A 56,659-nucleotide genomic window follows, 5' to 3' on the forward strand; every position below is an offset into this window, starting at 1 on the left:
CGGGGCCGCGCGGGCCCGGGGCCGGCCGGGGCCGGGCGGGGGTGGTACGGCGGCCCCGCCCGGGCCGGCGGCCCCGGCGCCGGCCGCCCCCGCTGCCGGCGCCGGGGGCGCCACCGACGTCACCGACGCTCCGGACGCCGGCTCCCTGCACGCCGCCGAGTTCGCCCGGGCGGCCGGCCTCGAGCAGGGGCAGCTGGCCGACTGCGTGCAGTTCGGCCTGCTGCTCCCCGACGCCGACGGGCGGCACCCGGCCGGTGACCTGCCGATCGCGCGGGCCGCCGCGGGCCTGGCCCGGCACGGCATCGAACCGCGCCACCTGCGGGTGTTCCGCACCGGCGCCGAGCGGGAGGCCGCGCTGGTCGAGCAGCTCGTCGCGCCGGTGCTGCGCTCGCGCGCCGAGGACGCCCGCGCCCGCGCCACCGAGAAGCTGACCGAGCTCTCGGCCCTCTCCGCGCAGCTGCACCGCGCCCTCCTGGAGGCACGACTCCGGGACGTCCTGGGTCCCTGAGTCGGGCGTACGGTGGACTGGCCGCCGGAGGGCCCGCCGTTCGCGCCGCACCGGTGTCCACCCGTACCGCCGCAGCTGAGGAGCAACACGGTGCAGGAACTCAGAGTCGTCGGGGTCCGGGTCGAGCTGCCCGGCAACCAGCCGATCCTGCTGCTGAAGGAGACGGAGGGGGAGCGGTACCTCCCCATCTGGATCGGTGCGGTGGAGGCCGCCGCGATCGCCTTCGAGCAGCAGGGGGTGCGGCCGGCCCGGCCGATGACCCACGACCTGCTGCGCGAGGTCGTGCGCGCCCTCGGCGCCACGCTGGAGGCGGTCAACATCACGGAGATGCGCGACGGCATCTACATCGCCGAACTGGTCTTCGGCGACGACCGGGTGGTCAGCGCCCGCCCGTCGGACGCGGTGGCCCTCGCCGTCCGCACCGGGGCGCCGATCTTCGGCGCCGAGGAGCTGCTCGACGAGGTGGGGATCGAGATCCCCGACGAGCAGGAGGACGAGGTCGAGAAGTTCCGCGAGTTCCTCGACCAGATCTCGCCGGAGGACTTCGGCGCGGGTTCGGGGTCCGGCGGCTGACCGTGACGGGACGGGTGGGGTCCCACCCGCCCCGTTCGTCACACGCGTCCCGTCCTGCGCACACCGACTGGAGTCCGGCGCCGCTCCTGCCGATACCACCCGGTCGGGGTGAGTGCTGCGACACGCCGCCCGCGTCAGTTGACCGCCCTGTGGGCCCGGCTTACGGTCGCGGACAACACCGGTGTGATCCGTGGGGAAGCGGATCGGACCGGGACGGCCGCCGCGACCGCGACGGCACGCGAAGGAGGACCGCTGACGTGAGCGACCAGAGCGAGGGCTCCCAGGGTCAGCTCTTCAGCGACGCCGCCGTGGGGGCCACGGACTACGACGAGGTCGACACCGACCTCGTCGGGTACCGCGGCCCGACGGCGTGTGCCGCCGCCGGGATCACCTACCGCCAGCTGGACTACTGGGCCCGTACCGGCCTGGTCGCCCCCTCGGTCCGCAGTGCGACCGGTTCGGGGACCCAGCGGCTGTACTCGTTCCGCGACATCCTGGTGCTGAAGGTGGTCAAGCGGCTGCTCGACACGGGTGTGTCGCTGCAGAACATCCGCAAGGCCGTCGACCACCTGCGCAACCGCGGGATCAAGGACCTCGCCAACGTCACGCTGTTCTCCGACGGGGCGACGGTCTACGAGTGCACGTCGGCCGAGGAGGTCGTCGACCTGCTCGCCGGCGGCCAGGGCGTCTTCGGCATCGCCGTCTCCGGCGCGCTGCGCGAGCTCTCCGGTGAGCTCGCCGAGCTCCCCGCCGAGCGGCTCGACGGCGCCCCGCTGCACGCCGCCGACGACGAGCTGGCGATGCGCCGCCGTCGCCGCGCGCAGACCGCGTAGCCCTCGGCGGCCCTCGGCGGCGCTGTCCGACGATCAGGTGACCTGGTCGTCGGGCGTCCTCCCTCGCAGTGGGACGTGCGGGAGGACGCCGCACGATCAGGGAGGCTGATCGTCGATCGACGCTGATCGCCCCCGTCGCTGATCGCCCCCGTCGCTGGTCGCCGCCGCGGGTGTGCCGCACCCCGCTGGTAGCGTCGTGGCAATGGCGGACGCTGCTGCTGGCCCCCTCCCGTCACTCCGTGCGCTGAGCCCCGCGGGCTCGTTCGCGGCCCGGCACATCGGCCCGCGCGCCGACGAGACCGCCGCGATGCTCGAGGCGGTCGGGTACGACTCGTTGCAGTCACTGGTCGACGCGACCGTGCCCGAGGCGGTGCGTGACCGCGACGCGCTGAGCCTGCCCCCGGCCGCCGACGAGGCCGCCGTCCTCGCCGAGCTGCGCGAGCGGGCCGCCGCCAACGAGGTCTTCACCCCGATGATCGGCCTGGGCTACTCCGGCACGGTCACCCCGGCGGCCATCCAGCGCAACATCCTCGAGAACCCCGCCTGGTACACCGCCTACACGCCCTACCAGCCCGAGATCAGCCAGGGCCGGCTCGAGGCGCTGCTGAACTTCCAGACGATGGTCGCCGACCTCACCGGCCTGCCCGTCGCCGGCGCCTCGATGCTCGACGAGGCCACCGCCGCGGCCGAGGCGATGACCCTCGTGCGCCGGGCCGGTCGCGAGAAGCCCGGCGCGGTGTTCGTCGTCGACGCCGACACGCTGCCGCAGACCCTCGCGGTGCTGCGCACCCGCGCCGAGCCCCTCGGGATCCCCCTGCACGTCGCCGACCTCTCCGCCGGCTGGCCGGCCGACCTGCCCGAGGCCGGCGCGTTCGGCGTCCTGCTGTCCTACCCCGGGGCCAGCGGCGCGGTCCGCGACCACCGGGCGCTGGCCGAGGCCGCGCACGCCGCCGGGGCGTCGGTGGTCGTCGCCGCCGACGTCCTCGCGCTCACCCTGCTCGAGGCGCCGGGGGAGTGGGGCGCCGACGTCGCCTGCGGCAGCACCCAGCGCTTCGGCGTCCCGCTGGGCTACGGCGGCCCGCACGCCGGCTACCTGTCGGTCCGCGAGGGGCTGGCCCGCCAGCTGCCCGGCCGGCTGGTCGGGGTGTCGGTGGACGCCGACGGCGACGTCGCCTACCGGCTGGCGCTGCAGACCCGCGAGCAGCACATCCGCCGCGAGAAGGCGACCAGCAACATCTGCACCGCCCAGGTGCTGCTCGCGGTCATGGCCGGCGCCTACGCCGTCTACCACGGCCCCGAGGGACTGACCGCGATCGCCGCCCGGGTGCACCGCAGCGCCCTGGCGCTGGCCGGGTGGCTGCGCGCCGGCGGCATCGAGGTCGTGCACGGGGAGTTCTTCGACACCGTGCAGGCCCGCGTGCCCGGCCGGGCCGACGCCGTCGTCGCGGCCGCCGCGGCGCGGCGGGTCAACCTGCGCCGGGTCGACGCCGACACCGTCGCCGTCGCCTGCGACGAGACGACGACGCCGGCGGTGCTGCGGCTGGTCGCCGAGGCCTTCGGGGTCGACAGCGACGACGCCGCCCTGGAGGCCGCCCTCGACGACGACGGCCCGGACGCGCTGCCCGACGCGCTGCGCCGCCGCACCCCGTTCCTGACCCACCCGGTCTTCTCCGCGCACCGCTCGGAGACGGCGCTGATGCGCTACCTGCGGTCCCTGTCGGACAAGGACCTCGCGCTCGACCGCACGATGATCCCGCTGGGCTCGTGCACGATGAAGCTCAACAGCGCCGTGGAGATGGCCGCCATCACCTGGCCGGAGTTCGCCGGGGTGCACCCGTTCGCCCCGGCCGAGCAGACCCGCGGCTACCGGCAGCTGATCGACGAGCTGTGCACCTGGCTGGCCGAGATCACCGGCTACGCCGCGGTGAGCGTGCAGCCCAACGCCGGCTCGCAGGGCGAGTTCGCCGGGCTGCTGGCCATCCGCGGCTACCACGCCTCCCGCGGTGAGTCGCACCGCGACGTCTGCCTGATCCCGTCGTCCGCGCACGGCACCAACGCCGCGAGCGCGGTCATGGCCGGGATGCGGGTGGTCGTGGTGGCCTGCGACGAGGCGGGCAACGTCGACGTCGCCGACCTGCGGGCGAAGATCGACCAGCACGCCGAGCGGCTGGCCGCGATCATGATCACCTACCCGTCGACGCACGGGGTGTTCGAGACCGACATCCGCGACATCTGCGCGGCGGTGCACGACGCCGGCGGCCAGGTGTACGTCGACGGCGCCAACCTCAACGCGATGGTGGGGCTGGCCCGGCCGGGGCGCTTCGGCTCCGACGTCAGCCACCTCAACCTCCACAAGACCTTCTGCATCCCGCACGGCGGCGGCGGGCCCGGCGTCGGCCCGATCGGCGTCCGCGAGCACCTGGTGCCCTTCCTCCCCGGGCACCCGCTGGCCGACACCGGCGGGCAGGGCCCGGCGGTGTCCGGGGCCCCGTTCGGCTCGGCCGGGATCCTGCCGATCTCCTGGGCCTACCTGCGGCTGATGGGCCCCGACGGGCTGCAGCGGGCCACCGAGCACGCGGTGCTGGGCGCGAACTACCTGGCCGCGCGGCTGCGCGAGCACTTCCCGGTGCTCTACACCGGCGCCGGCGGGCTGGTCGCCCACGAGTGCATCCTCGACATCCGGCCGCTGACCCGGGCCACCGGCATCACCAACGACGACATCGCCAAGCGGCTGGTCGACTTCGGCTTCCACGCGCCGACGATGAGCTTCCCGGTGGCCGGCACGCTGATGGTCGAGCCCACCGAGAGCGAGGACAAGGACGAGCTCGACCGGTTCGTCGAGGCGATGGTCGCCATCCGCGACGAGATCGCGAAGGTCGAGGCGGGGGAGTACGACCGCGAGGACAACCCGCTGCGCAACGCCCCGCACACGCTGAAGATGCTCGCCGGCGAGTGGGCGCGGCCCTACCCGCGGTCGGCGGCGGTCTTCCCGGTGCCGCGGCTGGCCTCTCGGGGCTACCTGGCGCCGGTGCGGCGGATCGACCAGGCCTTCGGCGACCGGAACCTGGTCTGCTCGTGCCCGTCGCCGGAGGCCTTCGCCGAGCCCGCGCCCGCGCACGCGCCGCGGACGCACGTCCCCGACCGCGGGGAGGGCGCCCCCGACGACCTCGGCACCACCGCCGACGTGGTGGGGGCTCCGGCCTGAGCCGAGGGGGCCGCGTTGGGGACCCCGTTACGACCTCCGGAGGGTGACCGGGGCCGTGGCGCGGGTGGATCATGCTGGCATGGCGGCGACGGCGCGGCGACGGATCCGGGCGACGGGGGCGGCGCTGGCCGCGGGTGCGCTGCTGACGGCGGGCTGCGCGGCCACCGGGGAGCCCGGACCGATGGTCCCGGCCGCGGCCACGGACGAGACCTCGGCACCGAGTCCGTCGCCGAGCCCGACGCCGTCGTCGACCCCGTCGGCCGGCACGACGCCGGCCCCGTCCCCGGCGCCGTCGGCCACGCCGGCGCCCCCGGCCGACGGGGGCGCGGGCGGTGACCTGCGCGACCGGCTGCTGCCGGCCTCGGCGTTCGGCGAGGACGCAACCGTCGTCTCGCTGGGCGTCGAGCAGCTCGGTGCCGAGGGCTCGGGCTGGGGCGGCTGGCCGGGGCGCTGGGGGTACTGGGGTCCCGGGGACCACGGGCACGACCACGACCACGACGGCGTGGACGACGAGGTGGCCGTCGAGCCGGCGGCCTGCCAGGCGGTGCTCGAGGCGCTGCCCGACTGGGACGAGGAGGCCGACGGGCTCACCCTCGCCGCGCAGGCCGCCCGCACCCCGCAGACCCAGACGGTGCAGGTGCTGGCCGACTCGCCGCAGCTCGAGGGGCTGCAGCTGCCGGTCGACCAGCTGCTGGCCGAGTGCTCGTCGGTCAGCGCGACCGGTCCCTGGGGCTGGAGCACGACCGCCGAGGTGACCCGCCTGGACGTGCCGCAGCTGGGGGAGCAGAGCGCCAGCGTCCAGGTCACCGTGGACCGGGCCGGGGAGGAGACGGTGAGCGTGCTCGTCGGGATCGTCGTCGACGGCTCCCGCGGGCTGGTGCTGGCGCAGAGCGCGGCGCCCGACGCGGCCGCGCCGGACCCGGCGGCGTTCACCGCGCTGCTGGCCGAGGCGGCGCAGGCCGCCACCGGCTGAGCCGCGACGGCCTCCGCCGGTCGTGCTAGGCGGAGACGAGGCCGGCGGTCCGCCACTGGTGGTGGTCGGCGACCGCGCGGCCGTCGGGCAGCAGCTCGCCGTCGTCGTCGAAGAGGACGACGCCGTTGCACAGCAGGCTCCAGCCCTGCTCGGGGTGGCTGCTCACGACGGCGGCGAGGTCACGCGCGTCGCTGGCGGCGTCGGGACAGGGGGTCGCGTGTACGCACATCAGGAGGACTCCCGGTCAGGCCGGCTCACGCCGGGTGTACGTGTAGTGATCGTCCGATCACGAGACGTCGTCGAGTGTGCGCGCGGCGCCGCCGGGCGTCAGGTGACGAATCCCACGACCTGACCCCTTCGGGTCGTCAGACCTCGCCATGGCGGGCGTAGGCCGGGGGCGCGGACCATGCGCGGCCGCTCGTCGGTGAGCGTCACGTCTGCGCGCCCCCGTGAGCAGTCCCGCGCGCCGGCCCGAAGGGCCCCGGCTGACCGACGTCCTCAGCGGATCGCGATCACCGCGCGGAGCGCCGCGCCGGGGGGTCCGATTCGCTCCGGCGGGCCCGGCTGTAGGCCGGCCTCGCGGAGCTGGGCACGCAGCACGTCGACGGCGGGCAGCTCCGTGCGGCCCTCCTGCGCCCGCAGCAGCAGGTCCAGGTGCCGGCTGAACAGCTGCGGCCCGGCCACGGTGGTGACGACCACGAGGACGCCGCCGGGTGCGAGCAGGCGGGCGACCGCGCGCAGCAGCTGCTCCCGCTCGTCGACCGGCACGTAGTAGACGACGTTGGCGAGCAGGGCCAGGTCGAAGCCGTCGGCGAGGGCGCCCGGACGACCGGCGGCGAGCGCCTCCCGGATGTCGACCGCCTCGACGGCGGCCCGGTCGGCCAGGCCCCGCTCGCGCAACGTGCGCCGGGCCAGCGCCGCGGCGTCGGGGTCGACGTCCACGCCGAGGCCGGTGGCGTCCGGCGCGGCCTCGAGCATGGCCGCCAGGTACGTGCCCGCACCGCACCCGACGTCGAGCACCCGGCGCGGCCGACGCTCGGTGACCGTGCGGACGAGCAGGTCACGGACCAGCGGGGAGACCGCGGCGGACACCCGGGCGATCACCTCGCCGTGCTCCGCGGCGTCGCGGCGCCTCGGGCCACCGCGCAGCAGCACCGGGAGATCCCGGTACAGCTCGGTCTGGTAGCCGCCGAAGGCCTCGTACGTCGCGCGCACCGGGTCGCCGACGACCGCGCGGCCGAACCGGGTGAGCCGCCACGCGCCCTCTCCGGTGACCAGCCCCGCGGCTGCGAGGACGCGGAGGTAGGCGGCCAGCAGATCGGGGTCGACCGCCCCCAGCCGCCCGGCCAGCTGCTCGGTGCCGGCCGGCCCCTCCCCGAGCGCGTCGAGCAGGCCCAGGTCGAGCGCGGCGGCGACCAGCTGCAGCCGGATCCCGGCCAGACCCTCCCGCGCGGCGCGCAGCCGCGCGCGGAGGTCCCCGCCGCGCAGCACCTCGGCCAGCACTCTCGGACTCGGCATCCTCGCCATCGGGACTCCTCGGCTGGGAGGGCGCGACGGTAGCGCACGCCGACCGCCCGGTCGGCGGTCCGACGGGACCGTCCGCAGCCCGGCCGTCCACCGACTCCGTGCCGCGGCCGGGCACCGAGCCCGCCGCACCGCGGTCCCACGCACGCCGCTGGGACGGGACACCCCTCAAGCCCGTTATCCCCAACTCACGCGCCAGATCTGGTCGGTGGCGGTGACCGGGGAAGGGAGCGGCGACAGGGAGGAGACGGAGGACGCCGGTCAGAGCTTGCGCAGCAGGATCCGGCGCACCGAGTGGTCGGCGGACTTCTGCAGCACCAGCCGGGCCCGCGACCGCGTCGGGGCGATGTTCTGCCGCAGGTTGGGGCCGTTGACCGCGGCCCAGATCGACAGCGCCGTCGCCCGTGCGTCGTCGTCGCTGAGGTCGGCGTAGCGGTGGAAGTAGGCGGAGGTGTCGGCGAACGCGGTGCGCCGCAGCGCGAGGAACCGCTCGACGTACCAGTGCTGGATGTCGCTCTCCCCGGCGTCGACGTAGACGGAGAAGTCGAAGAAGTCCGAGAGGAACACCTCGGGCACCCGGCCGTCGTCGCGGCGGCCGGCCTGCAGCACGTTGAGCCCCTCCAGGACCAGGACGTCGGGCCGGTCGACCACCTGCTGCCGGCCGGGCAGCACGTCGTAGGACTGGTGGCTGTACACCGGCGCGCTCACCTGGCCGCGGCCGGACTTGACGTCGGCGAGGAAGCGGATGAGCGCCCGCCGGTCGTAGCTCTCGGGGAAGCCCTTGCGGGTCAGGAGGCCGCGCTGCTCGAGGACGGCGTTGGGCCAGAGGAACCCGTCGGTGGTCACCAGGTCGACCCGCGGCGAGCCGGGTGCGGCGGCCAGCAGGGTCTGCAGCAGCCGGGCGGTGGTGCTCTTGCCGACGGCGACGCTGCCGGCCACGGCGATGACGTAGGGCACCTTGGCGGTGGTGTCGCCGAGGAAGCGGTTCTGTGCGGCCCACAGCCGCTTGCTGGCGGCGACGTGCAGGCCCAGCAGCTCGGCGAGGGGCAGGTAGACGGTGGCGACCTCGTCGAGGTCGATCCGGTCGCCGAGGCTGCGCAGCCCACGCAGGTCGGCCTCGTCCAGCGGCAGGGTGCGGCTGCCGGCGAGAGCCCGCCACGCGTCGCGGTCGAAGGCCGCGTAGGGCGAGATCTGGGGGCGGGTCCCTGCCGTCACACCGTCCATCGTGGACCCCGGCGCTCCCCGGCCCGCCCGCCGGGTCACCCGCGCGGGGGTCGCGGGGGCCCGGACCGGTGTCCGCGGCCGGTCGGGGTCGGTGGCCGCGTCTAGGGTGCCGGTGTGCCGACCCGCCCCGGGCTGCTCGACTGCGTCGAGCGGTACGCCGCCGCCGCGCCGCTGCCCGATGCGCGGCTGGTGCCGGCCGGGGCCCTCGACGTGCCGGTCGGCCCGCCCGCGTGGCCCTATCCCGCGCGCCCGCGGCCCGACGCCGGCCTGGTGCGGGCCGAGGACGTGCGCGCCGCCACCGCGCTGCAGGAGGAGGCGGACCTGCCGGCCGCGGTGGAGTGGGTGGTGGAGCGGACCCCGTCGCTGGCCGCCGCCGCGCGCGGGGCCGGACTGGTGGTCAGCTACTTCCCGCTGCTGGTGGTCGACGACCCGGTGGAGGTGCTGCTGCCCGCCGGGGTCCGGCTGTACCTGGTGGGGGCCGAGGACCCGGCGCTGCCGCACTACCAGCACCTGCTCGAGACCGGGTTCGCCGCGCACCACGGCGACGGGACCGGTGACGCGCCCGACGAGGCGGCCGACGCCGCGTCCGACGCCGACGAGGGCCTCCCGGACGCGCGTGCCGAGGTGCTGCGCGAGCGGGTCGCCGCGGGCCGGACGGTGGTGATGGTGGCGATCGAGGACGGCCGGCCGGTGGGGGTGGGTTCGCACCACCCGGTCGACGTCGACGGCACCGAGATCAGCGAGATCGTCGGCGTGGCCAGCTCGCCGCGGCGGCGCGGGCGCGGGGTCGGGGCGGCGCTGGCGTCGGCGCTGGTGGCGCACGCCCGTGAGACCGCCGACCTGGTGTTCCTGACCGCCGGTGACGACGACGTCGCCCGCGTCTACGAGCGGGTCGGCTTCGCCTGGCTGGGCTGGACCGGGGTGGCCGCCCGCCCGCCGGACTGACCCGGCGGCACCGGCCCGGCGGTCCCGGTCCCGGGACGCGGCGCCGCCACGACCCCGGCGGCCGGCCGGAGCGGTACGAGCGCGAGGACCAGCGGGTGCGCGGGGGCCGGCCGGTGACCTCCTCGGGGCGTCACGCACCCCGGGTACCCGGCGCCGCCCACCCGCGCACCCGCAGGCCAGGACGCTGTCGTTCCGCTCAGTCCTGGGTGTGGGTGATCACCATCGTCGCGCGGGCCAGGGTGTGGCCGAAGAGGTTGAAGCCGTGGAAGGCGGGGGAGGCGTCGGCCGGCACGCCCATGTCCTCGGTGTCGAGGGCGTGCACCACGACGAAGTAGCGGTGCGGGCCGTGGCCGGCCGGGGGAGCGGCCCCCACGTAGCCGGGGAAGCCGGCGTCGTTGCGCAGCTGGCGGGCGCCCGCGGGCAGGGCCGAGCCCTCGCGGTCGCCGGCGCCGGTGGGCAGCTCGGTGACCGAGGCGGGCAGGCCGGTGAGCACCCAGTGCCAGAAGCCGCTGGCGGTGGGGGCGTCGGGGTCGAAGACGGTGACGGCGAAGCCGCGGGTCTCCTCCGGGAAGCCCGACCAGGACAGCTGCGGCGAGCGGTCCTCGCCGCCGGCGCCCATGACGCCGCTGACACAGTGCGCCGGCATGGCCTCGCCGTGGCGCGCGTCGGTGCTGGTCACCGTGAACGAGGGGACGGGCGGGAGGAAGTCGTAGGGGCTCGGGGGAACGGGCCGGTCGGCCACGGGCGGTCCTCTCCTCGGGTGGTGGTCGCGCGGGTCGTCGTCGCGCCGGCCCCAGGCTGCCGCGCGCGGGTCCGCCCGGCGACCGGGGCGGCGCTCTCGACAGGTCGCGGGCGCGACACGCCGGTAGCGTCGCAGCGTGCTCGGACTCCCGGACAGCATCCGCGCCTGCCTCTTCGACATGGACGGCGTCCTCACCCGGACCGCCACCGTGCACATGGCTGCCTGGAAGCGCACCTTCGACGAGTTCCTGCACGCCACCGAGCCGGGGGCCGTCGAGTTCACCCAGCTGGACTACAACCGCTACGTCGACGGCAAGCCGCGCGCCGACGGTGTCCGCGACTTCCTCGCCAGCCGGGGCATCGTCCTGGACGAGGGCACGCCGGAGGACCCGCCCGACGCGCGGACCGTGCACGGCATCGGCCGCCGCAAGAACGAGCTGCTGCTGACCGAGCTGGCCGAGCACGGCGTCGAGGTCTACCCCGGCTCGATGGCCTACCTGCGCGCGGCGCGGGAGGCGGGCCTGGCCACCGCGGTGGTCACCGCCTCGGCCAACGGCGAGCAGGTGATCGCCGCGGGCGGGTTCGCCCAGTACATCGACGCCCGCGTCGACGGCGTGGTCACCGCCCGGGAGGGGCTGCGCGGCAAGCCCGCACCCGACACCTTCCTCGCCGGCGCGCGGGCGCTGGGCGTCGAGCCGGCCGCCGCCGCGGTGTTCGAGGACGCGCTGGCCGGTGTCGCGGCGGGCCGCGCGGGGAACTTCGGGTACGTGGTGGGTGTGGACCGGGTCGGGCAGGCCGACGCGCTGCGGGAGAACGGCGCCGACGTCGTCGTCACCGACCTCGACCAGCTGCTGGGGGACCGGACCGCGGAGGAGGGTGCGAGGTGACCGAGGGGCGCCCCAGCTTCCCGATCGAGCCGTGGTCGCTGACCGAGATCGGTCTCGACCACGCCTCGCTCGGCGTGCACGAGTCGGTGTTCACCCTGGCCAACGGGCACGTCGGCATGCGCGGCTCGTTCGAGGAGGGCGAGCCGATCGTCGTCCCGGGCACCTACCTCAACGGCTTCTTCGAGGAGCGCCCGCTGCCCTACGCCGAGGCCGGCTACGGCTTCCCGGAGCAGGGCCAGACGGTCGTCAACGTCACCGACGGCAAGCTGCTGCGGCTCCTGGTCGGCGACACCCCCTTCGACCTCGACTACGGCGAGATCGTCGAGCACCGCCGCACCCTCGACCTGCGCCGCGGGGTGCTGCGCCGGGTCACCGAGTGGCGCTCGCCCAACGGCCGCACGGTCAAGGTCACCAGCACCCGGCTGGTGTCGCTGCGGCGCCGGTCGATCGCCGCGATCGAGTACTCCGTCGAGTGCAACGACGACCGCGGCGACCTCTACGTGGCGCTGCAGTCGGACCTGCTGGCCAACGAGCCGGTCGACAGCGGCAGCGAGAGCGACGACCCCCGCGCCGCGGCCGCGCTGCGGCGCCCGCTGGTCAAGGAGATGGCCGTCGGCCGGGCCCAGCGGGCGGTGTTGGTGCACCAGACCCGGCGCAGCAAGCTGCGGGTGGCCGCCGGCATGGACCACGTCATCGACGTCCCCGACACCGCCACCGAGGACATCGAGGCCGGCGAGGACCTCGCCCGCTACACCCTGGCCGCCCGGCTGCCCCAGGGCTCCACGCTCAAGCTGGTCAAGTACCTGTCCTACGGCTGGAGCTCGCGCCGGTCGGCCGCGGCGCTGCGCGACCAGGTGGAGGGCGCGCTGGCCACGGCGAAGCTGGCCGGATTCGAGCGCCTGCTGCGCGAGCAGAAGGAGGTGCTCGACTCCCACTGGTCGCTGGCCGACGTCGAGATCGAGGGCGACGACGAGCTGCAGCAGGCGGTGCGGGTCGGCGTGTTCCACCTGCTGCAGGCCTCGCTGCGCGCCGAGCGCCAGCCGATCCCGGCCAAGGGGCTCACCGGCCCGGGCTACGACGGGCACACCTTCTGGGACACCGAGACCTACGTGCTGCCGGTGCTCACCTACATCGCGCCCGACGCCGTCCGCGACGCGCTGCGCTGGCGGCACTCCACCCTCGACCTGGCCCGCGACCGCGCCCGGGAGCTGGGCCGGCGCGGCGCGGCGTTCCCGTGGCGCACCATCCGCGGCGAGGAGACCAGCGGGTACTGGCCGGCGGGGACGGCGGCCTTCCACATCAACGCCGACATCGCCGACGCCGTGGTGCGCTACGTGCACGCCTCCGGTGACGAGGAGTTCGACCGCGACTTCGGCGCCGAGCTGCTCATCGAGACCGCCCGGCTGTGGGCGTCGCTGGGCCACTTCGACGCCGAGGACGGGTTCCGCATCGACGGGGTGACCGGCCCCGACGAGTACACCGCCGTCGTGGACAACAACGTCTACACCAACCTCATGGCGCAGCGGAACCTGCGCGAGGCGGCCGCCGCGGTCGAGCGGCACCCCGACGTCGCCGGGCGGCTGCAGGTCACCGAGGACGAGGTGACGCTGTGGCAGCGGGCCGCCCGGATGATGCGGGTGCCCTGGGACCCGCGGCTGGGCGTGCACATGCAGTCCGAGGGGTTCACCCATCACGAGGAGTGGGACTTCGCCGCGACGCCGGCCGACCACTACCCGCTGCTGCTGAACTACCCGTACTTCGAGATCTACCGCAAGCAGGTGGTCAAGCAGGCCGACCTGGTGATGGCGCTGCACCTGCGCGGCGACGCCTTCACCCACGAGGAGAAGGTCGCCGACTTCGCCTACTACGAGGCCCGCACGGTGCGCGACTCCTCGCTGTCGGCGGCCCAGCAGGCGGTGGTGGCCGCCGAGACCGGCCACCTCGAGCTCGCCTACGACTATTGGGGCGAGGCGACGCTGACCGACCTGCAGAACCTGCACGGCAACGCCGGCCACGGGCTGCACCTCGCGTCGCTGGCCGGCGGCTGGATGGTCGCCGTCGCCGGGTTCGGCGGGATGCGCGACCACGACGGCCGGCTGCTGTTCGCCCCGCGGCTGCCCTCGCGCATCACCGGGCTGCGGTTCCGGCTGGCCTACCAGGGCCGCGTCCTCGAGGTGGCGATCGGCAAGGAGCAGACCACCTACCGGCTGCACGAGGGCGAGCCGCTCGACATCCACCACCACGGCCGCCGGGTCACCGTCGACGAGGACGAGCTGGTCCTGGACAACCCGCCACCGCCGGAGGTGGCCCCGGTGACCCAGCCGCCCGGCGCCGCGCCGCGCCGGCGCGGCAAGGGCCAGCGGGACTGAGGAAGGACCCCGTCCTCCCCACCCTTCGCGAGCTCAGGGCGGGACCCGGGACGGGGCCGTTCCAGCCGGCCACCGGGGCCGTTTCAGCACGTCCCCTGGGACTCAGGACAGGACGCGGGCGAGCCGGGTCACCGCCTCGGTGAGCCGGCCGGGCGGGGCGGCGGCGTAGCCGAGCACCAGGCCGGGCGGGCCGGGCCGCACCCGGTGCCAGGACAGCGGGTGCACCAGCACCCCGGCCTCGCGCGCCCGGGCGGCCAGCTCGACGTCGTCGGCGTCCGGCCGCCCGGGCAGGGTGAGCAGCAGGTGCAGCCCGGCGGCCACCCCCTCGACCCGGGCGGCGGGCAGGTGCGCGCGGACGGCGGCGACGACGGCGTCCCGGCGGGCCCGCTGCCGGGCGCGGACGCGGCGCAGGTGGCGGTCGTAGGCCCCGCCGGCCAGCAGCTCGGCCAGGACCAGCTGGGGCAGCACCGGGCTGCCGAGGTCCATCGCGTGCCGGGCGGCGACCAGGTCGGCGTGCAGGTGCGCGGGGGCGACCAGCCAGCCCAGCCGCATCCCGGGGGCGAGGGTCTTGGAGGTGCTGCCGGTGTGCAGCACCGACCCGGGCGCGCCGGCCTGCAGCGCGGGGACCGGGGCGCGGTCGTAGCGGTGCTCGGCGTCGTAGTCGTCCTCGACGACCAGCCCGCCGGTGTCCCGCGCCCAGGCCAGCACCGCCCGGCGGCGCTCCGGGGCGAGCACCACCCCGGTGGGGAACTGGTGGGCCGGGGTGAGCAGCACCGTCGGCGCGCCGGTGGCGGCCAGTGCGCCGACCACCAGCCCCTCGCCGTCGATGGGCACCGGGACGGTGCGCACGCCCCAGTGCGCCAGCGCCTCCCGGGCGCCGCGGGACCCGGGGTCCTCCACGGCGATCGCCGGCGCCGCGCCGGACCGGGCCCGCAGCACCGCGGCCAGCAGGGTCAGCGTCTGCGCCACCCCGGCGACCACGACCACCTCGTCGGGGCCGGCCCGCAGCCCCCGGGTGCGGGCCAGCCACGCCGCGAGCACCGCCCGCAGCCGCGGGTGGCCGCGCGGGTCGCCGTAGCCGAGGTCGGCGTCGCCGGCGGTGGTCAGCACCGTGCGCTCGGCGCGCAGCCAGGTGGCGCGGGGGAAGGCCGCCAGGTCGGGCACGCCGGGGGAGAGGTCGAGGTCGACGCCCTCGGGCGCCCGGGCGGGCAGCCGGGGCACTACGCCGTCGGGGACCGGCTCGGGAGCCGGGCGGGACGGCGGCGGCCCGCCCGGTGCGCCTCCCGGGTCGGATAGCACGGTGCCGGGGAGCACGGTGCCGGCGACCACGGTGCCCGATCCGGTCCGTGCCACCACCAGCCCCTCGTCGGCCAGCCGGCGCCACGCCTCGACGACGACGCCGCGGGAGGCGCCGAGCTCGCGGGCGAGGACCCGGGTCGGGGGCAGCGGCGTGCCCGGGGCGAGGCGTCCGTCGGTCACCGCGGCACGCACCCGGTCGACCAGCCAGGTCGTGAGGCCCTGCGGCGGGGCCTCGTCGCGGCGCAGCTGCAGGAAGTCGGCACCGCCGTCGGGCCGGTCTCCGGATCGGTCCACTCCACCCCGCCCTCATCGGACCTGTGCACCGGTCCACCTGCCGCCCAGGGTGGCACCGTGACCGCCGCTCCCGACAGCCCCAACAGCGTCCGTGCCGCACTGCCCGGCGCCGTGGCGATGGCCTTCGTCGGGGGCAGCGTGGCGGTGTCCGGGCTGCTGGCGCCCTCCGGCGACGCCACCGCGCAGGCGCTGCGCTACGCCGTCGCCTGCCTGCTGCTCGCCGTCCTGGCGCGGGCCACCGGCCGGCCGCTGCGGCGGCCGCGGGGCGCGGAGTGGGGCTGGCTGCTCGGCGTCGCCGGCACCGGGCTGGTGCTGTTCAACGTCGCGCTGGTGGAGGGCGCGGCGCACGCCGAGCCGGCGGTCCTCGGGGTGGCCGTCGCCAGCGTGCCGCTGCTGCTCGCGGTGGCCGGTCCGCTGCTGGAGGGCCGGCGGCCCCGGCCGCGGGTCCTCGCCGCCGCCGTCGTCGTCACCGCCGGGGCGGCGCTGGTGCAGGGGCTCGGCCGCGCCGACGGGACCGGGCTGGCGTGGGCGCTGGTGGTGCTGGCCTGCGAGGCGGCGTTCACGCTGCTCGCCGTCCCGGTGCTGGGCCGGCACGGTCCCTGGGGCGTGTCGGTGCACGCGACCTGGCTGGCCGCCGGGGGCTTCGCCGTCCTGGGGCTGGTCACGGAGGGCCCCGGCGCGGTGCTGCGGCTGGGGGTGCCGGAGCTGCTTGCGGTCGGCTACCTCGCCGTCGGCGTCACCGCGGTCGCGTTCGTGCTCTGGTACGCGACGGTCACCCGGCTCGGCGCCGCGCGGGCCGGCCTCCTCACCGGCATCGCGCCGGTGGCCGCGGCCGCCGCCGGCGTGGCGCTGGGCGGGCCGCTGCCGGCCCTGCCGGTGTGGACCGGCGTGGCGGTGGTCGCGGCCGGCCTGGTCCTCGGGATGGGGGCGGCCGGGCCGGGCGGAGGAGGCCCCGTCAGGGCTGCAGCAGCCAGACGGCGGCCAGCGCCAGGGCGGCGACGTCGACGAGCAGGAACAGCCCGACCCACAGCAGCCCGGGCAGGCCGGTGAGGCGGGCCAGCTGGTCGGCGTCGGAGTCCGGCACGCGGCGACGGCGGCGGGCGCGCTGCAGCTCCAGCACCGTGCGCGGCGCGGCCAGGAGCAGGAACCAGGTGACCGCGGCGGCGAAGGCGGCCTGACCGGCCGGCGGCACCCAGGCCGTCACGCCGGCGACGACCGCGCCGGTGGCCAGCACCGCCCACAGGCCGAAGAAGTTGCGGATCTGCAGCAGCAGGAGCGCCAGCAACGCCAGCACCGCCCACAGCACCCCGGCGGCGTGCCCGGCGGCCAGCAGCGCCGCGGCGCCCAGGCCGAACAGCGCCGGGCCGACGTACCCCGCCGCGCAGGTGAGCACCATGCCCGGGCCGGTGGGGCGGCCCGCCGACACGGTCAGCCCCGAGGTGTCCGAGTGCAGCCGGATGCCGGCCAGGCGGCGGCCGGTGGCCAGCGCCGCCAGTCCGTGGGCGCCCTCGTGCGCGATGGTCACCACGGTGCGGGTGGGCCGCCACAGCGCAGGGCTGGCGACGACGACCAACGCGACGACGGCGGCCCCGGCCAGGACCTCGACGGGCAGCGGCGCCTCGGCGGTGACGCGGGTCCAGAGTCGGGCGACGGCGTCCATCCCGGCGAGTGAACCGCACCGGACCGGGAGGTCCCCGCAGCGACGCGAGGGTGTGCGCCCGCGCTGCATGCTGCCGGCCGGAACCCGGCGTGCGCGCACCCGCTCGCCGTCGTCGTCCGTTATCCCCAACCGCCCGCTGTCTGGCTGCGGTGGGCGCGGGGGAGGTCACACCACCGCGGACTGCGAGGGGGTCCGGGAGCCGCCGATCCTGGGCGGTATGACGTCGTCGACGCCCGTGGTCACGCGCGACCTGCCGGTCACCGTCTCCTTCACCCGCCGCGCCGACCCGGCGCACACCCGGGAGATGACCGCCTGGATCCGCGCCGGGCTGGCGATGGCCGAGTCGTTCCCCGGCTTCCTGGGCGCGGGGTGGGTGCGCCCGCGCGGCGGCTCGGACGAGTGGCACATGCTCTGCCGGTTCGCCGACCACGAGGCGCTCGAGGCGTGGGAGGCCTCGGCGGAGCGCGCCTGGTGGCTGCGGTCGGCCGAGGGGCTGGCCGAGGTCACCCGCACCGAGCGGCGGACCGGCATCGAGGGCTGGTTCGACCAGCCCGCCAGCGCCGAGGTGGTGACCCCGCCGGGGCCGGCCGCGCCGCCGCGCTGGAAGCAGGCGGCGACGATCTGGCTGGTCTTCTACCCGCTCAACCTGCTGAACACGGTGACCCTCGGCGTGTGGCTGGCCGACCTGCACGTGGCCCTGCGGGTCGCCGTCGTCACCCTGACGCTGACCCCGCTGATGACCTACCTGCTGCTGCCCTGGATCACCCGGCGGCTGCAGTGGTGGCTCGCCGGCCGGTCCTGGCGCGACCGGCGCGGCTGAGCCCGGTCCCGCTCCGGCGGCGCCGGGACGGATAACCGGACGACGGGCCAGCGGCGGGCTGCCACCCTGCCGGTGTGGACGTCCCGGCCCTGCTCGTCGCGCTGCCCGCCTTCCTGGGCGCCGTGCTGCTCATCGCGGCGACGCCCGGGCCCGCGTTCACCCTCATCGTGCGCCGCGCCGCGGTCCGGGGTGCGGGCGCCGCGGTGCCCACGGTGCTCGGGGTCGAGGCGGGGCTGTTCGTCTGGGCGTTGCTGGCCGGTGCCGGGATCGCGGCCGCCGTGGCGGCGTCGGAGCTGGCCTACCTCGTGCTGCGCGTCGTCGGCGCGGGCGTGCTGCTGTGGCTGGGCGGCCGCGCGCTGTGGCGGGCCTGGCACGGCGGGCCCGGCGCGGACGGCGGGGGAGGGGAGCGGCCCGCTGCGGGGAGCCGGCGGCGGGCGTTCGGCGAGGGTCTGCTGGTCCAGCTGGCCAACCCGAAGCTGGCGGTCTTCATGATCGCGTTCTATCCGCAGTTCGTGCCCGCCGGCAGCAACCCGCTGGCCACCGCGGTGCTGCTCGGGGTGCTGCAGGTCGTCGTCGAGACCGGCCTGTACCTGGGACTGGCCGCCGGCGTGGGGCGGGCGGGGGCCTGGTTCCGCCGGCCACGGGTGAGCCGCGGACTGGACGCGGCCGCCGGCACGGTCCTGGTCGGGCTGGGCGTCCGGATGGCCGCCTCCCGCTGAGGGTCCGCGCGCGCCCACACCCAGGCGGACCTCGGTGTGCACCTCACCCTGACGTCCGTTATCCCCAACTTGTTGCCACCACCATGACAAACGACGACGAACACGGCAAGAGCGGGGGAGGAGCTGCCCGCTGCACGGCATCGGTTCAGGTCATCGGGAACTCAGCGAACTCGCCCAGGGTGGAGTGCGGCGGGCCGGCGCCGTCGGCCCCGGTCGTCGACCCCTGAGGAACGAGACAGGCGACGCCGTAGCGCCCGGGCTCAGCCAGTCGCACGAACGCGGTCTCGGAGGTACCGGGCGGAGCCAAGGCGCTGCCGAGCGGGGTCACCGAGGCCCGCATCCGGTTCTCGGGCAGGGCCAGCACGTCGGCCCACGGGAGGCGCACGTGGTCGTCGATCCGGAAGACGGCGACCTCGTGGGGCTCGGTGCCGTCGTTGGTGGAGGTCAGTCCGACGACGCCGGTCGGCAGGCTCGCGGCGAGCCCGTCGTACCGGTGGTCCGTGCCGCTGATCTCGAGGTGGGCGTAGCCGCACTCGGCGAGCATGTACTCGTCCATCGCGGCGTCGGCCGCGTGGAACTCCGCCCGGGCGAAACGTCGTCGGCGAGCTCCGCCGTCGCGGTCTCCTCGGCGCGGGTCAGCAGCGGGTCCACGGTGGCGCCGGAGTCCTCCAGGGCTGCTCGGACCTGCGCGGCGGTCGCGGCGTCGGGGATCGGCGGGACCGCCGCGGACGTCGCCTCGATGTCGACGTCCGCCTCGCAGAACGCGGCGGGGTCGGCGACCTCCGGGGCACTCGACGCCGTCGATCCCGCAGTCGCGGGCTCACTGCCGTCGTCGGAGCCGCACCCGGGCGCGGCGAGCCCCACGGCGACGGCGACGCCCGCGTCATGGGTCCTCCTGGCGAGACCCGGCGCGTCGGCACGGCTGCAGCACGGCGTGGCGGACACCTCCTGGCGGAGCGGCCGCGGTAGGAACTGACGCCGCCCATACCTGTTGCCTGTCGCCGAAGGCACCGTGTCCCGTTATCCCTAACAAGCTTTCGATTCTTCATGCGCAGGACGAGAACCCACGGTTGTCGCACGGTCATCAGGCGGACGAGCTCGCCGTCCGGGTCACGGACGGGGGCCACCCGCCGGCCCGCGGCACGTCGTTCGGCGGGCCGTGCACCGCGCCGCCGGGCTCGGTGACGCGGGGGAGGGCGGCGTCGACGTGGCGGGTCGCCAGGACGAGCTGCACGGTGCTCGGCACGGGACCTCCTCGGGACGGGAGCAGGGGAGCCCGTGCGAGGAGCCGGGGACTCAGCGGTGGTCCGGCCGGTTGCGCAGGCCCTCGCCGAGCAGCACGAAGGCGGCCACCGCCACGACCAGGACGACGCTCGGGCCGATCAGGGCGTGCGGCGCGCGGGAGGCCGTCTCGCCGCCCTGCTGCAGCAGGATGCCCCAGGACTCGATGGGCCGCCGCAGGCCGACACCGGCGAAGGTCAGGATCGCCTCGGCCGAGATGAGCACCCCGGCGTAGGCGCTGGCGAAGACCACCAGCGGGCGGGCGGCGTTGGGCAGCACGTGCCGGTACAGCAGCCGCAGCGGTCCGGTGCCGAGGGCGCGCGCCGCGGTGACGTAGTCGAGGGCCAGCACCTGGCGGGTGCTGGCCCGCACCACCCGCACCATGGGCGGCCAGCTGAACGCCGCGAGGACGATGACGACCTGCGGGACCCCGCGCTGGTCGGTGGCGCTGAGCAGGATGACGCCGCCCAGGACGAGCGGGATGCCCGACCAGACGTCGGTGACCCGGGAGACCAGGCCGTCGGCCAGCCCGCCGACGTACCCGGCGACGGTGCCGAGGACCACCGCGGCCAGGCCGGCGATGAGCACCACGGCGACGGCGAGGCCCAGTGACGTCCGGGCGCCGTAGGCCACCTTGGCGGCCAGGTCGCAGCCGAAGACGTCGAAGCCGAGCGGATGGGCCCAGGACGGCGGCAGCAGGGAGTCGGCGAGGTCGCACGAGCGGGGGTCGGCGCGGGTGAACGCACCGGGGACGAGCGCCATGGCGCCCAGCAGCGCCACGAGCACCCCGCCGACGACGAGCGGGGCGTTGCGAGGTCGCCGTCCGGTCGTCGGGGGCGCGGGCGGGGAGGAGGACGACGGCACCCGCGGAGTCTGACCGAGCGGAGTCGCGCCGTCGACCGTGGTGATCACGATCGGGCGGGCATGTCGCAGGATGTCGGGTGTGCTCGCCTTCACCGTCCGCCGGTTGGTGCAGACGCTGCTGAGTCTCTGGGCGGCGGTGACCCTGGTCTTCATCGCCGTGACGCAACTGCCCGGGGACCCGGTGCGTGCCCTGTTCGGCTTCGAGCCACCCCCGCCGCAGCTCTACGCCCGCATCCGCACCGAGTTCCGCCTCGACGAGCCGGTCCTGGTCCAGTACGTCCTCTACCTGCGCGACCTGGTGACCGGCGACTGGGGGCGCGGCCTGCCCCGGCTCAGCGGGGACGACGTGGTGGCCGGGCCGGCGGTGCTCGACGTCATCGCCGCGGCCGCGCCGGTGAGCGCGGTCCTGCTCGTCGGCGCGATCGTCGTGCAGCTCGTGGTGGGGGTGGTCGCCGGGGCGCTGGCCACGGGCGGGCGGTGGACCGGCACGGGGGTGTACGTCGTGGCCATGGTGCTGGTCGGCACCCCGGTGGTCGTGGCGGCGTACCTGCTGCGGTTCGTGTTCGTCTCGGAGCTGCGCTGGGCGCCGTTCAACGGCCTGTCCGGGGACCCGGCGGCCTACGTGCTGCCGGTCCTCGCGCTGGCGGCGCTGTCGACCGGGTACGTGGCGCTCATCTCCCGCGCCGAGGTGGGGGACACCCTGCGGGCGCCCTTCGTGCTCGCCGCGCGCGGACGCGGGCTGCCGGTCCGGCGGGTGGTCGGGGTGCACGCGCTGCGCCCGTCGCTGACCCCGGTGGTGACCTTCGTGGCCGCCAACCTCGGCCAGCTGTTCGTCGGGCTGATCGTCGTCGAGGGGGTGTTCGTCATGCCCGGCGTGGGCGCGGCGATCCTCGGGGCGATCGAGGGACGGGACCGGGCGATGCTGGTCGGGTTGACCACGGTGGTGATCGCCGCGGTCATCGTGGCCAACGCGGTCGCCGACATCGCCGCGGCGGCGCTGGACCCGCGGGTACGGCTGCAGCCGGTCAGGTGACGGTCAGGGGGAGCCGGTGGAGCCGGGTCCTCTCCAGGCTAGTTGACATAATGTGCATTATCGGCGTGGAGGATCCGTGGTCGGCGGCCCAGGTGGACGCCGAGATCCGGGCTCGTCAGACGCGTAGGCCCGCAATGCATCCGCGGTGTCGACCCGCGGTGTCCTGCGCGGCATCTCGTCGGCGCCGCGTCGTCGACGAGATGCCCCACGACGTGTCCGTCCGCGACGTCGATGGCGACCCCGGGCTCGTCCGGCCCGCCGTGGCGTCCCGGCCGCTCCGTGGACCTGCCGGCCCGCCGTCCGCCCGTCCCGGTCGCCCGGCGCCCGACCCGGCCCCTCCGGACCGCCGCCGGCGTCATCGCTCGCAATCGTCGCACTGCCGGACGGCCGGTGGTCACCACTCCCCGGGCCCCGCCACACCACCGTCAATGCGTCACGGTGACGTTAGTCGGGTGGGAACGCCCGTTCGACGGGCGGTGCACCCGGGGGCTGCTTAGGGTCGGTGCATGGAACTCCGACGCCCGATCGCCGCACTGATGACCGCGTTGGCGCTGTTCGGAGGCGGCGCCACGGTCACCGGCTGCAACGCGGCCGGGCAGGACCAGAACGACGGCACCACCGACGACAGCGAGAACACCAGCGGCAACGACCCGTCCGAGGACTCCCAGGACAACCTGCCGGACAACAGCAACGAGGACCAGGGCAACCCCGAGGACCAGGACGACGACACGCAGGACCCGGACTGACCGGCCGCGCCTGACCGGCCGTGGGCGGCGGCTCAGCCGGCGCGCTCGGTGACCCAGAGCCGGTCGAGCCGGCCGGTGGAGAGCAGCAGGTCGGCCAGGGACTGCTCGAGCTCGGCCTTGGTGTGCCGCTCGCCGAGCAGGGTCTGCACGTCCTCGAGGGCGCAGCGGAGCTGGAACAGCCGGTCCTGCAGACCGTCGAGGTCGGCGCGCTTGACGAGGACGACGTCGTCGGACAGGCCCGCTTTGGTCGTCGCCGAGCGCTGCTCGTAGGCGCGCTGCCGGCAGGCCTGGCCGCAGTACAGCCGGGGACGCCCGACCGAGCCGGCCTGGGGCAGCACCCGCCGGCACCAGCCGCAGCGGCGGTCACCGCCACTCCCCTGCCCCGTCGTGTGCTCCGCCGCGGGACGCCCCGGGTCGCGCTCCGCCGTCGTCGTCCTGACCGCCTTCCGGACCGTGCGCGCGGCCGAGCCGCGGACCTGCTGTTCTGCCACGGTCGGGACGCTAGACGGCACCACCGACAGTCCCGCGTGACACGCCCGGGGGACACTCGGGAAGCAGCCCGACGGCGTGTCGGACGCCCGCACTAGCGTGTCGCCCGTGCCCTCCGCCCGGTTCGCCTACCTCGACGGACCGACGCCCCTGGCGATGGCCCACCGCGGCGGCGCGATCGAGCACCTGGAGAACACCATGCCGGCCTTCGAGGCCTGCGTGGCGATGGGCTACCGGTACCTCGAGACCGACGTCCGGGTGACCGCCGACGGGGTCCTGGTCGTCTTCCACGACCCGACGCTCGACCGCATCACCGACCGCACCGGCCGCATCGAGCACCTGCCGTGGGCCGAGGTCGCCACCGCCCGCATCGGCGGCCGCGAGCCGGTGCTGCGGCTGGAGGAGCTGCTGGACGCCTGGCCCGACGTGCGGTTCAACCTCGACATCAAGGCCGCCGGCGTGCTGGCGCCCCTGGCGCGCACGGTGCACCGGATGGGCGTGCACGACCGCATCTGCCTGGGCTCGTTCTCCGACGCCCGGGTGGCGGCCGCGCGGCGGGTGTTCGGGCCCTCGGTGTGCACCTCGCTGGGTCCCCGCGGCGTGGCCGCGCTGCGGCTGTCGTCGTACTCCCCGCGGGCGGCCGGGCTGGTGCGGATGCAGGCCGGGTGCGCGCAGGTGCCGCTGCAGCTGGGCGGGCGGGCGCTGGTCGACGAGCGGTTCGTCGCCGCCGCGCACGCCCGCGGCCTGCAGGTGCACGTCTGGACCGTCGACACCGCCGAGGAGGCGACGGCGATGCTCGACCTGGGCGTCGACGGGATCATGACCGACCGCCCGGCCATGCTCAAGGAGGTCCTCGAGGCCCGCGGCGAGTGGGTGCCGCGCTGAGCGGGTGGGCACAGCGGCTGCGCGGCTGGCGCCCGCCGGCGCCGCCGCTGCCCGACCACCTCGAGCCGGTCCTGCGGGACACCGACCCCGAGTGGTTCGCCCGGGAGCTGGCGATCGCCGCGGCGCCGCCCTGGCGGGTCTGGCTGTTCCTGCTGCGCCGCCTCGGCCGGCTGGTGGAGCTCTTCGGCCGGATCGAGACCACCGGCACGATCCCCGAGGAGCTGCGCCGCGGGCCGCTGCTGCTGGCCGCCAACCACGTCGGCGACTTCGACCCGCTGGTCGTCGCCGTGGCGCTGCACCGGCTCGGGGTGACCCCGCGTTTCATGGCCACCGGCGGGATCGTCACCGCACCGGTCGCCGGTCCGCTGCTCGAGCGCGCCGGCGGCATCCGGGTCGACCGCGGCACCTCGCCGGCCCGGCACGCGGTGCGGGTGACCGAGGTGGCGCTGGTGCACGGCGGGCACGTCGTCGCCTATCCCGAGGGCCGCGTCGGCCTGGCCCCCGACGGCTGGCCCGAGCGCGGCCGCACCGGCATGGCACGGCTGGCCCTCGGGGTGCGGGTGCCGGTGATCCCGGTCAGCCAGTGGGGCGCCCAGGAGGTGCTGCAGTACGGCAACGACCTGGGCAAGCTGCGCACCCTGGCGCGGTCGCTGGTGCGGCGGCCGGTGCTGCGGGTGCACGTCGGGCCGCCGGTGCACCTCGACGACCTCGAGGTGGGCCGGGTGGGCGACGCCCACCGGGCCCGGATGCGCATCGCCGCGGCGATCACCCGGGGCCTGGTGCCGTTGCGGGCGGCTGCCCGGCCGCTGCCCCCCGACCCGACCCGGCCGACGACGGGCGCCGCGGCGTTCCCCGGCGGGGTCGTGCCCGACGACGTCCCCTGACCGGACATCCCGTGACGGGCCGGTGCTGGAGTTGCCGGGCGGCGTTTGGCACCCTGCGCCGGTGACCGCTCCCGACGTCGACGCCTCGCCCGGGCCCGTCGACCCCGCGCTGCGCCGCGAGCGCTTCGGCTGGTACTCCTACGACTGGGCGATGTCGGTGTTCAACACCAGCGTCACCACGGTCTTCCTGGGCCCGTACCTGACCAGCGTGGCCGAGGACGCCGCCGGCGCCGACGGCCGGCTGCCCTTACTGGGGCTGTCGATCCCCCCGGGCAGCTGGTTCTCCTACGTGCTGTCGTTCTCGGTGATCCTGCAGGTGCTCGTGCTGCCGCTCACCGGCGCGGTCGCCGACCGCACCGGGCGCAAGCGGCAGCTGCTCGGCGGGCTGGCCGGCCTGGGCGCGGTGGCCGCGACCTGCCTGTTCTTCGTCGCCGACGGGCGCTACCTGCTGGGCGCGGCGCTGTTCGTCGTGGCCAACGTCGCCTTCGGCGCGGCCACGGTCGTCTACTACTCGTGGCTGCCCGACCTCGCCGCACCCGACGAGCGCGACGCCGTCTCCAGCCGCGGCTGGGCCTTCGGCTACGTCGGCGGGGCGCTGCTGCTCGCCGTCCACCTGGGGCTGTTCCTGGGCGCGGGGTCGCTGGGGCTCACCGAGGGCGAGGCGGTGCGCATCTGCCTGGCCACGGCGGGCCTGTGGTGGGGGCTGTTCACGCTGGTCACCGTCTCCCTGCTACGCGACCGCCCGCCGGGCGCCGGGCACGGCACCACCACCAGCGGGTTCCGGCAGCTGTGGGCGACGCTGAAGGGGATGCGGGCGTTCCCGCTGACGCTGTGGTTCCTCGGCGCGTACCTGCTGTTCAACGACGGCGTGCAGACGGTGATCTCGCTGAGCGCCACCTACGCCAGCGAGGAGCTGGGGCTGTCGCAGTCGGTGCTCACCGGCGCGATCCTCATGGTGCAGGTGGTCGCCGTGTTCGGCGCGCTCGGGCTGGGCCGGGTGGCCGCCCGCTACGGCGCCAAGCGCACCGTGCTGGGCTGCCTGGTGGCCTGGACGGCGGTGCTGGTGGCGGCGTACTGGCTGCAGGAGGGCGCGGTCGCGCAGTTCTACGCGCTGGCGGCCGTCATCGGGCTGGTGCAGGGCGGCACCCAGGCGCTGTCCCGGTCGCTGTTCAGCCACCTCATCCCGGCCGGCCGGGAGGCGGAGTACTACAGCTTCTACGAGATCAGCGACCGCGGGACCAGCTGGCTCGGGCCGCTGCTGTTCGGCCTGACCTACCAGCTCACCGGCTCCTACCGGTACGCGATCATCAGCCTGCTGGTGTTCTTCGTCGCCGGGTTCCTGCTGCTGGCCCGCCTGCCGATGCGGCGGGCGGTCGTGGCCGCCGGCAACACCCCGCCCGAGCGGCTGTGAGCGGTCCGGCCGCCGTGCCGGCGTCGGTCCCGGCCGCCGGGGACCGCCGGCGCGCTCCCGCCCCGGCGCACCTGCGCTTCTTCCACGGCCCGATGGACTGCGGCAAGTCCACGCTGGCGCTGCAGGTCGACCACAACCAGAGCCGGCAGGGCCGCTCGGGGCTGCTGCTGACCCAGGGGGACCGGTCGGCGCGGCCGCAGATCAGCTCCCGGGTCGGCCTGGCGCACGACGCCGTGGAGGTCGACGCCGGCACCGACCTGATCCTGCTGGTGCGCAGCCTGTGGGCCGGGGGCCGGCGGGTGGACTACCTGATCGTCGACGAGGCGCAGTTCCTCACCCCGGCGCAGGTCGACCAGCTCGCCGAACTCGTCGACGCCTCGCACGTCGACGTCTACGCCTTCGGGCTGACCACCGACTTCCGCGCCCGGCTGTTCCCCGGCACCCAGCGGCTGCTGGAGGTGGCCGACGACGTGCAGCGGATCCAGGTCGAGGTGCTGTGCTGGTGCGGCGCGCCGGGGCTGCTCAACGCCCGGGTGGTCGACGGGCAGATGGTGCGCGAGGGCGCCACCGTCGTCGTCGCCGACACCGCGCCCACCCCGGTGCCCGAGGCCGACCCCACGCCCGGCCCGGAGGTGCACTACCAGGTGCTCTGCCGGCGGCACCACGTGCTCGGGCAGCTCGGCCCGACGGCGGCCGGCCCCGGCCAGCTCGAGCTGCCCTGACCCCTCCCCGAGCGGCGCCGCTCCCCCGTCCGGGGGGCGATGCGCGCCCCCAATACCACTCCATGCGATGATGGGGAACCGACTCAGCGGAATCTATCCGCGAAATCCGTCGTTGGTCTCCTTGACTCCCCGCGCGGTGGGTACTGCCTGCTGCGACGAGGACACCTGACCGACACCACCAGCACGAGAGGACGGTGTGCCATGGGCGAGCGTTCCCTGCGGGGCAGCCGACTGGGCAGCGTCAGCTACGAGACCGAGCGGAACACCGCTCCGATCGAGCGCCAGTACGTCGAGTACAAGTGCCCCTCGGGCCACCAGTTCACCGTGCCGTTCGCCGACGACGCCGAGGTGCCCGACACCTGGGAGTGCAAGTTCGACGGCTCCGCGGCCAAGCTGGTCGGCGGCGCCGAGCCGGCTCCCAAGAAGGTCAAGCCGCCGCGGACCCACTGGGACATGCTCCTGGAGCGCCGCTCCGTCGAGGACCTCGAGGAGGTCCTGGCCGAGCGCCTCGAGGTGCTGCGCGGCCGGCGGACCCGCGCCAGCTGACGCACTCCCCGCACGACGCGGAACGGCCCCGGTGGGACACCCCACCGGGGCCGTTCCGCGTCCGCGGCCGGTCCTGGCCGGTCCTGGCTGGGCATGGCTGGATGCAGCACACCTCCGGGCCCGGGAGTCGTGCTCTGCCCCCACCTGGGAGCAGACCACGACCGCGCGCGGGACCGGTGCCGGTCAGACCGTCCGGCGGCCGGTGTCGGACGGCTCCGCGTCGACCGGGTCGCCGGCGACCTCCCCCTCGATCACCCGCACCGGGCCGCCCGGGCGCGGGAAGCTCGCGCCGGGCACCCGGGCGCTCCGCACCCGCACCGGGCCGGCGGGACGCAGTCCCAGCCGCGCCGCCACCCCGCGGCCGACCGCGGCCCGCACCAGCGGCCGGGTGACCGGCAGCAGGCACAGCAGCCCGACGACGTCGCCGAGGAAGCCGGGCAGCACCATCAGCGCCCCGCCGACGGCGACCAGGCCGGCGTCGGAGGCGGCCCGGCCCGGCGGCCGGTTCGCCCGTGCGCGCTCGGCCAGTTCGCGCAGCGCCCGCGTGCCCTGCCGGGCCAGCAGCGCCCAGCCCAGCACGGTGGTGGCCAGCGCGGCCAGCACCGTCGCACCCACCCCGATCCAGCCGGCCACCAGCACGAACACGGCGACCTCGGCGAGGGCCCACAGCCCCACCAGCACCCGCACCCGGCGTCCCACCCGGTGCCCCACGGCTCGTCCTCCGGCCTGTCCCACGGCTCTCCCCGGTCCGGCCTCGCGGGCGGCCCGGGTCCGCCTACCGGACCTCGCTGGACCGCCCGCCGTCGCGGACCCGTCCCGGCACGGCGCGGGGGACCCGGCCCGGCAGCCGGTCGGCCAGCCGGTCCTGCAGGCCCCACCACGTGACCCGCACCAACGCCTCTTCAACGATCGAGGCGGTCATCTTGCTCCGGCCGAACTCGCGTTCGCTGAAGGTGATCGGCACCTCCACCACCCGGGCGCCGGCTCGCACCGCTCGCCAGGCCCAGTCGACCTGGAAGCAGTAGCCCTGGCTGGCCACCTCGTCGAAGGGCAGCCGGTCGACCAGCTCCCCGCGGACGGCGCGGAACCCCCCGGTGGCGTCGGCCAGCGGCAGCCGCAGCGCCCAGCGGGTGTAGAGGTTGCCCACCCGCGACAGCAGCAGCCGCCGGCGTGGCCAGTCCTCCACCCGCCCACCGGGCACCCACCGCGAGCCCAGCACCAGGTCGGCGTCGTCGAGGGCGGCCAGCAGCAGCGGCAGCTGCTCGGGGTGGTGGGAGCCGTCGGCGTCCATCTCGACCAGCACGTCGTAGCCGTGCGCGCGGCCCCAGCGGAACCCCGCGACGTAGGCCGGGCCCAGGCCGGACTTCTCGGTGCGCCGCAGCACGTGCACCCGCCCGTCCTGGGCGGCGAGCTTCTCGGCCAGCTCGCCGGTGCCGTCGGGTGAGCCGTCGTCGACCACGAGCGCGTGTGCCGTGGGCACCGCGGCGTGCAGCCGGTCGAGGACGGGTTCGAGGTTCTCCACCTCGTCGTAGGTGGGGATGACCACCAGCACCCGCGGGGCGCTCACCGGCCGCTCCGGCGGGCGCGCAGCGCGGGGACGGCGACGGCGAGCAGCGCGCCGGCGCCGAGGGCGGCCAGTGTCCACTCGGGGGCGGCGCCGAGGCGCTGGGCGACCGTGGTGGAGTCGCGCTGGGCGACCTCCTCGACGAACACCGCGGGGGTGAACAGCTCCGAGCGGCGGACCAGCATCCCGTCGGGGGCCACGACCGCGGAGATGCCGCTGGTGGCCGCCACGACGACGGTGCGGCCGAACTCCACGGCCCGCAGCCGGCTGGCGGCCAGTTGCTGCTCGCTCTCGTCGGTGTAGCCGAAGGTGGCGTTGTTGGTCTGCACGACGAGCATGCCCGCCCCGGCCTCCACGGTGTCGGCGACGAGGGAGTCGTAGACCACCTCGAAGCAGATGACGTCGCCGACCCGCGCGCCGGCCATGTCCAGGACGCCGACCTCGGTGCCGTGCACGAAGTCGCGGCGGACCAGGTCGACCTTGTCGCTGAAGAAGCGGAAGAACGCCCGCGCGGGCACGTACTCGGCCAGCGGCACCGGGTGCCGCTTGACGTAGGTCTGGCCCGGCCCGGTCTCGGGGTCCCACACGATGCCGGTGTTGGACAGGTACTCCCCCGGGCCCTGCACCACCGCGCCGACCAGCACCGGCGCGTCGACGGCCTCGGCGGCCCGGCTGATCTGCGCGGCGGCGTCGGCGTTGGTGTAGGGGTCGATGTCGGAGCTGTTCTCCGGCCAGACCACCAGGTCGGGCTGCGCGGCGTCCCCGGCCGCGACCGCGTCGGCCAGCTCCAGGGTGCGCTGCACGTGGTTGTCCAGCACCGCCCGTCGGCGGGCGTTGAACTCCAGGCCCGCCTCGGGGACGTCGCCCTGGACGACCGCGACGGTGCGCGTGGGGCCGCCCGCGGTCAGCGAGGGGCCGGGCAGGGGCAGCCAGGCGGCCGCGCCGAGCAGGGGCACCGCGGCCATCCCGGCCAGCGCCGCGGCCGCCGTGCGGACCGCCGGCCCCCGCCGGCCGGGATCCCCGGGACGCCGGGCGCGGGCCAGGGCGAGCACCGCCGCGGCCAGCAGCGTGCCGGTCAGGGCCACGGCGAAGGAGACCAGCGGGACCCCGCCGTAGGCGGCCAGCGCCAGCAGCGGCCCGTCGGTCTGGCTGGTGCCGAGCCGCCCCCAGGGGAACCCGCCGAGCGGGACGCGGCCGCGCAGCGCCTCGTCGGCCACCCACAGCGCCGCGGTCCACAGCGGCCACAGCCGCAGCCGGGACACCGCCGCGGTCGCCGCGCCCAGGGCGGACAGGAAGAGGGCCTGGGAGACGGCCAGGGCAAGCCAGGGGAACGCGCCGACGTAGATGCCGGTCCACGACAGCAGCGGCACGAAGAAGGCCAGCCCGCAGACCAGGCCCAGCCAGGCGCCGACCCGGGCCCGCTGCCCGTGCACGGCCAGGGCCAGCGCGGCGGGGCCGAGCACCGCGAGCGGGAGCAGCGACCAGCCGGGGAAGGCGAGCAGCATCGCCGCCCCGCCCACCGCGGCCAGCACCGTGCGCCCGAGCAGCGCCCACCGGGCCGGTCCCCGGCACGGACGGCCGGGGCGCTCGGCGGCGCCGGCGTCGAGCGTGCCCGCCGGGGCTGCTGGTGGCACCGCTGACCTCCCCGCGACGTCGTGCCGCGGACGCACGGCCCGGGCCCCGGCTGGACGCCCGCGGGCGGCCGCGGGCGCGGACCACGGCGTGATCCGCCGACCAGCATCCCATCCCGCCGGGCCGGACCGGCCGCGCGACCGGCGGCGTCCCCCGCGGATGCGGTCACCGCAGCCCCGGGGGTCACCCGCTACAGCGACAGCACCTCCCCGGCCACCACCAGGGCGGTGCAGCCGGGCCGGGCGCGCTCGGCGAGCACGGCCGACAGCCCGGTGTCCGTGGCCCACAGGGCCAGGTCGGCCGGGGCGCCGACCGCGAGCGGCCCGGCCGGGGTCTCGGCCCGGACCGCGTGCCAGCCGCCGTGGGTGGCCGCGTCGAGGGCGTCGAAGGGGCGCAGGCCCGCACCGGGCGTGGAGTGGTCGACCGCGGCGTGCACGCCGCCCCACGGGTCCATCGGCGTCACCGGTGCGTCGCTGCCCAACGCCAGCGCGACCCCGGCGTCGGCCAGGTCGGCGAACGGGTTGGTCGCCCGGGCCCGGTCGACGCCGAGGCGCTCGGCGTACATGCCGGCGTCCCCGCCCCAGGCCGCGTCGAAGGCGGGCTGCACGCTGGCGACCATCCCCCAGTCCCGCATCCGCCCGATCGCCTCGGCACCGGGCATCTCGACGTGCTCGAGCCGGTGCCGGCAGGCGCGCACGGCGGGCAGCCCGAGCTCGGCGACCACCGCGCCGACGGCGTCGAGCACCTGGTCGACGGCGGCGTCGCCGATGACGTGGAAGCCGGCCTGCACGCCCGCCGCGGTGCAGGCCCGCACGTGGTCGACCAGCTGCGCGGGCTCGAAGCGCAGCGCCCCGGCGGTGGCGGGCCGGTCCCGGTAGGGAAGGCGCAGCGCCGCGGTGTGCGAGCCGAGGGCGCCGTCGCAGAACAGGTCCCCGCCGGCGCCGGCCAGGCCGAGCTCGCGCACCACCTCGAGCCCGCCGCGCTCGGCGAGCTCGCCCCAGTAGCCGACCACCCGCGGTCCGGGCCGGTCGGTGGCCAGCGCGAGCAGCGCGCGCAGGTCCTCGGCGCTGGACACCTCCGGCCCGGCCATCTCGTGCAGGCTGCCGATGCCCAGCCGGGCGGCCTCGGTCAGCGTCGCGGCCTGCGCGGCGGCCCGCTGCGGCGCCGTCACCGCGCCGTAGGCGGCCTGCCGGGCGGCGTGGTGGGCGTCCAGGCGCAGCTGCCCGTCGGCGGAGAAGCCGGGCAGGTCGCCGATGCCGGGCACCCGGTCCAGCAGGGCGGTCGACACCGTCGCGGAGTGCACGTCGACCCGCGCCAGGTACGCCGGGCGGTCGCCGACGACGGCGTCGAGGTCGGCGCGGGTCAGGCCGCGGCCCTCCGGCCAGCCGGTCTCGTCCCAGCCGGTGCCCAGCAGGATCCCCGGCGGCGTGCCGGCCACCGCCGCGGCGACGGCGGCGAGCGCGTCGGCGAGGCTCGACCTCGAGTGGAGGTCGAGACCGGTGAGCGCCAGGCCGGTCGCGGTCGCGTGCACGTGGGCGTCGACGAACGCCGGGGTCAGCAGCGCCCCTTGCCCGGCCAGCACCCGGCCGGCCCGCGGCGCCTCCCCAGTCGCGCCCAGCCAGGCGATCCGCCCGTCGACGACGTGCACCGCCCGGCCGGGGCGATCGCCCACGGTGACGTCGGAGACGAGCAGGTCGGCGGCGGTCATGGCGCCGAGCATGACGGCGCCCCGCCGCGGCCCCGCGCCCGGGTGGCGCCGTCGGCTGGCGGCGTCGGCTGCCTCCGTCGGGTGGCCGGGGCCGTCCGGCGGCGGTAGGCAGGACCGGTGCCGGACGGGGACCTGCTCACCCCCCGGCTACGGCTGCGCCCGTGGACCACCTGCCGCGACGACCTGGCCCGGCTCACCGACATCTACGCCCGCCCCGAGGTCACCCGTTGGCTGGGCGGCACCCCGTCGGTGGGACCGGTGGAACTGGTCGGCCGGTGGGCCGAGGTGACCCGCGCCGACTCCCGCTTCGGCTGCTGGGCGGTCGAGGTGCGCGGGCAGCCGCCCCTGGTCGCCGGCACCGTGCTGCTCAAGCCGCTGCCCGACGGCGTCGGCGAGGTGGAGGTCGGCTGGCACCTGCACCCCGACTGCTGGGGCCGCGGCTACGCCACCGAGGCCGCGCGGGCCGTGGTCGAGCGCGCCTTCGGCGCCGGGGTGCCCGAGGTCTACGCCGTCGTGCGGCCCGGCAACGAGGCCTCGCTGGCGGTCTGCCGGCGGCTGGGCATGCAGCCGCTGGGCCGGCTGCGCCGCTGGTACGACGTGGAGCTGGAGGCGTTCCGGCTGATGGCCCCGCCGGTGGTCGACTGACCCCGGCCCCGGGTTACGCCGCCGCGCCGGGGGGCCGGCGCCGGCGCCGGCCGGTCAGCCGGGCCCGCAGCCGCGCCCGGCGCCGCGTGCGCACCCGCTTGCCGGCGGCGTCCTCGACGTCGCGCGCCGCGGCCTCCGCCAGGGTGGGCGCGGTACCGCCGAGGTGGACGGGCAGCCACCACCGGTCCTCGGGGCCGTCCGGCTGCTGGGGGTAGGTGCGCTGGGCCTCGTCGAGCAGGGCCTCCATCGCCGCCCGGGTGCGGGCCAGCAGCGCCACGGGCGTCTCCCCCGGCTCGGGGACGAGCGGCTCGCCGAGCAGCACGGTCACCGCCCGGCCGCGGGTCAGGTCGACCGGCCGCTTCTTGGTGGCCACCCGGTGCCCGCCCCACACCGCGGCCGGGATGATCGGCACGCCCGCGTCGATGGCCATCCGGGCCGCGCCGGCCTTGAGGTCCTTGACCGTGAAGCTCTGGCTGATGGTCGCCTCGGGGAAGACCCCGACCAGCTGGCCGTCCTTGAGCGCCCGGACGGCGGCCTCGAAGGCGGCCGCCCCGGCCGTGCGGTCGACCGGGATGTGCTGCATCGCCCGCATGAACGGCCCGGCGAACCAGTGGCCGAACACCGACGCCTTGGCCATGAAGCGCACCAGCCGGTGCCGGGGCAGCGCGGCCAGCCCCAGGAAGGTGAAGTCGAGGTAGCTGACGTGGTTGCTGCAGATCACCGCCCCGCCCGCGGTGGGCACGTGCTCGGAGCCGCGGACGTCGAAACGCAGCCGCAGCAGCCGGAAGATCACCAGCGTCACCCGGACGACCAGCCGGTAGGGCGCGTCCCGGCGGTCGGGGTGGGACCCGAAGGTGTCGCGCCGGACGACGTCCCGCCAGCTCGCGGTGTACATGGCCGGACGATAGCCCGGTCGCCTGGGAGCCACCTGGTCACGCCCCCAGCGTCCGGTCGACGGCGGCGCGCACGACGGCGGCCAGGTCCCCGGTCTCCCGGTGCACCCGCCGCTGCAGGTCCGCCCCGGTGCCCCGGGCGAGGACCGCGGTGACGCCGTCGGCGACCCGCTCCCGGTCCCCGGCGGCCGCCAGGGCCGGCCCGACGTGCTCGAGCAGCGCCGCGACGACGTCCGCGGCCGGCGCGGGCCGCCCGGTGCGGGGGTGCACCAGGTCCCCGGTGGTCCCCGACCGGCCGGCCCGCCACGCCGCGACCCGCAGCAGCTCCGCCCGCACCGGCGGCACCGGCCGGCCCGCCCGCCACTCCCCCGCCGCGGTGTCGACCAGCGCGCGGACCAGCCCGGCGTGGGTGACCGCGTCCTCCACCCGCAGCGCGACATCGGCCACCCGCACCTCGACCGTCGGCCAGGTCAGCGACAGCCGGGCGTCGAAGTACACCTGGCCGGCGTCGACGATCGTCTCCGTGGCCACCAGGTCGGCGACGGCCCGGTGGTAGCCGGCGGCGTCGCCGAAGGGCTCGGCGGCCCCCGCGGAGGGCCAGCGGTTCCAGGCCTGCGAGCGGTAGCTGGCGTAGCCGCTGTCGGCGCCGAGCCAGAACGGGGAGTTCGCGGTCAGCGCGGTGAGCACCGGCAGCCACACCCGGATCCGGTCGAGGACGGCGACGCCCTCCTCGTCGTCGGCCACGGAGACGTGCACGTGGCAGCCGCAGGTGAGCTGGTCGCGGGCGATGAGGCCGAAGGTCTCCTCCATCGCGCTGTAGCGCTGCCCGGGCGTGGGCGCCGGGTCGACGGCGACCGGGGAGGTGGCGAGCGCCGCCACCCGCGCCCCGACCGCCCGCGCGGCGTCGTCGGCCCGGTCACGCCAGGCGCGCAGCTCCCGGTCGACCTCGTCCAGGCCCGTGCACACCCGGGTGCCCAGCTCCAGCTGCTGCTGCTTGAGCTCGGGCACCAGGTGGCCCCGCGCCCCGTCGTCGGCCGCGTCGTTCTCGCGCTCGTGCTCCTCCGGGGTCTCCCCCTCCCCCCGCCGGGAGGCCACCGCCAACGCCTCGGGCCCGCGCGGCACCGGCCTCCCCGACGGGTCGACGACCAGCAGCTCCTCCTCGACCCCCACCGTGCGCACCGGGACATCGTGGGCGCGCGGCACCCGCGGCGCAGGACGACCGTCCAGGCGGGCCACCGCCGTGATGGGGATCCGCGGCCCCGACTCCAGGAGGACCTCGTGCGTGCTCGATGCCCGCGGCACCTCCGGCGGTGGCGGGGCGGGCCTGCTCGACCAGCTCGCTGACCGCGAGCGCCCTTTTCCCGTCGTCCTCGGTGTGAGTTTGTGGCCTTGTCTGTGGCTTAGTTGTTGTCTTGTTGGGGATAACGGATAGGATGGCGGGGTGAGCAAGACGTGGCAGGGGCCGCTGCCGGAGATGCCGTCGGTGCCCGCGGCGCGCGAGTGGGCCCGGCTGGAGCCGCCCGAGGGCTACGCGGTGCAGTGGCGCCGGCTCGTCGACGCCGCACTGGAACTCGGCCTCGGGCCCGAGGAGCTCGCCACCGGCGGCATGGACGACGTCGCCGCGGCGCGCGGCTGGAAACCGGCCACGGTCACGCTGTACAGCAAGGTCGCCCGCTACGGCGGGGTCCCCCTGCCCACGCCGCCCACTCCCGAGCCCGATCCCCGCACGCTCGACCTCCGGCCGCTGACCGAGGTACGGGGCGAGCAGCCCGAGCACCTGCGCACGGTGGTGTGGTGCGCGATCGCGCTGCACTGGCCGGCGCCGGTGGGCACCTTCCGCGACCTGCGCCGCGACCAGGTCCACCCCACGAGCCGGCGGCTGCTGGTGCGGACCGACGACGGCGAGTGGGCGGTCCCGGGGGCGCTGACCGCGTGGCACGCCTGGGAGACCGTCCGCAACCGGTTCCCGGCGCTGGCGGCCAGCCCGTGGGTACTGCCGGCACTGCGCCGCGGGCCGGGCTTCACCTCGGAGGTCGGCGGGCGGCTGTCCAGCCAGGCGCTGCAGGTGACCTTCACCAAGCACGCCGTCCGCACCGCGCTGCACCTGCGGGGCACCACCGCCGGGCGGCGCAGGCAGCAGGCCGAGGCGCTGGCGGCGGTCTACGAGACGCTGTCCTACGACTCCTACCGCCGGCTGGCGCTGGCGGCCGGCGCCGAGCCCGTCGCCCCCCGGGGCGCGGTCCGCGCCGAGCGCGCCGCGCGGGCCAACCGCGGGGCCGGCGCGCCCGCCCCAGCGGGCCGCTGACCCCTCCCCTCCCCCGCCGGACCGCCCGTCAGAGCAGGGCCAGCTGCCCGGGGACGGCCTCGTCGCGGGCCGCGGGGCGGGTCCTCCCCCGGCGGCCGGTCACCGGCCGGTCGTCCCGCGGCGGCGGCAGGCTCCCGGCCGGGAACGAGGCCTCGTCGTCGCCGGGCACCCCCGACGGCGGCTGGCCCTCCCGCGCCTGTCCGCCCGTGTGGCGGTCGAGGCCGTGCCGGCGCAGCAGCGGCGCGATCCGCTCGGCCAGCCACGAGCGGTACTCCGGCGGTACGTAGGCCCCACCCCGGTAGAGCTGCCGGTACCGCGGCACCAGCGCCGGGTGCTCGCGCGCCAGCCAGGCGGAGAACCACTCCCGGGCGCCCGGGCGCAGGTGCAGCGGCACGACGGTGACCCCGGTGGCGCCGGCGGCCGCGATCGCCTCCAGGGCGGCGTCGAGGTCGGCGAGCCGGTCGGTGAGGCCCGGCAGCACCGGCGCCAGGAAGACCCCGCACGGCAGGCCGGCGTCGATGACCGCGCGGACCAGGTCGAGCCGGGCCCGCGGCGAGGGCACGCCCGGCTCGAGGGAGGCGTGCAGCTCGTCGTCCCAGATGCCCAGCGACACCCCGAAGCCCACCGGCACGTCGCGGGCGGCGCCGGCCAGCAACGGGAGGTCGCGGCGGGCCAGCGTCCCCTTGGTGAGGATCGAGAACGGCGTGCCCGAGTCGGCCAGCGCCCGGATGACGCCGGGCATGAGCCGGTAGCGGCCCTCGGCGCGCTGGTAGGGGTCGGTGTTGGTGCCCAGCGCCACGTGCTCGCGGCGCCACGACGGCCGGGCCAGCTCCCGCCGCAGCACCTCGACCAGGTTGGTCTTGACCACGATCTGGGTGTCGAAGTCGTGGCCGCTGTCGAGCTCCAGCCACTCGTGCGACGAGCGGGCATAGCAGTAGATGCACCGGTGGAGGCAGCCCCGGTACGGGTTGATCGTGTAGGCGAACGGCATCCGCGAGCCCTCGGGGACCTTGTTCAGCGCCGACCGGGACAGCACCTCGTGCAGCGTCACACCCGGGAACTCGGGCACCTGCACGCTGCGCAGCAGCCCACGGGCGCTGGGCATGCCCGGGAGCAGCGTCCCGTCGTCGGCGTCCAGCCGTTGCCCGTCCCAGCGCACCCCGGCATGCGAACACACGTTCGATCGGATGTCCAGTCGACGCCGTGTCACTTTCGCTGTTGGGTCGTGTCGTCGGCTTCTTGCCGATTCTGAATTAGGGATAACGGTCAAGGGCACGACGGCGTCGAGCAGGCCGACGGCCGACTCACCTCACGTCGTCCGCCTGGGATCCGCCGCCGCGGGTGAGCAGGACGACCCCGACGACGGCCAGCAGCCCGGCCGGACCCCACACCGTCGCGTGACCGGGCTCGAGGTGCTCCCCCAGCAGCAGCCGTGCCGCCGGCACCGCGGCCAGCGGGTCGAACACCACCAGCGCGGGCAGCGACCAGCTCAGCGACCCGCGCCCGTAGGCCTGCTGGGCGCCCAGCTGGGAGACCACCGACGCCACGACGGCGCCCCACGGCTCGGGCCGGAGGAGCGCGGCGGCCGGCCCGTCGGCCGACAGCACGCCGAGCGCCGCCGAGACCAGCACCGCGGCCACGCCGGCGGCCAGGCCGCCGGTGACGCCGCAGGCCAGCGCGGCGCCCCGGCCCGGGCCGAGCCGGGCGGTGAGCGCGACGGCCAGCGTGACCACCACGACGGCGGCCACCGAGGTCCACGCGGGCGGCGGCCCGCCGGCCACCGCGCGGCCCGGGCGGGCCGCCACGACGAACACCGCCAGCCCGCCCACGGTGAGCAGGGCGCCCAGCCACTCCCTCCCGGACGGGGACCGCCGCGTGCGCTCCGCGCGCACCCCGAGGGCGGCCACCAGCTGGCCCGCGAGCAGCGGCTGCACCAGCGCCACCGGGGCCAGCGCGAGCGCGGCGACCTGGGCCCCGGTGCCGCTCGTGGTGGCCGCCTGGCCCAGCACCCAGGTGCGCTGCCGGACCAGCGCCCGCAGGCGCAGCCGCCCGCCGGCCGCGGCCCGGGCGGCCGCCTCGTGCTGCAGCACCGAGCCCAGCCCGAACAGCAGCGCGGCGACCAGGGCGAGCAGCGTGCCGGGCAGGTGCTCGCCGACCCCGCGGGCCACGCCGAGATCGGACACCCGGTCCTCCGGACTCAGACGGGAGGGCGGTCCTCGTAGAAGGTCGACAGGACCACGGTGGTCCGGGTGCTCACGTTGGCCGTCGTCCGGATCTCGCGCAGCAGGGCCTCGAGCGCCTCCGGCGAGGCCACCCGCACCTTGAGCAGGTAGCTCTCCACCCCGGCCACCGAGTAGCAGGCCTCGATCGCGTCCAGGTGCACCAGCTTCCCCGGGGCGTCGTCGGCCCGCGCCTGGTCCAGCGGCGTGATCGACACGAAGGCGGTCAACCCCAGCCCGACCCGGCGGGCGTCGACCGCGGCGCGGTAGCCGGTGATCAGCCCGCGCTGCTCGAGCCGGCGCACCCGCTGGTGGACCGCCGACACCGACAGCCCGACCCGTTCGGCTAGCTCGGTGTAGCTCGCCCGCCCGTCGCGGGCCAGCGCGGCCAGCAGCGCCCGGTCGACGTCGGGCGCGGCGGGGTGCTCCCCGCCCGGCTCAGCCGGGGAGGACGCCGAGCGCACGGGGGCCCCGGTTGAGGACGCGCACGCCCTCGTCGGTGCAGACGACGATGTCCTCGATGCGGGCGCCGGCGCGGCCGGCGAGGTAGATGCCCGGCTCGACGGAGAAGGCCATGCCCGCCTCCAGCGGCAGGTCGTTGCCCGCCACGATGTAGGGCGCCTCGTGGGTGTCCAGCCCGATGCCGTGCCCGGTGCGGTGGATGAAGTGCTCGCCCCACCCGGCCGCGGTGATCCGGTCGCGGGCGACGGCGTCGACCTGCTCGGCGGTCACGCCGGGCCGGACGGCGGCCACGGTTGCCTCCTGCGCGTCCTGCAGCACGCCGTACCACTCGGCGACCTCGGCCGGGGGCGCCGCGCCGACGACGTAGGTGCGGGTGCAGTCCGAGCGGTAGCCGGTGGCCGTCTCCCCGCCGATGTCGACGACGACGACGTCGCCGGCCTGCACCACCCGGTCGGAGAGCTCGTGGTGCGGGCTGGCGCCGTTGGGCCCGGAGCCGACGATGGTGAAGTCCACGCCCACGTGCCCCTCGGCGAGGATCGCCGCGGCGATGTCGGCGCCCACCTCGGCCTCGGTGCGGCCCACCCGCAGCCACTCGGCCATCCGCGCGTGCACCCGGTCGATCGCCGCGCCGGCGGCGGCCAGCTCCTCGACCTCGGCCGGCGTCTTGACCATGCGCAGCCGGTCGAGCACCGGCGTCGCCAGCTCCAGCACCGAGCCGGGCAGCGCGCGGTGCACCCCGAGGGCGTGCTCGGCCCAGGTGCGGGCGCCGACGGCGACCCGGGTGGGTGCGCTGCCCAGCCGGGCGGTCACCTCGCGGGCGACGACGGCGAACGGGTCGTCGGTCTCGTCCCAGGCGACCAGGTCCAGGCCCAGCGCGCCGGCCGGGCTGGCGTCGACCATCGGGGCCTCCAGCCGCGGCACCACCAGCAGCGGCTCACCGCGGCACGGCACGACCAGCGCGGTTAGCCGCTCCATCGCGTGCGCGTGGTAGCCGCACAGGTAGCGCAGGTCCGACCCCGGGGTGAGGACCAGGACGTCCGCGCCGACCTCCGCGGCCACGGCGCGCGCGGCGTACACGCGGTCGGTGCTGACGAGGGCCCCCGTGCTGTCTGCCACGCCCGGACACTAACCCCGGGCACCGACCGCTCCCCCGCCGGTTTCCCCGGCCGTTACCGTCCCCGCCCGTGACCACGATGCTGCTCGACGCCGCCAGCCTCTACTTCCGGGCGTTCTACGGCGTCCCGACCAGCGTGACCGCGCCCGACGGCCGGCCGGTCAACGCCGTCCGCGGCTTCCTGGACATGACCGCCCGGCTGCTCACCGCGCACGCCCCCGACCGGCTGGTGGCCTGCTGGGACGACGACTGGCGGCCGGCGTTCCGGGTCGCGGCGCTGCCGTCGTACAAGGCACACCGGCTCTCCCCCGACGGCGGCGAGGAGACCCCCGACGAGCTCGGCCCGCAGGTGCCGGTGCTCGTCGACGTCCTGGCCGCGGCCGGCATCGCCCGCGTCGGGGCGGCGGGCTACGAGGCCGACGACGTCATCGGCACGCTGGCCACCCGCGCCCGCGGGGCGGTCGACGTCGTCACCGGCGACCGGGACCTGTTCCAGCTCGTCGACGACGCCCGCGGCATCCGGGTGCTCTACACCGCGCGCGGCATCACCGACATCGAGGTCGTCGACGAGGCCGCGGTGACCGCCAAGTACGGCATCCCCGGGCGCGCCTACGCCGACTTCGCGGTGCTGCGCGGCGACCCCAGCGACGGGCTGCCCGGGGTGGCCGGCATCGGCGCGAAGACGGCCGCGGCGCTGGTCAGCGAGTTCGGCGACCTGGCCGGCATCCGCGCGGCCGCGGCCCGGACGGTGGTGCCGAGCGCGCCGCTGACCGGAGCGGTCCTCAAGCGGCTGCACGCCGGCGCGGAGTACCTCGACGCCGCGCCGGTGGTGGTGGCCGTGGCCCGCCACATCGACCTGCCGGCGGTCGAGGGGACGTTGCCCCGCCGGCCGGCCGACGCCGCGGCGCTGGCCGGGCTGGCCGAGGCGCACGGACTGCGCTCGTCGCTGGGGCGGCTGGGCGCCGCGCTGGGCTGGCCGGCCGGCGTCCTCGACTGAGGACGCCGGCCGGCGGGGCCGGTCAGGCCGGGAGGGGTCCGCCCGGGCGACGTCCCTCAGGCGACGTCCCTCAGGCGACGTCCCTCAGGCGACGTCCCAGGTGTAGGCCGCGGAGTCCTCGTCGGTGATCGCGACGCGGATCGTCACGTCCTCGTCGTCCTCGGTGGTGCCCGAGCACTCGTAGGTGGCGCCATTCTCCACCACCATCTCCTGCTCGCAGCTGACCTCGATGCCCACGCCGAAGGTCTCGCTGAACTGCTCGGCGATGTCGCGCTCGGCACGGCCGCCGTCGAGGACGTTCCGGCCCAGCACCAGCGGCAGCACGACGGCCGCGGCGATGACGACGACGGCGAGCGCCACCAGGCCCAGGATCAGCCCGGTCCGCGACTTCTTCGGCTGCTGGCCGAAGCCCGGCTGCCCGTAGCCCCCCGGCTGCCCGTACTGCCCGGGCTGCTGGCCGTACTGGGGCTGCGCGTACTGGCCGGGCTGCCCGTACTGCCCTCCCGGCTGCCCGTACTGCCCTCCCGGCTGCCCGTACTGCCCTCCCGGCTGCCCGTACTGCCCTCCCGGCTGGCCGTACTGCCCGGGTTGCCCGTACCGGCCCGGCTGTCCCGGCTGCTGGCCGTACTGCCCCGGCTGCCCGTACTGCCCCGGCTGGCCACCCTGCGGGGGGTTGGTCATCGTCGCTCCTGCTCGTTCCCGTCGACCCATCCGGGTCCTCCCATGACACTGCGTCACAAGAGCGGGGCGATTGTGCACCACCGGACGGCCCGCACGGCCGCCGCGCGCCGCGGCCCGGCCCGCCCGGGTCAGCCGCTGACGGCGACCGCCACCACGCCGCGCCGGATCCGGCCCACCGCGGCCCGCGCCACCCCCGCCACCGCCTCGTCGGCCACCTTCGCCAGCTGGTCGAGCACGTCGACCAGCTGGCGCGCCCACCGGACGAAGTCGCCGCCGGAGAGCTCCGTGCCGGCCTGCTCGGCGCCGGCGAGCACCCGGTCGAGGGTCTGCCCGTCGGCCCACCGGTACGCCGCCCACGCGAACCCCAGGTCCAGGTCCCGGGTGGCCGGCAGGCCGCGGTCGAGCTCGACGTCCTGCAGCCGCGAGCGGATCCGGCGCATCTCGCCGATCGCGGCGGCCACCGCCCCGCCCGGCACGGCCGGCTGCCCCGGGGTCTCCCGGCGTGCCTCGAACACCAGCGTGGACACGGCGGCGGCGAGCTCGGCGGGGCCCAGGCCGCGCCAGGCGCCGGCGCGCAGGCACTCGGCGACGAGCAGGTCGCCCTCCGACCAGATGCGGGCCAGCCGGCGGCCCTCCTCGGTGACCCGCGGGACGTCGTCGACCGCCGCGACCTCGTCGCTGTCGACCGGCACCAGCGGCGCCGGCTCGGGCACCAGGTAGCCCAGCTCCTCGAGGACGTCGCAGGTGCGGTCGAACTGCCGGGTCAGCGAGCCGGTGCGCTCGGCCATCCTGCGGTGCGTGGCCTCGGCGTCGGCGACCGCCCGCAGGTACCGCTCGGCGAAGCGGACCCGCTCCTCCCGGTCGGGCAGGGCGTGCACCGGGTGGTTGCGCACCGCCCGGCGCAGGTCGGCCAGCACCGGGTCGTCGGCGGCGGCCGAGCGGTGCTTGACCCGCCGGGCGCCCAGGTCGTTCTCCAGGCGGGCGGTGCGCAGCGTGGAGGCCAGGTCGCGGCGGGCGTGCGGGCTGCGGTGGTTGAAGTTCCGCGGCACCCGCACCCGGGCCAGCGCGGTGACCGGCGTCGGGAAGTCCACGCTGCCCAGCCGGCCGGCCCACTTGTCCTCGGTGAGCACCAGCGGCCGGGGGTCGGCCAGGTCGGTGATCCCCGGGTCCAGCACGACGGCCAGGCCCTGCCGGCGGCCCGAGGGCACCCGGATGACGTCGCCGGGGCGCAGCGCGGCCAGCGCGTCGGCGGCCTCCATCCGGCGCTTGGCCGCCGAGTCGCGGGACAGCTCCCGCTCCCGGTCGGCGATCTCGCGGCGCAGCCGGGCGTAGGCGAGCACGTCCCCGCCCTCGGTGGCCATCTCCGCGGCGAACCGCTCGGCGTCGCGCTCGGACCGCGCGGCCTGCCGGGCCAGCCCCACCACCGAGCGGTCGGCCTGGAACTGGGCGAAGGAGGAGGCCAGCAGCTCCCGGGCGCGGGCCCGGCCGAACGAGCCGACCAGGTTGACCGCCATGTTGTAGCTGGGCCGGAAGCTCGACCGCAGCGGATAGGTGCGGGTGCTGGCCAGCCCGGCGACCACCGAGGGGTCCATGCCCGGCGCCCAGACGACGACCGCGTGCCCCTCGACGTCGATGCCGCGCCGCCCGGCCCGCCCGGTCAGCTGGGTGTACTCCCCCGGCGTGACGTCGACGTGCGCCTCGCCGTTCCACTTGACCAGCCGCTCGAGCACCACCGTGCGGGCGGGCATGTTGATGCCCAGCGCGAGGGTCTCGGTGGCGAACACGGCCTTGACCAGGCCGCGCACGAAGCACTCCTCGACGGTCTCCTTGAACGCCGGCACCAGCCCGGCGTGGTGGGCGGCGATCCCGGCCAGCAGCCCCTCGCGCCACTCCCAGAAGCCCAGGACGTGCAGGTCCTCCTCGGGCAGGCCGGCGGTGCGCTCGTCGACGATGCGGGCGATCTCGGCGCGCTCGGCCTCGTCGGTCAGCCGCAGCCCGGACTGCAGGCACTGGGCGACGGCGGCGTCACAGCCGTTGCGGCTGAAGATGAAGGTGATCGCCGGCAGCAGCCCGGCCCGGTCGAGCCGCTCGACCACCTCCGGCCGGGCCGGCGGCCGGTAGCGCGGCCGGTGCCAGTCGCGGTCGCGGCGGCCGCCGCCGTTGCCGCCGCCCCAGGTGTCCAGCCGCCGCTCGTACTCGCGCACATAGCGCACCAGCTCGGGGTCGACGACGCTGGCACCGCGCTCCCGGGTGGACTGCTGGCGCGGGTCCCCGCCCTGCTCGGCGGCGTGCGCGGCCGGCCGCAGGCTGAACAGGTCGAACACCCGGTTGCCGACGAGCATGTGCTGCCACAGCGGGATCGGCCGCACCTCGCTGACGACGACCCGGGTGTGCCCGCGCACGGTGACCAGCCAGTCGGCGAACTCCTCCGCGTTGCTCACCGTCGCCGACAGCGACACCAGCGTCACCGACTGCGGGAGGTGGATGATCACCTCCTCCCACACCGCGCCACGGAAGCGGTCGGCGAGGTAGTGCACCTCGTCCATGACCACGTAGCCGAGGCCGTCGACGGCCGGGGACTCCGCGTAGAGCATGTTGCGCAGCACCTCGGTGGTCATCACCACCACGGGCGCGTCGCCGTTGACGGCGTTGTCGCCGGTGAGCAGGCCGACCCGGTCGGCGCCGTAGCGGTCGACCAGGTCGTTGTACTTCTGGTTGGACAGCGCCTTGATCGGCGTCGTGTAGAACGCCTTGCGGCCCTCCGCGAGCGCCTTGTGCACCGCGAACTCGCCGACGACGGTCTTGCCGGCCCCGGTGGGGGCGCACACCAGCACCCCGGCGCCCTCGTCGAGCGCCTCGCAGGCCTCCACCTGGAACGGGTCGAGGGAGAACCCGAGCCCGGCGGTGAAGTCGGCCAGGGTCGGGTGCGCGCTGCGCCGCCGGGCAGCCGCGTACCGCTCGGCGGGGCTGGACATGTGCTCCACGTTAGGCGCTCGCCCGGCGGGACGCCGCGTCGGCCGACTGTGCTCGACAGTTGGGGATAACGGACGGACGTCGGCGCGGCGGACCGGCGTCCTCCCTCACCGCAGCGCGTCCTCCCTCAGCGCGCACCGTGCGGGAGGACCCGCCACGATCAGGTCACCTGATCGTGGCGCCGCCCCCACGGCCGCTGCCCAGCACGCGCAACGCGCCGGGCACCGCCTTGGCGACCACCGGCAGCGCCGCCACCGGCTCCCCGTCGGCCCAGGCGGTGATCCCGGTCCCGGCCAGCTCCACCCGGGCCGCGCGGTGCACGGTGACCGCCGGGTGCTCGACGTGCGTGCCGGCGGTGAGCTGCGGCCGGGTCCGCACCAGCTCCCGCCGCGACACCGGACCCACCACGGTGACGTCGAGCAGCCCGTCGGCGGGGTCGGCGGCCGGGCACACCCGCATGCCGCCGCCGTACCAGGCGGTGTTGCCGACGGCGACCAGCGTGACCGGCACCGTCCGCGCCGCCCCGTCCAGGGTCAGCACCACCTCGCGGGGCCGCAGCCGGGCCAGCTCGGCGAGGATCGCGACGTCGTAGCGGCGCGGGCCGCGCGGCCAGCGCAGCCGGCCGGCCCGGTCGGTGACCGCGGAGTCGAACCCGCAGCACAGCACCGTGGCCCACCAGCGGCCCCCGGCCCGGCCGGCGTCGACCGGGCGCACCTCTCCCCCGCGCAGGTCGGCGGCGGCCGCGGTGGCGGCGGCCACCGGCTCGGGCGGCACGCCCAGCGCCAGCGCCAGGTCGTTGCCGGTGCCGGCCGGGACGACCGCCAGCGGCGTGCCGGTGCCCGCGACCGCCTGCAGCGCGGCGTGCGCGGCGCCGTCCCCGCCGACGGCCACCACCGCCCCGGTGCCCGCCGCCACGGCCCCGGCGGCGGCCCGCTCGGCGGCGGCCCGGGTGGACGCGTCGAGCACCCGCGGGGCCAGCCCGCCGCGGGTCAGCGCGTCGAGGACCGCGCCGGAGACCAGCCGGGCCCGGCCCCGCCCGGCGGCGGGGCTGACGAGGACGGCGACGTCGATCCTGGTCCCCGCGCCGGTGTCCACCGTGCCTCCCCGCCGGTCGGAGCCGGGCTCTCCCGTGACACGTTCGTGCATCTTCGCAGCTCCAGCCGCCGCGGGCACTGGGACACCCGACCGGTGCGGGTGCATGATGTCGCCGCCCGACCGATCTCGATCAAGACCTCACCGACCGACTTCCCCGCGGACCGGGTGAGTTCCTGCCGCCTATCCCAGGAGGAGTCATGCAGGTCGTCATCGCCGGTGCCGGCATCGCCGGGCTCACGGCGGCTCTCGCCTTCGCCCGTCAGGGGCACCGGGTCGGGCTCGTCGACCGGGACACCACCCCGCCACCCGGGGACGTGGCGGGCGTGGAGGCATGGGAGCGGCGCGGCGTCGCGCAGTTCCACCAGCCGCACGCCTTCCTGGCCCGGCTGTATGGAGAGCTGGCGGCCGCGCTGCCCGACGTCCTCGCGGCGCTGATGGCACGCGGCGCCTGCCCGGTGGACCTGCCCGACAGCCTGACCGCCCTGTGGTGCCGGCGCAGCACGCTCGAGTGGGTGCTGCGCGCCGCGGTGGAGGCCGAGCCGGGAGTGCAGCGGGTCGACGCCGCCGTCCGCGAGGTCGCCGTCGACCGCGGCCGGGCGTGCGGGGTCCGTCTCGCCGACGGCTCCCTGCTGCCCGGCGAGCTCGTCGTCGACGCCACCGGCCGGCGGGGACGGCTCTCCCGTCCCTGGTTGCGCGAGGTGGTCGACGCGCCAGCCGACGAGGTGTACGTCTCCCGCCGCTACCGGCTGAGGCCCGGTGCCGGGTTCGGCACGGTGAACCGGAACGTGATCTCGGTGGCCGAGGGCGACGGCTACGCGCTGCTGGTGTTCCCCCACGACGCCGGCACGTTCTCCGTGTGCTTCACCCGCCTGCCGGACGACCCGGAGCTGGCGCCGCTGCGGGGGCAGGCCGTCTTCGACGCGGCAACGCAGGTGGTGCCCCTGGCCGCGGAGTGGACCGAGCCCGCGCGGGCCGAGGCCGTCTCTCCGGTCATGGTCATGAGTGGCCTGCGCAGCATCTTCCGCACCCTCGACGACACCGCCCCGCTGGGACTGGTTCCCCTCGCCGACGTCGTGTGCACCACCAATCCGCACTTCGGCCGGGGTCTGTCGCTGGCGGTGACGCACGCGCTGCGGCTGGTCAGCGCCGTGGCCGCCGCCCCGGACGACGCCGGCGCGTGGCGGTCGGAGGTCGACTCCTGGGTCGACGGCGAGCTGCGCGCGTGGTTCGACGACGCCCGGATGACCGACGTGGCACGGGCTCAGGCCTGGCGCAACGTGCGCGACGGCCGCCCGCCGATGACCGGCCCGCCGGCCGGGCAGCAGCCGGTTCCCCACCTGCTCGTGCTGGCCGCCGCCGGCGCCGATCCCGTCGTGGGTCGGGCCGTGCTGCGGCACATGCACATGGTCGACCCGCCTGCCGCCCTGACCGCAGTGCGCCCCCGGGTCGCCGAGATGCTGGCCCAGGGCTGGCTGCCCGGACGGCCGGCGCCCCGGGCCGAGCACCGGCGCGACAGTCCGGTCACCGCCGGCGACAGCGGCGTGTTGGGCTCGGGCCTGCCGCGGGAGGCCGCCATCGAGCGCCCGGCCGGCCCGCCGCCGGGAGCGCCGGTCGGCCCACCGCGCCGCCTGCTGGTCGAGGCGCTGGCCGCGGTGCCGCCGGACCCCGCCCTCCCCCGCTGATCCCCGCAGGCGGAGCGGCCGGCCCGCTGATCCCGCGGCGGACCGGCCGCACGAGCGGTCTGTCCTCAGCGGGAGCGGGCGCCCGGCCGGTCGGCCGGCGCGGCGTCGTCGGCCGCGAGCTCCGCCTGCGAGGTCGGGGTCGCGTCCAGCCGGGAGGGGCGGGCGTCGAGCGGGGAGGCCTCGTCGTCGGACAGGCCGTGGAAGTGCTCGAGCGCGTCGCGCTTGGCCCGCCGCTTGTCCACGACCCGGGCGACCTGGATGGCCAGCTCGAACAGCACCACCATCGGCAGCGCCATGGCCAGCATGGTGAACGGGTCCTGCGTCGGGGTGACGAACGCGGCGAACACGATGGTCAGGAAGAAGATCCAGCGCCGGCTCTTCGCCAGTGCCGCGTGCGACAGGACGCCGACCAGGTTCAGCGCGATCGCGATCAGCGGCAGCTCGAAGCTCAGCCCGAAGGCCACCAGCAGGCTGATCACGAAGCCCAGGTAGTCCGGCGCGGTCAGCTGGAAGGCCACCTCGTCACCGGCGAGCCCGAGCAGCAGCTCCAGCCCCTTGTAGAGGGTCACGTAGGCCAGCACCGCGCCGAGGGCGAACAGCAGCGTGGAGGCGGCGACGAAGGTGACCGCGTAGCGCTTCTCGTTGCGCTTGAGGCCCGGGGTGATGAACGCCCACAGCTGCCACAGCCAGAACGGCGAGGACAGCACGGCCCCGGCGATCAGGCCGATCTTCAGGCGCAGCAGCACGCCGCCGAACACGTCGAGCACGACCAGGCGGCAGTTCTCGTCGCCCTGGAAGCGCAGCTCGGCCGGCAGCGAGCAGTAGGGCGCGCTGAGGAAGGTCAGCAGCCCGTGGTCGTACCAGAGGAACCCGACGACGGTGCCCAGCGCCAGCGCCAGCAGCGCCTTGGCGATGCGGTTGCGGAGCTCGGTGAGGTGGGCGACGAGGGACATCGTCGCCTCGGGGTCCCGGGGCGGTCGCCGGCGCCGGCGGCGCGGCAGCCGCGCGGAGGACCCGCTCACGTCCCTGCTCCCGGGTGTGCTCAGCGGGGGTCGGCGACGCCGGGGCGCGCGGCGCGCGCCCGCAGCTCGGCCGCGCGCGCCTCGGCCGCGGCCGCCTCGGCCTCCAGCTGCGCCCGCCGGTCACGGTCGGCGGCGTCGAGCTGGGCCGGGGCCGGCGGCACCACCGCGGCGGCCGCCGGTGCACCCGCCGGGGCGCGGGTGTCGTCGTCCTTCATGCCCTTCATCTCGCCCTTGAAGATGCGCAGCGAGCGGCCCAGCGAGCGCGAGGCGTCGGGCAGCTTCTTGTAGCCGAACAGCAGCAGGACGGCCAGGATGATCAGGCCGATCTCCAGCGGGCCGAGGTTCATGCGTCCTCCAGGTCGAGTGGACGAGGCGATGCTACGCCGCGCGGTGCCCGTCCCCGGCGTGCCGGACGGGCCGGGGACGGGCGTTCAGCAGCCGTTCAGCCGTCGCTGGTGCGGCGTTGGTCCTGCAGCGCCGCCGCCCGGGCCGCGGTGGCCTGCGCCTGCTCGAGGAAGGGCCGCACGTCCTGCTCGGCGCCCTCCAGCTCGCGGGCCAGCCGCCGGCCGGCGCCGAGCAGGCCGTGCACGAGCACGCCGAGCACGACCAGGGACAGCACGACGACGGCGATCCACACGACCCACAGCACGACGACGACCCTAGGACGCGGCGCCCTCGACCCCGTAGCGGGCCAGCGCGGCGCGGGCGTCGGCCGCCACCGCCGCGGCCAGCTCGGCGGGCTCGTCGACGGTGGCCGCGCCGCCCAGGGAGGCCACCAGCCGGCGGGCCCAGGCCAGGTCGGCGGTGCGCAGCGCGACGGCCAGCCCGCCGGGCGGGTCGGTGACCTCGCGGACGTCCTCCACCGGGTAGTACTCGGCCACCCAGCGGGCGGTGCGGGCCAGCCGCAGCCGCACCACTGGCGCGTCGGGGGCGGGCTGGTACACCCCGGCGGCGATGTCACGGGGCGCGGCCTGCGGCGGGGGGGCGGCCGGCTCGTCGAGCACCCGGACCTCGTCGATGCGGTCCAGCCGGAACAGCCGCACGCCGGCGACCTCCCGCGACCACGCCTCCAGGTACCAGCGGCCGTCGACCAGGTGCAGCCGCATCGGGTCGACGGTGCGCTCGGTGCGCTCGTCGCGGGTGGGCACGTAGTAGTGCAGGTGCAGCGCCCGCCCCCGCTCGAGCCCCTCCCGGACGACGGCGAGCGCCTGCTCGCGGGCGTCGACCGACAGCGCCACCGGGGTGACCCGCTCGGCGGCGTGCCCGGCGGCGGCCGACACCTTCGCCAGCGCCCGGCCGACCGCGTCCTGCTCGGCCAGCCCGGGCAGCTCCAGCAGGGTGCGCAGCGCGACCACCAGGGCCACCGCCTCGTCGGTGGTCAGCCGCAGCGGCCGCACCATGCCGGCGGTGAAGGTGACCCGCACCCGGTCGCCCTCGAAGGACAGGTCGATGAGGTCACCGGGGCCGTAGCCGGGCAGGCCGCACATCCACAGCAGCTCCAGGTCCCGGCGCAGCTGCCGCTCGGGGACGCCGAAGTCGCGGGCCACCTCCGCCAGCGGCACCCCCTCCGGCCGCGCGGTCAGGTAGGGCACCAGCGACAGCAGCCGGGTCATCCGCTCGTTGGTCGCCGGGCTGCTCACGGCCGGTCCCCCATCGCGGCCAGCCGGGTCAGCCGCTCGACGACCGCCGCCCGTACCTCCGCCGGCGCCTCGACCACCACGTCCGGGCCGAAGGAGGCCAGCTGGTCGGCCAGCCGCCCCGGCTCGGTGGTGCGCAGCTGCAGCCGGTCCTCGCCGTCGTCCCCGGCACCCAGCGGCTGCGCCCAGCGGCGCAGCCCGACCGCGGTGCCCGGCCGGGCGCGGACGACCACCAGGTGCTCCCCACCCCCGCCGGAGCGGTCGGACTGCCGGGCGACCAGGGCGGCGAGGTCGAGGTCGGCCGGCGGCTCGAAGGCGTTGTCCGGGCCGCTCGCCTTCGGCGTGCCGACCACCCGGGAGAGCCGGAACACCCGGGGGGCCTGCCGGTCGAGGTCGAGGCCGACGAGGTACCAGCGGCCGTGCCAGGCCACCACGCCCCACGGCTGCACCCGGCGGCGGGCGGGGGTGTCCTCGTCGGGACGGCGGTAGTCGAAGTGCAGCTCGCGGCGGTCGCGGGCGGCGGCGTAGCAGGGCTCGAAGGCCGGCTCGTCGGAGTCCAGCCGCGGCTGGATGGGCAGCGTCCGCCCGGGGTCGACGTCGAGGCCGGCGGCGCGCAGCTTCACCAGCGCGCTGTGCGCCGCGCCGGCGAGCTGGGCGGACTCCCACAGCCGCAGCGCCAGACCGACGGCGGCGGCCTCCTCGCCGGTCAGGGTGATCTCGGGCAGCTCGTAGTCGGCGCGGGCGATGCGGTAGCCGTCCTCGGTGTCGAAGACGCTGGTGCGGCCGGTCTCCAGCGGCACGCCCATCTCGCGCAGGTCGGCCTTGTCCCGCTCGAACATCCGCTTGAACGCCTCGTCGGCTCGGGCGGTGCCGTCGTCGGGCTCGTAGCCGGGCACGATCGCGCGGATCCGCGCCGCGGTCACGTACTGGCGGGTGCCCAGCAGCGCGATGACCAGGTTGACCAGCCGCTCCGCCCGCTTCGCCGACACGGGCCCAGGCTAGTCAGACCGCGCCGGTCGCACCCGGTCCGGTCCGCGCCCGCCCGGCACGCTGGTTAGCGTGTCCGCGTGGGGGACGAGACGACGGTGCAGGGCAACGGGCAGCGCATCCGCTGGCGACGCGGGCGGGTGACCGCGACCGGGCGCAGCTGGCGCGACGCGGTGGAGCTGACCGTGGAGGTGCCCGGCGACGGCGAGGTGCGGTCGCTGGCGCACCCGTCGCTGGTCGGCGTCCCCGAGGTCGGCGACGAGGTGCTGCTCAACACCACCGCGTGGGCGCAGCGGCTGGGCACCGGCGGCTACGCGCTCGTCGTCGCCGTCCCCGACCGGCTGCCGCCCGACCCGGCCGGCCCCGGGCACCTGGTCAAGGCCCGGTACACGCCGATGCAGGTCAGCGTGCAGGGCGTCGACGAGCAGGACACCGAGCACCACGCCGCGATCGCCGAGGCCGAGGACCTCGGCGGCATGCCGGTCGTCGTCGCCGACCTGCACTCGGCGCTGCCGGCCGCGCTCATCGGCGTGTTCGCCACCGACCCCGACCTCAAGGTCGCCTACGTCATGACCGACGGCGGCGCGCTGGTCGCCGGGTTCTCCCGCACGCTGCACACCCTGGCGCCGTCGCTGACCGGGGTGGTCACCGTCGGGCAGGCCTTCGGCGGGGACCTGGAGGCGGTCACCCTGCACACCGGCCTGCTCGCCGCCCGGCACGTGCTCGGCGCCGACGTCGCGGTGGTCACCCAGGGCCCGGGGAACCTGGGCACCGGCACCCCGTGGGGCTTCTCCGGCGTGGCCGCGGGCGAGGCGTGCAACGCCGTCAGCGTGCTCGGCGGGGAGCCGATCGGCGCCCTGCGGATCTCCGACGCCGACCCGCGCCCGCGCCACCGCGGCGTGTCCCACCACTCGCTGACCGCCTTCGGCCGGGTGGCGCTGGCCGGGGTGACGCTGGTGGCCCCGCGCGGGCTGGGCTCGGAGCTCGGGCAGCAGGTCGAGGAGGACCTGGCCGGGCAGCCCGAGCGCAACCGGGTCGTGTGGGTCGACGTCGACGGGCTCGACGAGGCGCTGCAGCTGTCCCCGGTGACGCTGTCGACGATGGGCCGCGGCTGGCCCGAGGAGCGCGCGTACTTCCTCGCCGCCGCCGCGGCCGGCCGCTACGCCGCCCTGCGGGTGCCGCTGCCCGAGGACGCCTGACCCCCTGTGCACTTCCGCGGAAGTGCACAGGTCACATGCTGGCGATGAGCTTCTCCACCCGCTCGTCGACGCTCTTGAACGGGTCCTTGCACAGCACGGTCCGCTGCGCCTGGTCGTTGAGCTTGAGGTGCACCCAGTCGACGGTGAAGTCGCGCCGCTTCTCCTGCGCCCGGCGGATGAACTCCCCGCGCAGCTTGGCGCGGGTGGTCTGCGGCGGCACGTTCTTGGCCTCGAACACCCGCGGCTCGTGCGCCACCCGCTCCACCTGGCCGGCCCGCTCGAGCAGGTAGTACAGCCCGCGGGTGCGGGAGATGTCGTGGTAGGCGAGGTCCATCTGCGCCACCCGCGGCGAGGACAGCGACAGGTCGCGCTTGGCGCGGTAGCGCTCGATGAGCGAGAGCTTGATGGCCCAGTCGATCTCGCGGTCGATGAGCGAGAGGTCGCCGGTGTCGACGGCCTTGATCACCCGCCCCCACAGCTCGAGCATCTGCCGGTGCACCGGGCCGAAGCCCTCCCGGTCGACGAACTCCGCCGCCCGCGAGTGGTACTCCGCCTGGATCTCCAGCGCCGACATCTCCCGGCCGTTGGCCAGGCGGACCTTGCGCCGGCCGGTGGTGTCGTGGCTGATCTCGCGGATGGCCCGGATCGGGTTCTCCAGCGCCATGTCCTTGATCGGCACCCCGGCCTCGACCATCCGCAGCACCAGGTCGGTGATCGTGACCTTGAGCAGCGTCGTCGTCTCGCTCATGTTCGAGTCGCCGACGATGACGTGCAGCCGCCGGTAGCGCTCGGCGTCGGCGTGCGGCTCGTCGCGGGTGTTGATGATCGGCCGCGAGCGGGTGGTGGCCGAGGACACGCCCTCCCAGATGTGCTCGGCGCGCTGGCTGACGCAGTAGATCGCCCCGCGGGGGGTCTGCAGCACCTTGCCCGCGCCCACCACCAGCTGCCGGCTGACCAGGAACGGGATGAGGACGTCGGCCAGCCGGCTGAACTCCCCGTGCCGGCCGACGCAGTAGTTCTCGTGGCAGCCGTAGCTGTTGCCGGCCGAGTCGGTGTTGTTCTTGAACAGGTAGATGTCGCCGGTCACGCCCTCCTCGGCCAGCCGCTGCTCGGCGTCGACCAGCAGGCCCTCGAGGATCCGCTCACCGGCCTTGTCGTGGACCACGAGCTCGACGAGGTCGTCGCACTCGGCGGTGGCGTACTCGGGGTGGCTGCCGACGTCGAGGTAGAGCCGCGACCCGTTGCGGAGGAACACGTTGGAGCTGCGCCCCCACGACACCACGCGGCGGAACAGGTAGCGCGCGACCTCGTCCGGCGACAGCCGGCGCTGTCCCCGGAACGTGCACGTGACGCCGTACTCGGTCTCGATGCCGAAGATCCGTCGGTCCACGGACCGAGCCTAGGCGCCGGATGCGACTCCGGCCGTTTCCCGCCGCGGCCCGTCGGTCAGGACGCTCCGGACCCGCTGCCGGTACCGCCGTCGGTGCCGCCGCCCTCGCCGTCGGCCGGGTCCTGCTGAGGGCCGCTGCCCTCCCCGGTGCCGGCCGCGCCGCCCGCGGTGTCCGGCGCGGCGGGGTCGCCGAGACCGGCCGGGGTGCCCGGCTGCGGCGCGCTGGGGGTGTGCGCGTGGGTGGCGCCCTCGGTGGCGGCGTCGCCGGTCGCCTTCTCCCCCAGCAGCGACCGCAGGGCGGCGCCCACCACCCGCCGGAACGCCCGCTTGGGCCGCCGCCGGTCGAGGACGGCGACCTCGAGCTGGGTGGCGGCGAGCAGCTCGCCGTGCCCGTTGCCGCTCGACATCGCCGGGCTGACCGCCGACAGCGCGCGGACGCCGACCATCAGCGCCTCCCCCAGCGGCAGGCCCGCCCGGAAGTTCTCCCGCAGGTGGCCGGAGACGGCCTCGGCCTGCCCGCCCATGACGACGAAGTCGGGCTCGTCGACGACCGAGCCGTCGAAGGTCAGCCGGTAGAGCTGGTCGCCCTCGGGGTCGGTGCCGACCTCGGCGACGCACAGCTCCACCTCGTAGGGCTTCATCTGCTCGGTGAAGATCGCGCCGAGGGTCTGCGCGTAGGCGTTGGCGATGACCCGGCCGGTGACGTCGCGCCGGTTGTAGGAGTAGCCGCGGACGTCGGCCAGCCGCACCCCCGCCACCCGCAGGCTCTCGAACTCGCTGTAGCGGCCGACGGCGGCGAAGCCGATCCGGTCGTAGATCTCGCCCACCTTGTGCAGCGTGGAGCTGGGGTTCTCGGCGATGAACAGCACGCCGTCGGCGTAGGTGAGCACGGCGACGCTGCGGCCGCGCGAGATGCCCTTGCGGGCGTACTCCGAGCGGTCCCGCATCAGCTGCTCGGGCGAGGCGTAGTACGGCATGGTCATGGCGGTCAGGCCCCCCGGTCGACGTTCTCGCGGTCGGCGGCGGCCCGCTCGGTGACGATGGTGTCGGCGACCTCGGCGACCTCGGCGTCGGTCAGCCGCACCGCACCCTCGGCGTCGACGCGGTAGACGATCGGGTACAGCCGCCGCACCGGGTCGGGACCGCCGGTGGCGGAGTCGTCGTCGGCGGCGTCGTAGAGCGCCTCGACCACGGTGCGGGTGGCGGTGTCGCCGTCGAGACCCTGCCGCCAGGTCTTCTTCAGCGAGTTCTTGGCGAACAGCGAGCCCGAGCCGACCGCGGCGTAGCCGCGCTCCTCGTAGTTCCCGCCGGTGACGTCGTAGCTGAAGATCCGGCCCGGGATGGCGCCCGGGGCGGCGTCGAGGTCGTAGCCCGCGAACAGCGGGACGACGGCGAGGCCCTGCAGCGCGGCGCCGAGATTGCCGCGGATCATCTGGGCGAGCCGGTTGGCCTTGCCGTCGAGGCTCAGGGTGAGCCCCTCGATCTTCTCGTAGTGCTCGAGCTCGACCTGGTAGAGCCGGACCATCTCGATGGCGATGCCCGCGGCGCCGGCGATGCCGATGACCGACCACGAGTCGGCCGGGTAGACCTTCTCGATGTCGCGGCTGGAGATCAGGTTGCCCATGGTGGCGCGGCGGTCGCCGCCCATGAGCACGCCGTCGGCGTAGGTGACGGCGACGATCGTGGTGCCGTGCGGGGTGAGGTCGCCGGCGTTCACGGTGGGCAGGGGGCGTCGGCCGGGCAGCAGGTCGGGAGCGGTGACGGCGAGGAAGTCGGTGAACGAGGAGCCCACCCGGTCCAGGTAGGCGGGCGGGAAGCCGCTCCGGCCGGTGTGCGACTGGGTCAACCCGTCCACCTCTCCGCCCCTCCCGGGGTCGCTCCTCGACGTGCCGCGGGCGACCCGCGGCGGCTCGTCGCCGACCCTACCGGCGCTGCTGGCGGCCCACCTGCGGCACGGACCGGTCGGGCGGCCGGCGGCGGTGCCCCGTCCGGCCCGGGGACGGTCCGGGTCCGTCGCGGTGCCCGTGCCACCGCCGCCGTCGTGTGCGGAAGTTGGGGATAACGGTCGACCGCCCGCCGACCTCGTGCTCGTAGGGGATCGCCTGCGTACCGGAGCCGGGTTCAGCGGGCTGCCGGCCGCTCCAGGGAGGCGATCAAGGCCGCCACCCGGGCGCGCACCAGGTGGTGCGTGGGACAGCCGGCTCCGCGGCGACGCAGCTCGAGGCCCCCAGGGCGGGGCGACCGTCGCTGCCCCCGTGACACGCGCTGGCGAGGCACCGGCTCGTCGACCGTCCGGCCCTGCGCCGCGCGGTGGCGCTCGACGTACCCGGCGGCGGCCCGCAGCACCACGGGGTCGTCCTTGAACTGACCCAGGTCGCCGTTGCAGTTGAAGCAGAGCAGCTGGCGCACCCGGCCGGTGGCGTGGTCGTGGTCGACGTGCACCGCCGGTTCCACCTCGCAGATGGCACACATGCCGCCCTGTGCGGCGAGCATCGCGTCGGCTTCCTCGGCCGTGATGCCGTAGCGCCGCTTGAGGTGATAGGTCCGCGATCCGCCCGCCTTGTCCTTGGAAGCCTTACCGCGGATGTTGTGACAGGGCTTGCAGTAGGTGTACACGCCACTGGGGTTCGCAGTGGTCGTGGGAAAGTCCGAGACGGGCTTGACGGTGTCGCAGTCCGGACACCACTTGGACCCCGACGGCACATCTCGACCCACTGGGAAGCGGCGGCTCGGCGCACCGAGCTGCCGCCGTCGAGATTCCTGGGACCTCGCCCGCGCATGGTCGCGGCAGTAGAACGCCAGGCCGTCGGCTCGGCGCCTGTCGCGGGTGAACTGGTCGACCGGACGGTCGGTGCCGCAGTCAGGACACCATTTCGAGGCGACCATTCAAGCCGCTATTCCGGATAGCCGTAATGGGCTTTCACTGGCCCCCTTTTTGCACATATGAGCGAACGAATTCCTCCGCATTTTCCTCGAGGACGTCGTCGATTTCATCGAGAATGGCGTCGACGTCCTCGGA

Annotated in this window: 55 protein-coding genes and 1 pseudogene (1 of these 56 cut by a window edge); 23 read left to right on the forward strand and 33 right to left on the reverse strand. The window is 76.2% G+C overall.

Going from position 1 to position 56,659, the window contains the following annotated elements:
• The 5 genes and pseudogenes from ACI79V_RS12825 to ACI79V_RS12845 form a co-directional block, all read left to right on the forward strand.
• Positions 1-508, forward strand: a pseudogene (locus ACI79V_RS12825) (hypothetical protein); the annotation flags it as partial.
• A 90-nt stretch (positions 509-598) separates the two neighbouring features.
• Positions 599-1,081, forward strand: a complete 483-nt coding sequence (locus tag ACI79V_RS12830; RefSeq protein ID WP_456873219.1) for a bifunctional nuclease family protein — start codon at positions 599-601, stop codon at positions 1,079-1,081.
• Between the two features lie 257 nt (positions 1,082-1,338).
• The gene (locus tag ACI79V_RS12835; RefSeq protein ID WP_456873220.1) at positions 1,339-1,914 is read left to right on the forward strand and encodes a MerR family transcriptional regulator; all 576 of its coding nucleotides are present in this window, start codon (positions 1,339-1,341) and stop codon (positions 1,912-1,914) included.
• 202 nt (positions 1,915-2,116) lie between these two features.
• Positions 2,117-5,119, forward strand: coding sequence for an aminomethyl-transferring glycine dehydrogenase (gene gcvP / locus ACI79V_RS12840; protein WP_456889801.1), 3,003 nt, complete (start codon positions 2,117-2,119; stop codon positions 5,117-5,119).
• 79 nt (positions 5,120-5,198) lie between these two features.
• Complete coding sequence (locus ACI79V_RS12845; RefSeq protein WP_456889802.1) at positions 5,199-6,092, forward strand: hypothetical protein; 894 nt, start codon at positions 5,199-5,201, stop codon at positions 6,090-6,092.
• Between the two features lie 25 nt (positions 6,093-6,117).
• Here ACI79V_RS12845 and ACI79V_RS12850 read toward each other — a convergent pair whose 3' ends face one another.
• From ACI79V_RS12850 to coaA, 3 genes are all read right to left on the reverse strand, one after another.
• Entirely contained in the window at positions 6,118-6,321 is a 204-nt protein-coding gene (locus tag ACI79V_RS12850; protein WP_456873224.1) for a DUF5999 family protein, read from the reverse strand.
• Between the two features lie 269 nt (positions 6,322-6,590).
• On the reverse strand, positions 6,591-7,610 hold the full coding sequence (locus tag ACI79V_RS12855; protein ID WP_456889803.1) for a class I SAM-dependent methyltransferase: 1,020 nt from the start codon (positions 7,608-7,610) through the stop codon (positions 6,591-6,593).
• A gap of 267 nt (positions 7,611-7,877) precedes the next feature.
• Complete coding sequence (gene coaA / locus ACI79V_RS12860; protein ID WP_456889805.1) at positions 7,878-8,840, reverse strand: type I pantothenate kinase; 963 nt, start codon at positions 8,838-8,840, stop codon at positions 7,878-7,880.
• 114 nt (positions 8,841-8,954) lie between these two features.
• Between coaA and ACI79V_RS12865 the strand changes: the two genes are divergently transcribed.
• Positions 8,955-9,785, forward strand: coding sequence for a GNAT family N-acetyltransferase (locus ACI79V_RS12865; RefSeq protein ID WP_456889806.1), 831 nt, complete (start codon positions 8,955-8,957; stop codon positions 9,783-9,785).
• Between the two features lie 196 nt (positions 9,786-9,981).
• Here the strand turns inward: ACI79V_RS12865 and ACI79V_RS12870 are convergent, their stop codons facing one another.
• Complete coding sequence (locus ACI79V_RS12870; RefSeq protein WP_456889808.1) at positions 9,982-10,527, reverse strand: YbhB/YbcL family Raf kinase inhibitor-like protein; 546 nt, start codon at positions 10,525-10,527, stop codon at positions 9,982-9,984.
• 136 nt (positions 10,528-10,663) lie between these two features.
• Between ACI79V_RS12870 and ACI79V_RS12875 the strand changes: the two genes are divergently transcribed.
• Together ACI79V_RS12875 and ACI79V_RS12880 are read left to right on the forward strand one after the other, a co-directional pair.
• The gene (locus tag ACI79V_RS12875) at positions 10,664-11,413 is read left to right on the forward strand and encodes an HAD family hydrolase (protein ID WP_456873229.1); all 750 of its coding nucleotides are present in this window, start codon (positions 10,664-10,666) and stop codon (positions 11,411-11,413) included.
• Positions 11,410-13,782: a glycoside hydrolase family 65 protein gene (locus ACI79V_RS12880; protein ID WP_456889809.1), complete on the forward strand. Its 2,373-nt coding sequence runs from the start codon at positions 11,410-11,412 to the stop codon at positions 13,780-13,782. The genes ACI79V_RS12875 and ACI79V_RS12880 overlap by 4 nt, the downstream gene beginning before the upstream one ends.
• A gap of 102 nt (positions 13,783-13,884) precedes the next feature.
• On the opposite strand, the gene pdxR is transcribed toward ACI79V_RS12880, so the two are convergent.
• Positions 13,885-15,375: a MocR-like pyridoxine biosynthesis transcription factor PdxR gene (gene pdxR, locus ACI79V_RS12885; protein WP_456889810.1), complete on the reverse strand. Its 1,491-nt coding sequence runs from the start codon at positions 15,373-15,375 to the stop codon at positions 13,885-13,887.
• 57 nt (positions 15,376-15,432) lie between these two features.
• Between pdxR and ACI79V_RS12890 the strand changes: the two genes are divergently transcribed.
• The gene (locus ACI79V_RS12890) at positions 15,433-16,425 is read left to right on the forward strand and encodes a DMT family transporter (protein WP_456889812.1); all 993 of its coding nucleotides are present in this window, start codon (positions 15,433-15,435) and stop codon (positions 16,423-16,425) included.
• Here the strand turns inward: ACI79V_RS12890 and ACI79V_RS12895 are convergent.
• The gene (locus ACI79V_RS12895; RefSeq protein WP_456889816.1) at positions 16,331-17,035 is read right to left on the reverse strand and encodes a M50 family metallopeptidase; all 705 of its coding nucleotides are present in this window, start codon (positions 17,033-17,035) and stop codon (positions 16,331-16,333) included. The two genes, ACI79V_RS12890 and ACI79V_RS12895, sit on opposite strands and share 95 nt — an antisense overlap.
• Positions 17,036-17,252: 217 nt before the next feature.
• Between ACI79V_RS12895 and ACI79V_RS12900 the strand changes: the two genes are divergently transcribed.
• Positions 17,253-17,855 (forward strand): antibiotic biosynthesis monooxygenase, encoded by a 603-nt coding sequence (locus ACI79V_RS12900; protein ID WP_456889818.1) that lies wholly within the window; start codon positions 17,253-17,255, stop codon positions 17,853-17,855.
• A gap of 74 nt (positions 17,856-17,929) precedes the next feature.
• The gene (locus ACI79V_RS12905) at positions 17,930-18,574 is read left to right on the forward strand and encodes a LysE family translocator (RefSeq protein ID WP_456889821.1); all 645 of its coding nucleotides are present in this window, start codon (positions 17,930-17,932) and stop codon (positions 18,572-18,574) included.
• A 145-nt stretch (positions 18,575-18,719) separates the two neighbouring features.
• Here ACI79V_RS12905 and ACI79V_RS12910 read toward each other — a convergent pair whose 3' ends face one another.
• From ACI79V_RS12910 to ACI79V_RS12920, 3 genes are all read right to left on the reverse strand, one after another.
• On the reverse strand, positions 18,720-19,130 hold the full coding sequence (locus tag ACI79V_RS12910) for a hypothetical protein (RefSeq protein WP_456889824.1): 411 nt from the start codon (positions 19,128-19,130) through the stop codon (positions 18,720-18,722).
• Between the two features lie 528 nt (positions 19,131-19,658).
• Positions 19,659-19,820, reverse strand: a complete 162-nt coding sequence (locus ACI79V_RS12915; protein WP_456889827.1) for a hypothetical protein — start codon at positions 19,818-19,820, stop codon at positions 19,659-19,661.
• 50 nt (positions 19,821-19,870) lie between these two features.
• Positions 19,871-20,719: an ABC transporter permease gene (locus ACI79V_RS12920; RefSeq protein WP_456889830.1), complete on the reverse strand. Its 849-nt coding sequence runs from the start codon at positions 20,717-20,719 to the stop codon at positions 19,871-19,873.
• A 79-nt stretch (positions 20,720-20,798) separates the two neighbouring features.
• Between ACI79V_RS12920 and ACI79V_RS12925 the strand changes: the two genes are divergently transcribed.
• Together ACI79V_RS12925 and ACI79V_RS12930 are read left to right on the forward strand one after the other, a co-directional pair.
• Entirely contained in the window at positions 20,799-21,752 is a 954-nt protein-coding gene (locus ACI79V_RS12925; protein WP_456889833.1) for an ABC transporter permease, read from the forward strand.
• A gap of 506 nt (positions 21,753-22,258) precedes the next feature.
• Entirely contained in the window at positions 22,259-22,498 is a 240-nt protein-coding gene (locus ACI79V_RS12930; protein WP_456873239.1) for a hypothetical protein, read from the forward strand.
• Between the two features lie 32 nt (positions 22,499-22,530).
• Here the strand turns inward: ACI79V_RS12930 and ACI79V_RS12935 are convergent, their stop codons facing one another.
• Positions 22,531-22,989 (reverse strand): hypothetical protein, encoded by a 459-nt coding sequence (locus ACI79V_RS12935; RefSeq protein ID WP_456889835.1) that lies wholly within the window; start codon positions 22,987-22,989, stop codon positions 22,531-22,533.
• A gap of 106 nt (positions 22,990-23,095) precedes the next feature.
• Between ACI79V_RS12935 and ACI79V_RS12940 the strand changes: the two genes are divergently transcribed.
• The 5 genes from ACI79V_RS12940 (at position 23,096) to ACI79V_RS12960 (ending at position 27,435) form a co-directional block, all read left to right on the forward strand.
• A complete protein-coding gene (locus ACI79V_RS12940; protein ID WP_456889836.1) occupies positions 23,096-23,872 on the forward strand; it encodes a glycerophosphodiester phosphodiesterase in 777 nt (258 codons plus the stop codon).
• A complete protein-coding gene (locus ACI79V_RS12945; protein WP_456889838.1) occupies positions 23,857-24,756 on the forward strand; it encodes a lysophospholipid acyltransferase family protein in 900 nt (299 codons plus the stop codon). Before ACI79V_RS12940 ends, ACI79V_RS12945 begins: the two co-directional genes overlap by 16 nt.
• Positions 24,757-24,817: 61 nt before the next feature.
• Positions 24,818-26,167 carry an MFS transporter gene (locus ACI79V_RS12950; protein WP_456889841.1) on the forward strand — a complete coding sequence of 450 codons (1,350 nt, stop codon included), beginning with the start codon at positions 24,818-24,820 and terminating at the stop codon, positions 26,165-26,167.
• Positions 26,164-26,889, forward strand: coding sequence for a thymidine kinase (locus tag ACI79V_RS12955; RefSeq protein WP_456873243.1), 726 nt, complete (start codon positions 26,164-26,166; stop codon positions 26,887-26,889). The genes ACI79V_RS12950 and ACI79V_RS12955 overlap by 4 nt, the downstream gene beginning before the upstream one ends.
• A 201-nt stretch (positions 26,890-27,090) precedes the next feature.
• Positions 27,091-27,435 (forward strand): RNA polymerase-binding protein RbpA, encoded by a 345-nt coding sequence (locus tag ACI79V_RS12960; protein WP_456873244.1) that lies wholly within the window; start codon positions 27,091-27,093, stop codon positions 27,433-27,435.
• Between the two features lie 183 nt (positions 27,436-27,618).
• Here the strand turns inward: ACI79V_RS12960 and ACI79V_RS12965 are convergent, their stop codons facing one another.
• The 4 genes from ACI79V_RS12965 to ACI79V_RS12980 all read right to left on the reverse strand — a co-directional run bounded on the left by ACI79V_RS12965 (position 27,619) and on the right by ACI79V_RS12980 (position 32,339).
• Entirely contained in the window at positions 27,619-28,146 is a 528-nt protein-coding gene (locus ACI79V_RS12965) for an FxsA family protein (RefSeq protein WP_456889843.1), read from the reverse strand.
• A 64-nt stretch (positions 28,147-28,210) separates the two neighbouring features.
• Positions 28,211-29,002: a polyprenol monophosphomannose synthase gene (locus ACI79V_RS12970; RefSeq protein ID WP_456873246.1), complete on the reverse strand. Its 792-nt coding sequence runs from the start codon at positions 29,000-29,002 to the stop codon at positions 28,211-28,213.
• Positions 28,999-30,633: an apolipoprotein N-acyltransferase gene (lnt, locus tag ACI79V_RS12975; RefSeq protein ID WP_456889845.1), complete on the reverse strand. Its 1,635-nt coding sequence runs from the start codon at positions 30,631-30,633 to the stop codon at positions 28,999-29,001. Before lnt ends, ACI79V_RS12970 begins: the two co-directional genes overlap by 4 nt.
• A gap of 188 nt (positions 30,634-30,821) precedes the next feature.
• Positions 30,822-32,339, reverse strand: a complete 1,518-nt coding sequence (locus tag ACI79V_RS12980; protein WP_456889847.1) for an amidohydrolase — start codon at positions 32,337-32,339, stop codon at positions 30,822-30,824.
• Between the two features lie 117 nt (positions 32,340-32,456).
• Between ACI79V_RS12980 and ACI79V_RS12985 the strand changes: the two genes are divergently transcribed.
• Complete coding sequence (locus ACI79V_RS12985; protein ID WP_456889849.1) at positions 32,457-32,984, forward strand: GNAT family N-acetyltransferase; 528 nt, start codon at positions 32,457-32,459, stop codon at positions 32,982-32,984.
• A gap of 13 nt (positions 32,985-32,997) precedes the next feature.
• Here the strand turns inward: ACI79V_RS12985 and ACI79V_RS12990 are convergent, their stop codons facing one another.
• Positions 32,998-33,879 carry a lysophospholipid acyltransferase family protein gene (locus ACI79V_RS12990; protein ID WP_456889851.1) on the reverse strand — a complete coding sequence of 294 codons (882 nt, stop codon included), beginning with the start codon at positions 33,877-33,879 and terminating at the stop codon, positions 32,998-33,000.
• Positions 33,880-33,916: 37 nt separating this feature from the next.
• Positions 33,917-35,056 carry a carboxylate-amine ligase gene (locus ACI79V_RS12995; RefSeq protein ID WP_456889853.1) on the reverse strand — a complete coding sequence of 380 codons (1,140 nt, stop codon included), beginning with the start codon at positions 35,054-35,056 and terminating at the stop codon, positions 33,917-33,919.
• A gap of 262 nt (positions 35,057-35,318) precedes the next feature.
• On the opposite strand from ACI79V_RS12995, the gene ACI79V_RS13000 reads away from it, so the two are divergent.
• On the forward strand, positions 35,319-36,182 hold the full coding sequence (locus ACI79V_RS13000; RefSeq protein WP_456889855.1) for a hypothetical protein: 864 nt from the start codon (positions 35,319-35,321) through the stop codon (positions 36,180-36,182).
• A gap of 28 nt (positions 36,183-36,210) precedes the next feature.
• Here ACI79V_RS13000 and ACI79V_RS13005 read toward each other — a convergent pair whose 3' ends face one another.
• The 4 genes from ACI79V_RS13005 to ACI79V_RS13020 all read right to left on the reverse strand — a co-directional run bounded on the left by ACI79V_RS13005 (position 36,211) and on the right by ACI79V_RS13020 (position 39,979).
• The gene (locus ACI79V_RS13005; protein ID WP_456889857.1) at positions 36,211-37,341 is read right to left on the reverse strand and encodes an Rv2578c family radical SAM protein; all 1,131 of its coding nucleotides are present in this window, start codon (positions 37,339-37,341) and stop codon (positions 36,211-36,213) included.
• Between the two features lie 145 nt (positions 37,342-37,486).
• Entirely contained in the window at positions 37,487-38,365 is an 879-nt protein-coding gene (locus ACI79V_RS13010; RefSeq protein WP_456889860.1) for a DMT family transporter, read from the reverse strand.
• A 14-nt stretch (positions 38,366-38,379) separates the two neighbouring features.
• A complete protein-coding gene (locus tag ACI79V_RS13015; RefSeq protein ID WP_456873256.1) occupies positions 38,380-38,865 on the reverse strand; it encodes an Lrp/AsnC family transcriptional regulator in 486 nt (161 codons plus the stop codon).
• Positions 38,840-39,979: a M24 family metallopeptidase gene (locus ACI79V_RS13020; RefSeq protein WP_456889863.1), complete on the reverse strand. Its 1,140-nt coding sequence runs from the start codon at positions 39,977-39,979 to the stop codon at positions 38,840-38,842. The genes ACI79V_RS13015 and ACI79V_RS13020 overlap by 26 nt, the downstream gene beginning before the upstream one ends.
• A gap of 77 nt (positions 39,980-40,056) precedes the next feature.
• Here ACI79V_RS13020 and ACI79V_RS13025 point away from each other — a divergent pair, with 77 nt between their 5' ends.
• Positions 40,057-40,974, forward strand: a complete 918-nt coding sequence (locus tag ACI79V_RS13025) for a 5'-3' exonuclease (RefSeq protein WP_456889957.1) — start codon at positions 40,057-40,059, stop codon at positions 40,972-40,974.
• A gap of 84 nt (positions 40,975-41,058) precedes the next feature.
• Here ACI79V_RS13025 and ACI79V_RS13030 read toward each other — a convergent pair whose 3' ends face one another.
• From ACI79V_RS13030 to ACI79V_RS13040, 3 genes are all read right to left on the reverse strand, one after another.
• Positions 41,059-41,655, reverse strand: a complete 597-nt coding sequence (locus tag ACI79V_RS13030) for a DUF4333 domain-containing protein (protein ID WP_456889865.1) — start codon at positions 41,653-41,655, stop codon at positions 41,059-41,061.
• A 128-nt stretch (positions 41,656-41,783) separates the two neighbouring features.
• Positions 41,784-44,630, reverse strand: coding sequence for a DEAD/DEAH box helicase (locus ACI79V_RS13035; RefSeq protein ID WP_456889868.1), 2,847 nt, complete (start codon positions 44,628-44,630; stop codon positions 41,784-41,786).
• Positions 44,631-44,793: 163 nt separating this feature from the next.
• Positions 44,794-45,723 carry a diacylglycerol kinase family protein gene (locus tag ACI79V_RS13040; protein WP_456889870.1) on the reverse strand — a complete coding sequence of 310 codons (930 nt, stop codon included), beginning with the start codon at positions 45,721-45,723 and terminating at the stop codon, positions 44,794-44,796.
• A gap of 197 nt (positions 45,724-45,920) precedes the next feature.
• On the opposite strand from ACI79V_RS13040, the gene ACI79V_RS13045 reads away from it, so the two are divergent.
• Positions 45,921-47,405 (forward strand): FAD-dependent oxidoreductase, encoded by a 1,485-nt coding sequence (locus ACI79V_RS13045; RefSeq protein WP_456889872.1) that lies wholly within the window; start codon positions 45,921-45,923, stop codon positions 47,403-47,405.
• Between the two features lie 65 nt (positions 47,406-47,470).
• Here ACI79V_RS13045 and tatC read toward each other — a convergent pair whose 3' ends face one another.
• The 5 genes from tatC to ACI79V_RS13070 form a co-directional block, all read right to left on the reverse strand.
• Positions 47,471-48,427, reverse strand: coding sequence for a twin-arginine translocase subunit TatC (gene tatC, locus ACI79V_RS13050; protein WP_456889875.1), 957 nt, complete (start codon positions 48,425-48,427; stop codon positions 47,471-47,473).
• Positions 48,428-48,447: 20 nt separating this feature from the next.
• Positions 48,448-48,774, reverse strand: a complete 327-nt coding sequence (gene tatA, locus ACI79V_RS13055) for a Sec-independent protein translocase subunit TatA (RefSeq protein WP_456889877.1) — start codon at positions 48,772-48,774, stop codon at positions 48,448-48,450.
• A gap of 95 nt (positions 48,775-48,869) precedes the next feature.
• Positions 48,870-49,076, reverse strand: coding sequence for a hypothetical protein (locus ACI79V_RS13060; RefSeq protein ID WP_456889879.1), 207 nt, complete (start codon positions 49,074-49,076; stop codon positions 48,870-48,872).
• A 10-nt stretch (positions 49,077-49,086) separates the two neighbouring features.
• Positions 49,087-50,067 (reverse strand): helix-turn-helix transcriptional regulator, encoded by a 981-nt coding sequence (locus ACI79V_RS13065; protein ID WP_456889881.1) that lies wholly within the window; start codon positions 50,065-50,067, stop codon positions 49,087-49,089.
• A complete protein-coding gene (locus ACI79V_RS13070) occupies positions 50,064-51,053 on the reverse strand; it encodes a helix-turn-helix transcriptional regulator (RefSeq protein WP_456889883.1) in 990 nt (329 codons plus the stop codon). Before ACI79V_RS13070 ends, ACI79V_RS13065 begins: the two co-directional genes overlap by 4 nt.
• Before the next feature lie 78 nt (positions 51,054-51,131).
• Between ACI79V_RS13070 and ACI79V_RS13075 the strand changes: the two genes are divergently transcribed.
• Positions 51,132-52,250 carry a DUF3866 family protein gene (locus ACI79V_RS13075; RefSeq protein ID WP_456889885.1) on the forward strand — a complete coding sequence of 373 codons (1,119 nt, stop codon included), beginning with the start codon at positions 51,132-51,134 and terminating at the stop codon, positions 52,248-52,250.
• 31 nt (positions 52,251-52,281) lie between these two features.
• Here the strand turns inward: ACI79V_RS13075 and pafA are convergent, their stop codons facing one another.
• The 5 genes from pafA to ACI79V_RS13100 form a co-directional block, all read right to left on the reverse strand.
• On the reverse strand, positions 52,282-53,640 hold the full coding sequence (gene pafA / locus ACI79V_RS13080; RefSeq protein ID WP_456873268.1) for a Pup--protein ligase: 1,359 nt from the start codon (positions 53,638-53,640) through the stop codon (positions 52,282-52,284).
• Positions 53,641-53,696: 56 nt separating this feature from the next.
• Positions 53,697-54,623, reverse strand: a complete 927-nt coding sequence (gene prcA / locus ACI79V_RS13085) for a proteasome subunit alpha (RefSeq protein ID WP_456889887.1) — start codon at positions 54,621-54,623, stop codon at positions 53,697-53,699.
• Positions 54,624-54,628: 5 nt separating this feature from the next.
• On the reverse strand, positions 54,629-55,486 hold the full coding sequence (gene prcB / locus ACI79V_RS13090; protein ID WP_456873270.1) for a proteasome subunit beta: 858 nt from the start codon (positions 55,484-55,486) through the stop codon (positions 54,629-54,631).
• Positions 55,487-55,761: 275 nt separating this feature from the next.
• Positions 55,762-56,256: an endonuclease VII domain-containing protein gene (locus ACI79V_RS13095; protein ID WP_456889888.1), complete on the reverse strand. Its 495-nt coding sequence runs from the start codon at positions 56,254-56,256 to the stop codon at positions 55,762-55,764.
• Between the two features lie 304 nt (positions 56,257-56,560).
• Positions 56,561-56,659: the final stretch of a ubiquitin-like protein Pup gene (locus tag ACI79V_RS13100; protein WP_456889891.1), read on the reverse strand. The gene runs 111 nt beyond the window's last position; only the last 99 of its 210 coding nucleotides appear in the window; its start codon lies beyond the right edge, outside the window; the stop codon is at positions 56,561-56,563.

The organism is Geodermatophilus sp. SYSU D00700, assembly GCF_054050255.1.

Excerpts from the sequence above, each read along its gene's own strand:
- gcvP (WP_456889801.1), top strand. The coding sequence starts at position 2,117 with ATGGCGGACGCTGCTGCTGGCCCCCTCCCGTCACTCCGTGCGCTGAGC.
- ACI79V_RS12845 (WP_456889802.1), top strand. The coding sequence starts at position 5,199 with ATGGCGGCGACGGCGCGGCGACGGATCCGGGCGACGGGGGCGGCGCTG.
- ACI79V_RS12850 (WP_456873224.1), bottom strand. The coding sequence starts at position 6,321 with ATGTGCGTACACGCGACCCCCTGTCCCGACGCCGCCAGCGACGCGCGT.
- ACI79V_RS12855 (WP_456889803.1), bottom strand. The coding sequence starts at position 7,610 with ATGCCGAGTCCGAGAGTGCTGGCCGAGGTGCTGCGCGGCGGGGACCTC.
- coaA (WP_456889805.1), bottom strand. The coding sequence starts at position 8,840 with ATGGACGGTGTGACGGCAGGGACCCGCCCCCAGATCTCGCCCTACGCG.
- ACI79V_RS12895 (WP_456889816.1), bottom strand. The coding sequence starts at position 17,035 with ATGGACGCCGTCGCCCGACTCTGGACCCGCGTCACCGCCGAGGCGCCG.
- ACI79V_RS12900 (WP_456889818.1), top strand. The coding sequence starts at position 17,253 with ATGACGTCGTCGACGCCCGTGGTCACGCGCGACCTGCCGGTCACCGTC.
- ACI79V_RS12910 (WP_456889824.1), bottom strand. The coding sequence starts at position 19,130 with ATGGACGAGTACATGCTCGCCGAGTGCGGCTACGCCCACCTCGAGATC.
- ACI79V_RS12930 (WP_456873239.1), top strand. The coding sequence starts at position 22,259 with ATGGAACTCCGACGCCCGATCGCCGCACTGATGACCGCGTTGGCGCTG.
- ACI79V_RS12960 (WP_456873244.1), top strand. The coding sequence starts at position 27,091 with ATGGGCGAGCGTTCCCTGCGGGGCAGCCGACTGGGCAGCGTCAGCTAC.
- ACI79V_RS12980 (WP_456889847.1), bottom strand. The coding sequence starts at position 32,339 with ATGACCGCCGCCGACCTGCTCGTCTCCGACGTCACCGTGGGCGATCGC.
- ACI79V_RS12990 (WP_456889851.1), bottom strand. The coding sequence starts at position 33,879 with ATGTACACCGCGAGCTGGCGGGACGTCGTCCGGCGCGACACCTTCGGG.
- ACI79V_RS13025 (WP_456889957.1), top strand. The coding sequence starts at position 40,057 with ATGCTGCTCGACGCCGCCAGCCTCTACTTCCGGGCGTTCTACGGCGTC.
- ACI79V_RS13030 (WP_456889865.1), bottom strand. The coding sequence starts at position 41,655 with ATGACCAACCCCCCGCAGGGTGGCCAGCCGGGGCAGTACGGGCAGCCG.
- ACI79V_RS13035 (WP_456889868.1), bottom strand. The coding sequence starts at position 44,630 with ATGTCCAGCCCCGCCGAGCGGTACGCGGCTGCCCGGCGGCGCAGCGCG.
- ACI79V_RS13045 (WP_456889872.1), top strand. The coding sequence starts at position 45,921 with ATGCAGGTCGTCATCGCCGGTGCCGGCATCGCCGGGCTCACGGCGGCT.
- tatA (WP_456889877.1), bottom strand. The coding sequence starts at position 48,774 with ATGAACCTCGGCCCGCTGGAGATCGGCCTGATCATCCTGGCCGTCCTG.
- prcA (WP_456889887.1), bottom strand. The coding sequence starts at position 54,623 with ATGACCATGCCGTACTACGCCTCGCCCGAGCAGCTGATGCGGGACCGC.